Origin of the sequence: Pontibacter virosus (genome assembly GCF_003096355.1) — a bacterium.
Taxonomy (GTDB): domain Bacteria; phylum Bacteroidota; class Bacteroidia; order Cytophagales; family Hymenobacteraceae; genus Pontibacter; species Pontibacter virosus.
The window spans coordinates 287,304-344,974 of the sequence record NZ_QEKI01000002.1 but is presented as its reverse complement, the minus strand read 5'-3'; the positions used below and the strand labels follow the sequence as shown (position 1 = coordinate 344,974).

The following is a 57,671-nucleotide window of genomic DNA, read 5'->3' as shown; positions in this document are numbered from 1 at the left end:
TCCACCAGGCAGTGTAGAGCTTCTCGCTTCCCTTTTCCAGTTCACCCACATAAATGGTGCGGTTGCCTACCTGCAGTTGCTGCACCCGTCGGAACTTGTAGCCGCTGCCCTCCCAGCAGATAAGCGGATGGTGCTCGGTAGAGTAAAAAGCCTGCACAGGCTTCAGGTATACAAGTGTCTCCGTGTTGCTGTACTTGGTCACCCCGTTCGGCATCAACTGCTGCTCAAAGCCTGGCAGCTGTGGTATGGCAAGGGTTGCCATCAGTTTGTTCTCACTTTTTATACCTGCACCCGTGCCGATCAGCATCAACAGAAGCAGGTAATTCAGGAGCAGGGACCCCCGCAGGCTGACGGTTGGTTCGTTTTCTTTGGCTGGAATAGCATTGCCGAGGCAGCGGTGCAGAAACTGCGATAAGATGTAGAAAGGAGCCAGCGCATAGAGGGCGAGGCAGATCAAGCCCAGCACGTCGTGCATCGGGTTATCAGGCAGCACCCGGAACCACACGAGCAGCAGGATGCGCAGCAGGTTTGATACGAGGTTAAGCACGAGCATAATGCCCAGGAGCAAACCCAATAGCCAAACCGGCCAGACCAGCTGCCGGCTGTGCTGCAGCCGGGCTAGCAGAAACACTGCCAAGATGAAGGTGAGCGAGAGCATGGACAAACCCGCACAAGCCGGATCCACGGCAAACTCCTCCCCATTCACCAAAATCAGATTGCCGGCCGCTTCTGCTTCTGTGCCCATGGCCTGCAGCGCAGCAACTGCCCAGTTAGTCAGTTGCATACGCAGCGGGAAGCTGATGATGTTGGCTACGTACTGAAAGATAGGGGAGGCCACCAGCAGAAGCAGTAAAGGGTAGAGCGAGATGCGCCCGTAGAGCAGCTGCGCCCCGCACCATACCGTCAGCAGGAAGGCAAAGAAGTAGAAGGTATAATTCTGCAAGCCAGCCGCCACAAGGGCCAATGCTATACCCAGAACCAACAGCCAGGGGGAGAGTTTCCGTCCGGATCGGCCCTGCACAACCAGTGGCACCAGAGCCAGGGCCAGCAGCCACTGAGCATCCCAAATCAGGTAATCCTTTAAAAATAAACCACCAGCCAGCAGGTATAGCGCCAGCACGAGCAGCATCAGCGGGTTACGAACGAAGGTCAGACTCATCTTAGAAAATAGGGCTTTAATGTCACAAATGCTACCGCTAAGAGAGCGATAATGATCAAAGCCCATTCTTCTGGCTCTGGCACCGCGCCCGAGGCGTTCATGCTGGCATTCCCAAGGCTATCCTTGCTTTTCTGTATGTCGAAGCGTTCGTAATCCGACTGCGTTTCCAGTACAATCAGGCTGGAGACCGGGCTCACAATGTTGGCCTGTGCTGCCTCCTGTATCAGTTCGTCTTCTATGTCACCCTGGCAGAAGTAGCGGGGGCCGATCTGCTGCAGGATGTGGTTGTAGGCAAAGAGCCTGAGCAAGTGGTCAGGAGCGCTGCCGCCGGTGCTGTTCGCTGTTTTGGCTATACCTATACCTGAGGCGCCCAACCGCACAACGTCTTTGGCAGGTATGGCCTGGATAAATTGCCCCTGCTGGAGCAGGTTAGCCATCTGTTGCATGTCCCCTTGCATTGTGGTAATCACCTGTAGTTCCTTCAGGCCTCTTAGGTATGGGGAGAGTTGCTCTCCCAAGGTATAGACTCTGACAGGACTCTGCAATGGCAGCTTTTCGGTCATCTCCTCCGCAAAGCCTGTGTTCTTCAGATCGCTCAGGTTGGGAGAAGTGCTATTGCTCTTGGTGATGACGAGTGCCTGGTCAGGAGCTTTTACTTTGTGTAGCGGGAACAGGGAGTAGTGTTGCTGCATCAAGTGGCTGAACACCCGGGTTTTGTTCTCTGTCGTTAGCTTTTGCATGCGGTCCTGCCACACGTACACCTGCCTGTCTTTTACCAGGTCCCATACCTGCTCAAACTCGCGTGCTGACCAACTGGCATTGATGTCGAGGTATACCTGTGTGGGGCTAAAGGCCACCAGTTGCAGAGGCAGTTCCTGCAGCTGGTAACTGCTACCTGCAAAGGCAAAGCTGTCACTTGCCAGTTTAGTGGCAGGCAGGCGCAGACTCCAGTCCTGTCGGTAAGTGCTCTGTCGTTTGTACTGTCCTAACTTTGTTTCTTTGTAATCGGCCGGTAGGTAAAGCGGCGGCACATCCCCTTCCACATAGATCATGGAGGTTTCAGAGGCACCCGCAGTGGAAGGGCCTGTGAAGTACACATTGTCATAAACCAGTTCCTGACCATCCTGCCTTAGGGGTGAGGTCACGCCGATCTTAAATTGCCGGTTCTCGTCAGGTGTGCAGGGGAAGACGCGAACAGATACCCTGCTGCCTTCCTGCCAGTGTATCACAGAAGGATCCCGGCGCTCTCTGCCAACGATTGTGTTGTAGGCCATCTGTGCCTTGCCCTTGGTGGTGAGGTAGCCTTTCTCTTCCCGGCCCTCTATCCACAGCGAGAGCGACGACACCACGCTTCCCTCCGGCAAAAAGAAGGTATAGATCGCCTCCTGTTGGTTCCAGTTGTTGGGCATGCTGTTGTGGATGCTGAGCACCTTCTCGGTATAGGCAAGCCGGTGAGCAGGGTATAGCCTGACCTGTGATACCACACTGACCGTGCTCAGGTTATTGCCAGACCAAAGTCGCTGTTCTGCCTGGTGCCGGGCATCGTACATGCTTTCCAGAATTTTTATCTTCTCCTGCCGGTCCACATTCGGCCTGCCCAGCAGGAAGAGCGAGAGGATCACAAGCGGGTCGTGCCGCTTGATTTCGCTGAAGCTGCCCTCTGGCAACTCCCACATGCTGAACTCCTCTGCCGGAGCCTGGTAGACCAGATCCGTCTTCATGATCCGCTCCGTGATGTAGTCGGCGGGCAGCTGTTGGCTCAGGCTTACCCAGCGCGGCAGCGTGTCATTTTCTTTTATGACTTCTTCGTTTGCCAGAAAGTTGATTTGCTGGTTGCGCTGGTGCCACTGCACCAGAAAGAAGGCTGAGAAAAGCACCGGAAAAGCTGCCCCCGCCAGAAAGCTACGCCCATACTGCTGATCAACGGCCATTGCTTTTTTGACTGCGAAAACCAGGCTCAGCACCACCCACAATGGCACAAAGGTGTGCAACGAAAGCCCCAGTACAAATGAGAGCATGAAACTGGGAACATAGAGCGGGAACAGGTATAGGGCGTAGTATACCCAAAGCACAGCGCCTATACCCAGCACAAAGAGCAGCACCTGGTTTGCAAGGCGAGGCAGAAGGGTATTGTAGCTATAGGTTAGCATTGCGACACAGAACGTGCATACAAGTGCCTCTAACCACGGAACAGAGTCCTGAAAAATGCTCAACTGCCGGTTGAGGGAATAGCAGCTGATAATGGCCAGTACCAGTAGGGGATAGAGGTGCTCTAAATCCTGGAAAGGTTTTTTGATAGTATACCTCTTACCCAAAAGCAGCAGTACAAAATAGAGGACTGCCAAGCCGTAGTTTACCCAAAAGATACCAAATGCCGCTCCATCTTTCGCTGCAACTCCCCACTCTGGCAGCATAAAGATCAGAAAAGAGAAGAGTGTTAGTCCGGTACCCACATGCAGGAGGGATAGCTCGTTCTGAGTAAGTTTTTTAGTTATTGTTTTCGTGTTCATAAAGTACTTTGTTTTTCAAAGTGTAGGTATAAAAAAATATTAATCGACTTTTCTGTTGTCCAAAATCAACTGCTCAAGAGCATCTAAATGGTTTGTAAAGGCCTTACGGCCCAAGTCAGTGGCATGATAAGTCGTATTGGGCTTCCGCCCGACAAATTGCTTTTCTACCCGCAGGTACTGCGCCTCCTCCAGTGCACTCAGATGGCTGGCAAGGTTTCCGTCCGTCAGTTGCAGGGTTTCTTTCAGGGTATTGAAATCCACCGTGTCCTCTACCATCAGTACAGACATAATCCCAAGCCGGGCTCTGCTTTCAAAAGCCTTGTTGATATTTTCCAGATACGCTCTCACGATGGCTACCTTTCGTACTTGTAATACATGAGCGTGCCATACACAATGTGCAGTACACCAAAACCGATTGCCCAGGAGAGTAGCCCATAGCCAATAAACACAGAAGCAAACAAGCCAAGTATGACCTCACTTATACCCAGGTAGCGAATATCGCTGAGCGTATACTTGCTCCCGTTTACTAAGGCCAAACCATAGAAAACAAGCATGGCAGGAGCCACCAGGTAGATGATGCCATGATAGATCAACACCGCGCAAAAGAAGCCGCCTACCGCTAAGGGTATAGCCAGGTTGATAAGCAGTCGACGTGATTTGCTGTCCCACATGCGCTGTCCGCTTTTGCTGGCTTTGCGATGAGTAAAATACAGAGCTGATCCAATGGCCAGCATGAAAACCACAGCTGCTACTGTGAAGAGGAAAACAATCGTGTTCCAGTTCAGACTGATTGTGTAAGTATCCCTGTACACAATATTGTGCTCGCTCAAATGCCACTTGACCAAGGCTGCCCCTGCCAGGGCAAATAGCCCGGCAAATACACCTGATAGTCCGCTTAGCGAGATAAAGCGGGATGAGCGATCCATGATGCTGCGGATCTCATGCAGAGTGGCGAGTTGGTCGTGCTGCTGGTTCATGTTAAAGTACTTTGTGTTTCAAAGTTACTATTGCAGTACGTAAATCCAAGTGAGAAAGTATATATTTTTTTAAATGTTAAAGCTGGCTGAGAAAAACAGCAGCAGAAAGGAATCTTAGAATACCGGATACGCTCCTCACGCTTTGGTTCAGGCAGTATTTATTTTGCGGCTCCTAAACCGGCTTCTGCTACCTCTGACTTTCCTATGGAAGCCCTGTACATAATATAGCCTTCCAGTTCCAGTCCATCGAGCATATTTAGTTAAGGTTTAGCAGTGAGTTTTGATGGTGCTGGTTGAAGCCTGCTATTACTTACTTCTTCTCCAGCAAACCATGAAAAATGAGATTCGCCAAGCCCTCGTATACAGCAGAAGGTGTATAGTCAATGTCTTTCATCAGTTCTGGTGGCACCTGGCTGATAAACTCCGGGTCCAGGATTTTCTCCAACGCGCTGGCGTATAGCAGCACGGCCAGCGAGATATTGGCGTCTTTCCGGATGTACCCTTTCCGGCTGCCTTCTTCCAGCAATGTTCTGAATCGCTTGAAAGCCGCTTCGGTACGATACTGCTGTAGAAGTTGCCAGGTCTTGGGAGTGTGGTTTCTAATGTCGGTGAGTAGCTGCCCGTTGATACGCGCGAAGCGCTGCCCGACGGTACGGAAAACCTGTTCCGCTTTGTGGGCGAAATCCTCTTCTTCCTGCAGGAGCAAATTCTCTACTTCCCGCTGCAATGCTTCCAGGTAGTGCTTGATCACAGCATGAAGCAATTCCTCTTTTCCTCTGAAATACTGGTATAGCGTTTTTTTGCTCATACCCAGCTGTTTGGCCAGGTCGGCCATCAGGACTTTGCTGTAGCCTTGGTTGAAAAACTGTTGTTGAGCCTCCTGCAGAATCAGGGCTTTCGTGGTGTTTATCGTATCCATACTTAAGGGTGCGCGCTTTATGATCACCGGTCTGGCTGCAAAGGTATGAACAGCTGCGGCCGGGAGACTTTATACGACAAAAAAATCTCCTGCAGTCAGTATTATTACCGACAATAGCAGGAGATTTTAGATTTATAATCACCTAAGTTAAGCTGGATGGCTCAAAGCTGTTCTTTCAAGCTTTTGAACCAGAGGGTATTACGCCAGTTTAACGTTTACAGCATTTAATCCTTTAGGGCCTTTTTCGACCTCAAAAGTTACCCGATCATTTTCCTTGATCGCGTTCACCAAAGCATTTTGGTGAACAAAAATACGTTCCTGGCTTACATGATCCTGGATAAAGCCGTAACCCTTTGAATCGTTGAAAAAAGAGACAGTTCCTTTTCGGATCAGGTCAGCCGGGTCGATCTCGGCCTGCTTGGCCACACCGATCTGGATGTCTTCCTGCTTGATGTCTTTTTTCTTCTTCGTCGGATCTGGCGGCGTGTCGGTAATATTACCGTCTTCGTCTACATAGGCCAGCATTTCATCTAAGCCTTTGCCTTTGTCAGAGTTGGCGATGCGATCCTCTTTCTTCGCTTCTTTGTCTTGACGCTTCTTAAGTCTCTTCTTCTCTTTTTCTTTTTTACTGAAGGTTTCTTGTGATCTACCCATATTGCTGTTAAATGATCTATATTATTACGGTAAGCGGATGTTCAGGTCTGTTAATACCTGAACAGGAAATTTGTGCCATTGCGAATCCACTTTTCAAAAAATGAATTGTCGTTATACTCGCCGGTCACAAGTTCAAAGTCGGGTTGGTCTTTGTTTGTACGTGAGTTCATGAACTTTGGGAGGGAATCCTGATTGTTTGGGGTCCAATCCTGTCCTTTTTGGAGGGCTACGCAGATGTACTCGCGAGTGGTAGTGTCTACCAGGTATCTTCTATTCATCATAAGGAGGGGTTAGGTGAAACATTGCCAGGGCGGCATTATACTAACGGGGAGTGGTGCAAAAACATGCACATCGAACTTAAAAAAAAGCCTCACCCGCAGGCAAGGCTTTTCTCGAAATGACTTATCTCTGAGAACTAAGCACGCTTAACGTTAACCGCGTTCAGTCCTTTTTTTCCTTCCTGCAAATCAAAAGTCACTTTGTCGTTTTCCTGGATTTCATGTACCAGGCCAGTCACGTGTACAAAGTACTCCTGATCTGTGTTGTCTTCTTTAATAAAACCAAAACCTTTCAGGTCATTAAAGAATTTTACTGTTCCGTTATTCATTCTGTGTTGTTTAATTATATACTAACTACATTATAGGTAGTATATAGGTTCATTTATTTTTTTACAATGTACGATAAAAATTTTACAATTGCGAAGCACAGCCCGTTTTATTGTCTGGATTATATATTTCCTGAGTGCGGATGCAGCCATTAAAGCGCGTCTGTGCGCTTCAAAGCCAATTAAATAGTATAAAAGACGAGAATAATGCTGAAGGATAATCACTTAAAGAGGACTGTCTGAACTACAAAAAAACGAAAATAAATTGGCGTTCGGCAAAAAGTCACTATATTGGCGGTTGAAATGAACAAGCAACAGACGTCTTATACCTTCTTTTTTTACTTTTTTCCTCCACAGGACTAAAGCGGGAAAAGGTATATGTAACCATATAGAGGCCCCGCAACCAGCGGGGCCTTTTTTATTTTAAAACAGCAATTAGCATGCTTACTACACAGCAGAATTTCTTTTACGGCTTTGGTTTTAGCTTTTACTTTTTTGGTAAACGCCCGGGGCTGTATTGATTATACTTTAACCTAAAGTTATCACCAGCGCCCCGGAATCATACTCCGGGGCGCTTTTTTTTGATCTAAATGAAAATAGCAATTCAAGGTATAGCGGGAGCATTCCACGAAGAGGCCGCCCGGCTCCGGTTCGGCGACCGGCCAATAGAGATTGTGCCCTGCCTCACTTTCCGGGAACTGGCCGCGGCTGTTGCCACCGGGCTGGCCGATAAAGGTATCATGGCGATAGAGAACACCATATCGGGAACGATACAGCCTAACCTGGAACTGATACGGGAGCACCAGCTGCGGATAAGCGGCGAAGTGATCATGCGCATCCGACAGCACCTGGGCGGTGTGCCCGGGTCGTCGCTTCAGAGCATCCGCAAGGTATACTCTCACTACATGGCCCTGAACCAGTGCCGCCCCTTCTTCGATGCCTATCCCGGAGTGGAATTGATCGAGTCGGAAGACACGGCGCTGAGCATCCGGGATGTGGCCGAAGCCGGCTCTAAAGAAATGGCAGGCATTGGCAGCGCCCTGGCCATTGCCCAACATGGACTGATTGTACTCGGGGAGGGGATTGAAGCGAGCAAGCAGAACTTCACCCGCTTTCTGCTGCTGGACAGGCAACCGCAGCTGTCCATTTCCTGCAACAAGGCTACGATCAGTCTGGTGCTGCAACCGCAGCCGGAGGCTTTCACGCAAGCCATGGCGCTGCTGCAGGAGCATCACATCCAGCTATCTAAAATCGAATCACTGACCATACCCGGGCGGCCCTGGCACTACCGCTATTACCTGGACCTACGGTTTGAGGCAGAAGAGCAGTTGGATGAACTGCTGCAAGCGCTCGCACCAATTACAGAATCCCTGCACCTGATGGGGAAATATACTGCAAACTGAAATTGAAACTAAGATTGAAATCAACCAAGAAGAATACAGCCATCATCAATACCATGGAAAAGATAAACAACACCTGGCCAACTAATACAAAAGAGCAGCCACTGATCATCGCAGGCCCATGCAGTGCCGAAACAGAAGAGCAGGTAATGACAATTGCCCGCCAGCTGAAAACAACGGGGACAAGCATATACAGGGCAGGCATCTGGAAGCCGCGTACACGTCCCGGGATGTTCGAAGGCGTAGGTACCGAAGGGTTGAAATGGCTGCAGCGGGTAAAGGAAGAAACCGGTCTGTGGGTGGCAACAGAAGTTGCCAATAGAGACCACGTCAATGAATGCCTAAAGCATGGGATCGATGTGCTGTGGATTGGGGCCCGAACAACAGCCAATCCATTCGCCGTGCAGGAGATTGCCGACGCGCTGCAGGGTGTGAACGTGCCGGTACTGGTTAAAAACCCGGTGAACCCGGACGTAAACCTGTGGCTTGGTGCAATTGAGCGGCTAGAGAAGGCGGGTATCAGCAATCCGGGAGCTATTCACAGAGGGGTATCGCCGCTTGGTAAATCCATCTACCGCAACAACCCGGAGTGGCAAATGCCCCTCGCCCTGAAGGAGCAGCGCCCGGACATACTCCTTATCAACGACCCAAGCCATATTGCTGGTAACCGCCAACTGCTGGCAGGTATAGCCGAGACGGCAATTGGTCTTGAGATGGATGGACTTATGATTGAGACGCACCATAACCCCGATGCTGCCTGGAGCGATGCAGCCCAGCAGATCACGCCACAGGCACTGACAGTGCTATTGGCTAAAATGAAATTAACTACCGGTGCTGCAACTGAGGTGGGCATGACTGATCTAAGCAACATGCGCAGCTCCATCGATTACATTGATGAGCAATTAATCGACTTGTTGAGCTACAGAATGCAAGTGGTGGCTGAAATCGGGCAATACAAAAAGCAGCATGGGATGGCCGTGATCCAGGAAGAAAGATGGACGGAACTGCTGACAAAACATGCAAGCCAGGCTGCTGGCAGAAACCTGAATGGAGAGTTCGTAACGCAGCTATTCAACAGCATTCACCGCGAGTCTGTCAATAGGCAAAACCTGGTTTAAAGAGAACGTTGGTAAGCAGTGGAGATGCTGCGCTACGCATCTCCGCTGCTATCTTAAATAGGTGTAATCCAGTTCGTTATTTCAGCGTTCTGGATTTGCGTTTAATTACCTCCTGCACCGGTATGTTTTCAATTTTGCTTTCGAGCCAGGAAATAATGTCCAGGTACAGAAATGGTCTTCTTTCAAACGGATCAGCTGCTATGCTCTCCAGTTTGGCCTTGAGCGAAATAAAGGCGTCCCGGAGCTCATGCGGTGCAATATCCCCCAGCTTGCGCAGGAAACGGAAGATCTCTACCTGCATCTGCTGCTGGTTGTTCATCTTGCCGAGGAAGTGGTATACCGACTTGATCTGGTACTCCAACGCCTCATCTTCGCCTGCCTCATAGTGTGCTATCAGGTTCAATATCCGGGCAAAGCACTGCAAGTCCTCCCGCAGGCTGATGTCCTTAAAGCGAATGATCTTGTTGAGGTATTCGATTGCTTTGTAGTTGTCCCCGCTGCCAAAGTATAGGCTGGCTATTTTAAAATAAAAGATTAGCTGCCGGTGCGGGTCAAGCTGCAATTTAAAATGCTCCAGTTTCTCCAGAATAACCGGCACCAGTTCCAGTCCCTCGGTAAACCGGCCTTCCATAAAGTGCAGGTTGATTTTGTTTGTGTCAATGTATAGGAACAGCAGCATTTCGGTGTTGGGACTAATGCGCCTCTTCTCGTCTCTCGAAAAGTCCTCTAATTGCTGCAGCACTTCTTTGAACTTGCTATAATAGAGTAGGTTGAATAAAGCCGCCAGCAAATTGTGAAGACCCTTGATGTAGAGCATGCTTTGCTTTTCCTTCATAACCGGGTATTGTTGGAACAGGTCCACCCACTTTTGGGCATACCTGTAGGCTGACCGGAAGTCCTGTACGATGTAAAAATACCATACGTGCGACTGGTAGTAAGACAGTTTCTCATAAAAGCCTGCCGTGCTAAGGTCAATCTCGGGCAAGTGCGATTTAAAATAAGCCGTTATGGCTTCGTAATCCTCGTCGTTGCGCACATGCCCTGCCTTGATGTATAGACCATACATGCGAAGCCCCAGGTTGGAAAGCTTGTGCAGTTGTGACACGTGCGCTGCAACATCCATCGCCTCTTCAGAGAGCGTATCCGCCCTCCCGGCCAGGCTGCGGGTGATGTACTGCGACTCGATCATTTTCTCAAAATCCAATGCCTCCAGAGCCGTATGCTGCATTTCTGCCTGCAGGGCCTGCATTTTGACCTTGTCCAGCATTTTCAGGCTCTGCTGATAGAGGCCTCTGTTATACAGCACACGGGCGTAGTCGAGCTGCTCGCGCAGTTGTATATCGATGTTCTGACCTGCGTGGTAAAGACGTAGATCAGAGAGTATGTTCTTATAAAGGTTCGCCTTCATATTGGCGAGCTGAACCTTCTTCACATCAAGAGCCAGTGCCAGTACCTTCTCTTCTTCATACACGCCCAGGCTGTCTAGCGCGTCGAATAGCTGCAAAAATTTCAAGCCCTCCGTGGCACCCTGACGCTTGGCAAAGAGACGGAAGTGCCGCTTCTCTGATTTAGTCAGTGATTTCACCAATTGAAAAACAGGATCAGTTATTCCGTTAGCCATTGTATTTTCAAGTAAATTAATTCATTGGTATTCAGGTGGTTGTAGCCTGGAAATCCAGTGTTGGAAATAGTAGCCTTATCTGGAAATAGTTTTTGGAGGTGCTGGTTTTGGCCTTAATTGCCCTCCAAAGTAGAGACTTTTTCAGCAATACAGAAATCAAATTAAAATGTCGGTCCAGAAAATACAAATATTTGATACCACGCTGCGGGATGGTGAGCAAGTGCCAGGCTGCAAGTTGAATGTGGATGAGAAACTGGTGATTGCAAGGCAGTTAGAGCTGCTGGGGGTGGATGTGATAGAGGCCGGTTTTCCGATATCGAGCCCTGGCGATTTCGAGGCGGTAAAGGCGATTGCGGCCCAGACAAAAGAAATCACCGTTTGCGGGCTGTCCAGAGCAGTAGAGCAGGACATCCTTACAGCAGCCGAGGCACTTACGCACGCAAAGCGCCCGCGCATCCACACAGGTATAGGCACATCAGAATCGCACATTGCGTTTAAGCTGCGCACGACCCAGGAGAAAGTGCTGGAACGTGCCGTGGAGGCGGTGAAGCTGGCAAAGCGGTTTGTAGAAGATGTAGAGTTCTATGCCGAAGACGCAGGCAGAACCAACAATACCTTTCTGGCCCAGGTGTGCGAAGCAGCCATTAAAGCAGGCGCCACTGTGCTCAACATACCAGACACGACAGGCTATTGCCTGCCTGAGGAGTATGGCGCGAAGATCAAGTACCTGGCGGATAATGTGAGGGGCATCGAGCGAGTGACCCTTTCTACACACTGCCATAATGATCTGGGCCTTGCTACGGCCAACTCCATTGCGGGAGCTATCAACGGCGCCCGACAGATCGAATGTACCATCAACGGGGTAGGGGAGCGTGCCGGCAACACGGCATTGGAGGAAGTGGTGATGATCATGCGCCAGCACCCATACCTGAAACTGCAGACCAACATCAACAGCAAACTGCTTTCTGAGACTTCGGCCATGGTTTCGCACATGATGCGCATGCCGGTGCAGCCCAATAAGGCCATCGTGGGGGCGAATGCCTTCTCCCACTCCAGCGGCATACACCAGGACGGCGTGATCAAGCACCGCGAAACCTACGAGATCATTGATCCGCGCGACGTAGGCGTGCCGGATTCTTCCATCGTGCTGACAGCAAGATCCGGGCGTGCTGCCCTGGCCTTCCGACTGCAGAAAATCGGTTACAACTTTGATAAGAGCACCCTTGACAAAGCGTATGCATCCTTTCTGGAAGTGGCAGACCGTGCAAAAGAAGTGCATGACAAGGATCTGCATGTGCTGGTAGAGAAGGCAAACCTGTTAGTAGAGAATTAGGATGAAGAAGACATTATTTGATAAGATCTGGGATGCCCATGTGGTGCGTTCCATACCGGGTGGCCTGGATGTGTTTTACATCGACAGGCACCTGATCCATGAAGTGACCAGTCCCCAAGCTTTCGATGAACTGGAGGCCCGCAACCTGCCGTTGTACAACCCGGCCCAGATTGTGGCCACCGCAGACCACAACGTGCCCACCCGCAACCAGCACCTGCCCATTCAGGATCAGTTGTCACGGTTTCAGGTAGATAAGCTGACTTCTAACTGTGAAAAGTATGGGGTAGAGCTTTTCGGCCTGGGACACCCGAACCAGGGTATCGTACACGTCATCGGACCGGAACTGGGCATCACGCAGCCAGGCATGACCATCGTGTGCGGCGACAGCCATACCTCAACGCACGGCGCCTTCGGAGCCATTGCTTTTGGCATCGGCACCAGCCAGGTAGCGCAGGTAATGGCAACGCAGTGTCTGCTGCTCAGCCGCCCTCGCAAGATGCGCATCACGGTGGAGGGAGAACTGCGCAAAGGCGTGACCGCCAAGGACCTGATCCTGTATGTGATCGCCAAATTGGGCACCGGTGGCGCCACCGGTTATTTTGTGGAGTATGCCGGCAGCGCCATCCGCTCACTGAGCATGGAGGGACGCATGACGGTGTGCAACATGAGTATCGAGATGGGCGCCCGCGGCGGTATGATCGCGCCGGATGAGAATACCTATACCTACCTGGAGGGCCGGCCGCATGCGCCGCAGGGTGAGCGATGGGAGCAGGCGCTGGCTTATTGGAACACCCTTTATACCGAAGAAGGAGCAGAGTTTGATGCCGAACTGCACTTTGAGGCGGCCGACATTGCCCCCATGATCACCTATGGCACCAACCCGGGTATGGGCATTGCTATAAACGACACAATACCAGCCAGTGTACCAGCCAGTGAGGCAGCCAGTTTCGACAAGTCCCTGCAGTACATGGGCTTTGCTCGGGGTGAGTCCCTGCTCGGCAAAGAGGTCAACTATGTGTTCATCGGCAGCTGCACCAACTCCCGCATCGAGGACCTGCGCCAGGTAGCCGAGTATGTGAAGGGCAAGCGGAAAGCCGGCCATGTGGAGGCGATCATTGTACCGGGCTCGAAGCAGGTAGAGTTGCAGGCCCGTGAGGAAGGCCTGGACAAGTTACTCGCCGATGCAGGTTTTGAGCTTCGCGAGCCGGGCTGCAGTGCCTGTCTGGCCATGAACGAAGACAAGATTCCGGCGGGCGCTTACTGTGTTTCCACCTCCAACCGGAATTTCGAAGGACGGCAGGGGCCGGGATCGCGCACGCTGCTGGCCAGTCCGTTGGTAGCGGCCATCACGGCTGTGGAGGGAAAGATCGTGGACATAACCCAATACCTGAACTAATGGAGAAGTTTGAAATCATACGGACGGGAGCTGTTCCCATGCCGATCGAAAATATAGATACCGACCAGATTATACCTGCCCGCTTTCTGAAAGCCACTTCCAGGGAGGGCTTTGGTGAGAACCTTTTTCGGGATTGGCGCTACGACAGCGACGGCGAACCCAAAACGGACTTTGTGCTGAACAGCAGCCGCTACAAGGGGCAGGTACTTCTGGCCGGCAAGAATTTTGGCTGCGGATCTAGCCGCGAACACGCCGCCTGGGCCATTTATGATGCCGGGTTCAGGGTCGTCATATCCAGCTATTTCGCCGACATATTCCGGGGCAATGCCCTCAACAACGGCCTCCTGCCCCTGCAGGTAACGGATGAGGTGCTGCAGCGCCTGTTCGCACTGGTAGAGGCAGACCCGCAGACAGAATTTGAAGTGAACCTGCCGGAGCAGGAGCTATACCTACCCGCAAGCGGGGAGCGCATTTCCTTTGAGATAGATCCCTACAAGAAGGAGTGCCTGATCAAAGGCTATGATGACATTGATTTTTTAGTGAGCCAGAAAGAGGCGATAACAGCATACGAAAGCACAAGAGCATGGACATATTAAATAAAAAGATCATTGTACTGCCCGGCGATGGCATCGGACCTGAGGTCTGTGAGGAAGCGATCAAGGTGTTGGAGGCCGTAGCCGATCGGTTTGGCCACCGGTTTACCTTTGAAAAGCACCTGATGGGCGCCTGCGCCATTGATTCCACAGGGAGCCCGCTACCGGAAGAAACGCTGGAGGCCTGCTACTATGCCGACGCGGTACTGCTGGGCGCTATTGGCGATCCGAAGTATGACAACAATCCTGCGGCCAAGGTACGGCCGGAGCAGGGCCTGTTGCAGTTACGCAAGTCACTGGGACTGTACGCCAACATACGTCCGGTAACAGCCTACGATGTGCTGCTGGACCACTCACCGCTAAAGAACGACCGCATTGCCGGAGCCGATATGCTTATTTTCAGGGAGCTGACCGGTGGTATTTACTTCGGTGAAAAAGGCCGTACCGCTGCTGAAGCGTACGATCACTGCACCTACAACCGGGAAGAGATCACCCGCATTGCTCACCTTGCCTTTCAAGCTGCGGGCAACAGACGCAACAAGCTGACTCTGGTGGATAAAGCTAACGTGCTCGAAACGTCACGCTTGTGGCGGGAGGTCGTGCAAGGTATAGCACCGGAGTATCCTTCCGTAGCAGTAGATTACCTGTTTGTGGACAACGCCGCCATGCAGCTGATCCTGAACCCCCGTCAGTTTGACGTCATGCTGACAGAGAACATGTTCGGGGATATTCTGTCGGACGAAGCTTCTGTCATCGCCGGTTCGCTGGGGCTGCTGCCTTCGGCTTCGGTAGGAAATATCGTGTCGCTTTTTGAGCCGATTCACGGCTCTTACCCACAGGCAAAAGGCAAAGGTATAGCCAACCCAATCGCAGCCATCCTGTCCGGCGCGATGATGCTGGAGCACTTTGGCCTGCAGGCGGAAGCAGACGCTGTAAAGGAAGCAGTGCAGAATGCCTTACGCAACGAGGTGCTGACGCCTGAGCTGAATGCCGTTTCTCCGTATACCACGGAACAAGTGGGCAGTTTTATTGCCTACTGTGTGCTGGAGGGTGTAGGGAGCGTGCCTCAAAAAGAAAATATTGAAGTGGGCCTGAGCACGATTATCTAACTACAACAGTGGTGCTCGCAGCCTGTGGAGGTATACAGCAGGAACATTCTGCTGTAGCAGGCAAACAAGTTTTTTTAAAAAAAATCTGTTGAACAGTATGGCTCCCGTCAAAAATGCATTACATTTGCCAGCACTGTATGAAAAACCAACTCACAGCCATCGTCATTATTAGCATTATTAACCTTGTGGTAATTACACAAGGCGTGGAGATGGTTTGCTGAAACTGAAAGTAAAATTATAAGCTATACTTTGGCAGCCGTCTCCCACAAGAGACGGCTGTTTTTATTTTAACACCTTTGATTATTAAAACTATGCTCGCAATAGCAGCAATCATTATTGTCATTATTATTCTTATTCCTCAGCCACCGGGTTGAAGAAACGGACTTCTATTGCCTATAGAAAGCCTTTCTGACTACCCGGTCAGAAAGGCTTTTTTTGTTTACCCATACCAATCCTAAACCTTAAATAATTAGCTACGATGTATTTTAATAACAACACGCTTGTTTTTCTGGACGGCAATTATGTAAAAGCCGACCAGGCCGTTTGTAGTGTCTATGCCCAGTCGCTGCACTATGGGTATGCCGCTTTCGAAGGCATCAGGTCTTACAGCACACCAGCGGGCACGCGGATTTTCAAAGCGAAAGAGCATTACGAACGCCTGCACTATTCCTGCCGGTCGGTGGGCCTGCCTCTGGCATATTCTGTGGAGGAGCTGACAGACTTCACCTACCAACTGCTTGAGCAAAACAACCTGACAGAAGCCTACATCCGTCCGCTGGTATATGCCGGTGAGCCAAACATGGGTATAAAAGCACCCGCCACGAGCAACGTTTTTATTGCTGCCTGGGAGTGGGGCAAATACCTCGGGAACCAGTGTCTGCGCCTGATGGTCTCCCCTTACGAGCGGCCTAACCCAAGAGCGGTGCCCATCGAGGCCAAGATAGCCGGACATTATGCCAATTCCATTATCGCCAGCTCAGATGCCAAAAACAAAGGGTACGACGAGGCGCTGTTGCTTGATATGAACGGCTTCGTAGCCGAAGGGCCGGGCTCCAATTTCTTCTATGAAAAAAACGGGGAGCTTCACACAGCGCCGGCAGGCAGCATTCTCAAGGGTATAACCCGCAACACCGTCATCGAGCTGGCACAAGCGTCTGGCATCAAAGTGCATGAGCGATTCTTCACACCGGAGGAGCTGAACGAGGCAGAAGGAGCCTTCCTGACGGGCACTGCCGCTGAGGTAGTGGGGGTATCTTCCATAGGCGAGCACGTTTTCAGGAACCCCTTTGAAAACACTATTGGCGCTGTGCTGGCGGCGAAATATTCAGCACTGGTGACAGGACGAGCTACCAGCCCTGTGCTGACGCACTAGCCTGTATCCAGAGTAGCGCCAACTGCCTCCCCATCCATGTAGCGATAGCCTGCAAGCAACTAAAGTTGGCTGGTTTTTACATTTAGAGATTGTAGTGTGCAGGATTTAAAGTGCTTGATGTCAGTTAATTAAGCTTGTTGTTGCTACAGTTAGAAATAGTAAGCAGGTATAAAAGCAGTTTTCAGGAGCGACAGTGAAAAGCCGAAATTGCAGCAAGTACGGCAGCAGACACTGCTACCAATTTGAAAAGAGATTAAAGAGAATAACAATGGCATTGAATAAATACAGCCGCATCTATACCCAGGACGACAGCCTGCCAGCCTCTCAGGCCATGCTGATCGGCGCGGGTCTTTCGGAAGCTGATCTCCGCAAACCTTTTGCTGGCATTTGCTCCACAGGCTTTGATGGCAACACCTGCAACATGCACCTCAATAGCCTGGCCGATGAGGTAAAGCGTGGGGTGAACCAGGCTGGCATGGTGGGACTACGCTTCAATACCATCGGCGTGAGCGACGGCATCACCAACGGTACACAAGGTATGCGTTACTCGCTTGTGTCAAGGGAGATCATAGCCGACTCCATCGAAACCATAGCCGGTGCTCATAACTATGACGCTCTGGCCTGTGTGGTAGGCTGCGACAAAAACATGCCGGGTTCACTCATGGCCATGGCCCGCTTGAACCGTCCTTCGCTCATGGTGTATGGCGGCACGATCAAAGGTGGTGAGTTCAAGGGTGAAAAGCTGAACATCGTTTCGTGCTTCGAGGCCTACGGCAAAAAGCTGAACGGGCAACTTTCAGAAGAGGATTACAGGGGCGTTATCCGCAATGCCTGTCCGGGACCGGGTGCCTGTGGCGGTATGTATACGGCCAACACCATGGCGTCTGCCGCGGAAGCACTGGGTATGTCGGTACCTTTCTCTTCTTCGGCTCCCGCTGTCAGCCAGTCCAAAAAAGAAGAATGCCTGAGCACGGGAGACTACCTGCTCCGCCTGCTGGAAATGGACCTGAAGCCGCAGGATATACTGGTGAGGGAGGCCTTCGAGAATGCCCTGGTCCTGATCACGGTACTCGGAGGCTCTACCAATGCCGTCCTGCACCTGATCGCGATTGCACATGCCGCAGGTGTAAGACTGAGCCTACAGGATTTTCAGTCGGTGAGCGACAGGGTGCCCGTGCTGGCTGACCTGAAGCCAAGTGGCAAATACCTGATGGAAGACTTGTCTGCACTGGGAGGCGTTCCGGCTGTGATGAAAACACTGCTGAACGAAGGTTTGCTTACAGGCGATCTGCTGACAGTGACGGGCAAGACCGTGGCTGAAAACCTGGCAGGTATACGACCGCTGGGTGAGGAGCAAGACCTGCTTCGCCCACTTTCGAACCCCATCAAGGCAGACGGACACATCCAGACCCTGTATGGCAACCTGGCTCCGGAGGGGTCGGTGGCAAAGATCTCAGGCAAAGAAGGATTAACCTTTGAAGGCCCCGCCATTGTGTTCAATTCCGAAGAAGAGCTGAACGAAGGTATAGCAGAGAAGAAGATCAAGGCGGGCCATGTGGTGGTAATCCGCTATGTGGGTCCTAAGGGTGGACCCGGTATGCCGGAGATGCTGAAGCCTACTTCTGCCATCATGGGTGCAGGCCTGGGAGATAAAGTAGCCCTGATCACCGACGGTCGCTTTTCTGGCGGAACCCATGGCTTTGTTATTGGGCACGTTTGTCCCGAAGCTTACGACGGCGGCACGTTGGCCCTGGTAGAGGACGGCGACTGGATCTCACTCAATGCCATGACCAACTCCATTCACCTGCATGTGGAAGACGCGCTGCTGAGCCTGCGCCGCGACAAATGGGTAAGGCCGGCTGCAGGAGCAGCCAAAGGCGTCCTGCTCAAGTACATCAGAACAGTGAGCGACGCCAGTAAGGGATGTATAACAGATTTAGAAGAAACCTATGTCAAGGAAAGAGAAACCAGCCCCGGCATTGCCTGATAATGCGAAAACTGTGTCAGGGGCAGAGGCAGTCATCCTCTCCCTGCTGGCTGAAGGTGTAGAAACAATCTTCGGCTACCCGGGCGGTGCGATCATGCCGATATACGATGCGCTCTACGATTATGCTGATCAACTCAACCACATCCTGGTGCGCCACGAGCAGGGTGCCATTCATGCGGCACAGGGCTTTGCCAGGGTAACCGGTAAAGTAGGTGTATGCTTTGCGACCTCTGGTCCAGGGGCTACTAACCTGGTAACCGGGCTTGCGGATGCCAAGGCAGATTCTACGCCCCTGGTATGCATCACCGGACAGGTGGCAGCTCCCCTGTTGGGTACGGACGCTTTTCAGGAAGCTGATGTAATCAGCATTACGACGCCGGTTACCAAGTGGAATATACAGGTAACGGACGCTGCTGATATTCCGGCAGCTATCAGCAAAGCCTTTTATCTGGCTCAGAGCGGCAGGCCAGGGCCGGTGCTACTCGATATTACCAAAGACGCACAATTTGCAAAAGCACCTTTCAGCTATGAGAGATGCACAGAGGTTAAACACTATGCACCCAAACCGCCGCTCAGCATTGCAGCGGCGGAGCAGGCTGCGGCCCTTATCAATGGTGCAAAAAAGCCACTCATTCTGGCCGGTCAGGGGGTACACCTGGCAGGAGCGCATGAGGAGTTGCTGGCGCTGGCTGAGAAAGCCGATATTCCGGTAGCCACTACCTTATTGGGCCTGTCGGCTATACCTTCCGAACATCCGCTTAACGTAGGGCTATTGGGTATGCATGGCAACTACGCACCTAACGTGAAAACAAACGAAGCTGACCTGGTCATTGCTGTAGGGATGCGTTTTGATGACCGGGTGACCGGCCGCACCGATACCTACGCCAAGCAGGCTAAAGTCATACACATCGACCTGGACCCTGCCGAGATCAACAAGATCATCAAAGCAGACGTGGCTTTGGTGGCAGATGCCAGAGAAGCGTTGGCGGCATTGTCTGTTCTTGCGGAGGAAAATGAGCACAAGGAGTGGCTGCAGGAATTCCAAGTGTGTATGGAGAAGGAATATGAGAAGGTGGTGCGCCATGACCTGTTTCCTGCTGATGAAAAGATGATCACTATGGGAGAGGTGCTCCGCTTCATCAACGAGACGGCAGAAGCAGACAGCATCCTGGTGACGGATGTAGGGCAGCACCAAATGGTCGCGTCGCGCTATTTTAACTATCGGCGCCGCAACAGCAATGTTACTTCCGGTGGCCTCGGCACCATGGGGTTTGCCCTTCCGGCTGCCATTGGCGCCAAGGCCGGACGTCCAGAGGCCCAGGTGATTGCCGTGATCGGGGATGGTGGTTTTCAAATGAACATCCAGGAACTCGGCACGATCATGCAAACCGGACTGGCTGTGAAGGTGATCATCCTGAACAATAACTTCCTGGGTATGGTGCGCCAGTGGCAGCAGCTATTCTTCGAGAAGCGCTACTCTTTTGTAGAAATGGAAAATCCGGACTTTGTGAAAATAGCGCAGGGCTATGGCATTCGGGCCAGAAAAGTTGAACGCCGGGAAGAACTGCAAGCCATGCTGGAGGCTGTTCTCGACAGCCCGCATGCAGAGGTGCTGGAGGTGATCGTAGGCAAGGAGGACAATGTCTTTCCCATGGTGCCTACGGGAGCCTGTGTCTCAGAGATCCGGCTGGAGTAGGCGCTACCAACCAGCTTTATAAAGAATCCAATGGGGAGAACCTCGGGAGATTTCCTTTTTTCAAATGATTAACACTAAGACAATGCAAGAGTCATTCATCTTCACGATCAGTGCAACAGCGGACAAAACGATCCTGGGACGTATCGTGCAGCTTTTCACGCGCCGGAATATTGCCTTTCAAAACCTGATTGCCTCCAGGCCGGATGATGAGGCAAACTATCACTATCGCATCGAAGCCAAAACAACCCAGCGTTGGGCAGAGCAGATCACCAAAGAACTGAGACGAATTATCGGAGTGGCACATGCGGCTGTCCTGCGACAGGAGGAAGTGGCATGGATGCCGGTAGCCTTGTATAGGATCAACCGCAGGCAGCTGCCGCAGCCGGTGCTGGAGCATATCTTGCTGGCTCACCAGGCTCGGCTGCTGACTGCCGACTCAGAGAGTATTGTGCTGGAGAAGGCAGGGGATGCCAGTTCATCTCTTGCGCTGCTCGAGGCACTACAGCCATACGGAGTGCAGGAGGTTTCAAAATCCGGTGCCATGACCATGGCAGGCTAAGCCGCAGACAAGAGATAAATTCTTTAAAACATATCTGAAAATCTAAACCAACCCATTAAACCAAAAACCTTATGGCAACTATCAAATTCGGAGGAGTAGACGAAACTGTAATAACGCGTGAAGAATTCCCACTTGCAAAAGCGCGGGAGGTACTGCAAGACGAGGTAATCGCTGTGATCGGCTATGGCGTGCAGGGCCCGGGGCAGGCACTTAACCTCCGCGACAACGGCTTCAACGTAATCGTGGGGCAACGTAAGAATTCCTCTTCCTGGCAAAAGGCTCTAAACGACGGCTGGGTGGAAGGAGAAACCCTGTTTACAATTGAAGAAGCAGCTGAGCGTGGCACGATCATCGCTAACCTGCTCTCGGACGCGGGGCAGATCGCTGTATGGCCTACTCTAAAAGAAAGACTGACTGCCGGTAAATCTCTGTACTTTTCCCATGGTTTCGGCATTACCTTCCATAACCACACCAGCATCGTGCCGCCTGCTGATGTTGACGTCATACTGGCAGCCCCTAAGGGTAGCGGTACCAGCCTGCGCAGGCTATACCTGCAGGGGGGCGGTCTCAACTCTTCATTTGCCGTGTACCAGAATGCAACAGGTAAAGCTTATGAAAAGGCCATCGCCATGGGGATTGGCATCGGTTCCGGCTACCTGTTCGAAACTGATTTCCAGAAAGAGGTATACAGCGACCTGACCGGCGAGCGCGGTATATTGATGGGGGCGCTGGCTGGTGTCATCGAAGCCCAGTACCAGGTGCTGCGCCAGCGCGGCCACTCTCCTTCAGAGGCATTCAATGAAACAGTAGAGGAGCTTACCCAGAGCCTGGTGCCGCTGGTAGGCGAAAACGGTATGGACTGGATGTTCTCCAACTGTTCAGTAACCGCGCAACGTGGTGCTCTTGATTGGAAAGGGAGATTCAAAGAAGCTACACTTCCTGTGCTGAACGAACTGTATGATAGTGTGGCCTCCGGCGCTGAGGCGGAGCGGACGATACAGCGAGGCACTACGCCGGGCTATCGTCAGGAACTGGAAGCAGAGCTGCAGGAGTTGCGGGAATCAGAGTTGTGGCAGACAGGCGCGCGGGTAAGAGAATTGCGCTCGGTCAGTAAATAAATTCAAATGAATAAAGTAGAAACCGATACCGATTTCCTTGTTTCGCTGGAAAAAGTGGAACAGTCGTCGCAAAGGCTAAGGGGCGTCGTCACGAAAACGCCCCTTTTGCAAAACCTGTGGCTGTCGCAGCTCTATAGTGCGAATATCTACCTGAAGCGGGAAGACCTGCAAGTGGTGCGCTCCTACAAGATCAGGGGTGCCTACAACAAAATGGCTACCCTGCCACCCGAGCAGCGCGGAAATGAAGTCGTTTGCTCCAGTGCCGGCAACCATGCGCAGGGTGTAGCTTACGCATGCCAGCTGCTTGGCATCAGGGGGCACATTTTTATGCCGGCCACCACACCTGCTCAGAAGGTGAACAAAGTGCGCCTTTTCGGCAAAGACAAGGTGGAAGTTATCCTGACGGGTGCGACTTATGATGATACCTTTCAGGCTGCCAAAGAATTTTGCGATAGCCGGGGCAGTACATTTATTCCACCCTTCGACGATTTGGCGATTGTGGAAGGCCAGGCGACTGTAGGTATGGAAATCCTGCGGGAAGCGGTTGGTCAGATTGACTACCTGTTCATGCCCATCGGTGGTGGCGGACTGGCCTCGGGTGTTGCAAGTGTATTCAAGCAGCTGAGCCCGAAAACCAAGCTGATTGGCGTACAGCCGCTCGGGGCCCCGTCTATGTACAGGTCAGTGAAAGAACAGCAGCGCCTGACGCTTGATTCGATCGACAGCTTTGTAGATGGGGCTGCCGTCAAATGTCCAGGCGAACTCACCTTTGGCATCTGCAGAGAACTACTGGATGATATTGTGCTGGTGCCGGAAGGGCAGATCTGCGAAGACATTCTGAAGATGTACAATGAAGATGGCGTAGTGCTGGAGCCTGCTGGTACACTAAGCATTTCAGCCCTCAAATCCTATGCGGACCAGTTAGTGGATAAGAACGTGGTGTGCGTCATCAGCGGCAGTAACAACGATATCACGCGCATGGAGGACATCAAGGAAAGGGCTATGAGGCACCAGGGCCTCAAACACTACTTCATGGTCACGTTCAGTCAACAGCCGGGCACATTACGCACGTTTGTGAATCAAGTGCTGCATCCGCAGGATGACATCATCCATTTCCAGTATATTAAGAAGAACAACAAAGAAAAAGGACCTGTTTTTATAGGTATAGAAGTAAAGCAACCGCACGATGTAGAAGTTATCAAGGCGCGCATGGACGCGGAAGGCTTCAACTATGAGTACCTGAACGGGAAGCAAGACTTTCTTAGCCTGCTTGTGTAAGTGAAAGCTATGAAAACAACTTAAAATTTTCCGGCCACCACCACAGCACCAGCAAACCTCCCAGCAGCACAATGCCAAACAGCAGCGATATCTTGGCCAGCAAGCCTTTGTTCCCTAAAAAGCCGACCAGGGCACCTTTGAAGGCAACATTGGAAAGTGCGGCCACCAGAATAATGCGCCAACCGTTGTCGGGCGACAAATTGCCCATGTTCATCAGGCGGGAAGTAGAGAGTGTAATGGCGTCGACATCGGTCAGGCCTGAGACGATGGCGACGATGTACAGGCCACTATCGCCGAGGTAGTCTTTTGCCGCAGCTGTTGCCAGGATCACGAGTCCGTAAATAGCGCCGAAGACCAGGGCCGCTTTCAGTTGGGCCGGGTTTTCCTGTTCGGGCATGTGGTCGCTTTCCTCTTTGTTGGCAAAGTAGGCGATCAGGCCCGTTACGACCATCAGGCCAACCACCACCAGCAGGGGAGGGGCCACTTGCGGCATAACACCCGGTGCCACGATCAGGATCTCGGCCAGAATTCTGAAAAAGGCTACCGTAGAGGCAATGAAAATCACAATGGCGGCTAACTGCCCGCTCCCTTTGGACTCCTTTGTGCGGCGGGCATAACTCACTGTGGTAGCAGTGCTCGAGATCAGTCCGCCCAGCACGCCACCCAGGAAAGTGCCTGCCTTGTTGCCAAAGATCTTATACACAAAATAGCCCAGTAACCCAATGCCTACAATCAGCACGACCATCAGCCAGATGTTGTTCGGGTTTAGTACCTGGTAGGGGCCATAAGCTTCGTCTGGCAGTATGGGCAGTATAACGAAGGAGATGACCACAAACTGCATAATGGCCCTCAGGTCCTGCTGCCCGATGCGTGACACCATGCGGTGAAGGGTTTCTTTGAGGTGCAGAAGAACGGCTACGGTAGCGCCCAAAGCCACAGCCACCGTCGTGCTGCCTAGCACCAGGTAGGCGCCTATGGCGAACATGAGCAAAAGGGCTGCTTCCGTTGTCTGGCCAACATCAGGTATGGGCTCCTTTTTTTTCATCAGGTTGGCGGTCACCACTATGGCGGCAGTAGCCAATAGGCCTGCCCCCACGATCCAGCCGCCCAGTTCACGGGACATCAGGGCGGTGAGGGAGCCAAAAAGAGTGATGAGCGGGAATGTGCGGATGCCGGCAATCTGTGCGTTATCGTGCTGCCGCTGCAGGCCGACCAGCAGGCCCAGCCCCAGTGAAATAGCAAGTATCTGGAAGAGTTCCCGTTCCATGCAGACGGTGTAAAGGCTATAGGTATGGTGCTAAGATACAGCCATAAATGAATAAAAGTATAGCCGAGGCTATACTTTTATCAGACAATCACAATATATACCTGAAGGTATACTTATTCTACACCCTCTTGCAGTAGTGTGCTGCTAATACGCTTGAGCTCAGTTTCAGCGGCTTTTGCCTGGAATTGGATGTCGATCAGGCGGTTTTCGGCTACAAGCTGGTTACGCTGCGCCTCCCGCAGTTCAATAGCCGTTAGAAGGCCCAGACGGTAGCGTTCAAGGGCGATGGCGGCGTTTTCCTGTGCCAGAGTCAGGTTGGTTTCTTCCAGTTGCAGCAGCTGCAGGCGATTGCTGTACTGACTGTACGCTCTGGCCAGTGCGGCATCGAGCAGGTTCTGCTGACGCTGATACTCCAGGTTGGCGGACTCCATGTTGATGCGGGCGTTCTGAGCCAACCGATTTGTGTTGAGTCCGTTAAAAATAGGGAGGCTCACACTCAGGCCATAGTTGTAGCCGCGGTTCTGGTTAAATAACGGCGAGAATTCGTTTAGCGGTTCGTTTTCTGAGCGGTTGAAGTTGTAGGCTCCTATCACTCCGATCACAGGGAAACGGCTGGCACGAATGGCCTTAATGTCCAGGCTGGCAATCTGTTGGTTAAGTTTAAGACGCTCCAGAAGCGGATTGTTGGCCAGCATACCCGCATCCGCATTGCCGTAGTTCAGGTTGGGGTCTACTACAATAGAGTCTACCGCGACAAAGTCTATGTTCGGGTCACGGCTGAGCAGCTGGTTTAGGTTGATCTTGGCATTCTGCAGCGCTTCCTGTTGCACCAGTAGCTCCGAGCGGTCGGTGTTAAAGTCTACCTGGGCGCGTAAAATTTCCACCTTAGCACTTACACCCACTTCGTACTGTGCCTGTGCTATATCCACACGTGCCTGCGATATGGCAATGGCATCCTCAATGGCCTGCATCTTTTGTGACTGGCGTACCACCTCAAAATAGTTGTCGAAAATGTTGGCAAGCGTATTCTGCACGGTTTCGCGGGTAAACAAGATGCCGGATTTTTCCAGTGCCTTCAGGCGTTCATAGTTGATGAACATGCCCATGCCATCAAAGATGGTCCAGTTCAGGTTGATGCTTCCGTTGATGTTATTGGAACTGGCACCGTTACGCGTACGGTCCGGACCTGTCTGGAAAGACTGGCGGGAGTTGTTCTCACTGAAGGTACGCCCTCCGCGTGCCTCCACGTTCGGGAGGAAACCAGCATTGCCACGGGTCACGTTGTTCTCGGCAATGGCCTTCTGCCTGCCGGCGATCTGAATGTCGTAATTGTTTTGAAGTCCTATGCGGATGGCATCCTGCAGCGTTAGCTGTTCCTGTGCGGCAAGTTTGCTTGGGAAGAGCAGCACTACTCCCAGAAGGAACAGTGCTGCAACTTTGAGTGGGGACATTATATTAGAATGCAAAGGTTTAAATCTTAGCGTCAGAGATTAGATTTCAGATATTATTTACTCAGAGCGGGTTCTCTTTCCTGCTTGCGCTCGCTTCTGCGTTCCAGTTCTTCTTCCTGGTCTTTATCTGACATCAGGGCAAGGTTTGCCTCTGCAGACGAGAAGAACGAGTAGATAGCAGGAATAATGTACAAGGTAAGACCAGTAGCGAAAATAAGTCCACCTACCACCGCTATACCCATCGACACACGGCTCTCGGAGCCGGCACCCCAGGCCAGTGCAATCGGCAAGGTACCCAGGATGGTGGACAAACTCGTCATCAGGATAGGGCGGAAACGAGAGACAGCGGCTTCTCGGGCTGCCTCCAGCTTGCTCAGGCCCTGTTCTTTTTTCTGGTTGGCAAATTCCACGAGCAGGATACCGTTCTTCGTTACCAGACCCACCAACATAATCATACCGATCTGGCTGAAGATGTTGAGTGTCTGATCAAAGTACCACAAGCTGAGCATAGCACCAGCCAATGCCAAAGGAACCGTGAACATGATGATAATCGGGTCGCGGAAGCTTTCGAATTGGGCTGCCAGGGCAAGGTATATCAGGCCAAGCGCCAACAGGAAGGCAAACATCAAACTGCCCGAACTCTCCTGGAAGTCTCTTGACTGACCGGTCAGGGAGGTCTGGAACGTTTCGTCCAGTACATCTTTCGCGATAACGTCCATGGCCTCTATACCATCACCAATGGTATAGCCTTTATTAAGAGTAGCACTGAAAGTGGCTGCAGCAAAACGGTTGAAGCGGTAGATCTGAGGCGAAGAACTTTCTTCTTTCAGCTCGATCAGGTTGTCGAGCTGTATCAGTTCACCGGCGTTATTTTTCACGTACAGGCTGCGCAGGTCGAGCGGTTCACTGCGGTTCTCACGCGCTACCTGTCCCAGAATCTGGTACTGTTTGCCACCGCGCACAAAATAACCGAAGCGCTGACCGCTCAGGCCAAGCTGCATAGTTTGAGCCACGTCACGAACACTTACGCCCATCGACAAGGCCTTTTCACGGTCAATCTCTACACGCAGTTCCGGCTTGTTGAACTTCAGGTTGACATCCACAAAGTTGAACACCTGGTTTTGGCGGGCGGCCTCCAGGAAAGGAGGAATAATTTCGCGCAGCTTCGCCATACTCTGGGCCTGCACAACATAAGAAACTGGCTGACCAGCACCACGTCCGCCACCCAGGCCTTTATCGCCAGCGGCGAAAGCGCGGGCGCCTGGCACCTGGTTAAGCAGAGCAGGGAGTTCGTCGACAATCTGCTGCTGGGATTTGCTTCGCTCACTTGGATCAACCAGACGAAGGCGTATAAAACCCGAGTTAGAGTTACGCGTCATGGTGGTCATACTGCCAATCCCTTCCACTGAATCATTCACCAGCGCAGAAAGCTCGTTCATATACCTGTCCATGAATTCGAAGGAAGCACCCTCAGGGCCGGTTGTCTGAATACGGAGGCCGCTTCTGTCTTCATCCGGGGTTAACTCGGAGCGCATGGTAGAGAACTGCCACCAGATAATGCCAGCAGAAAGGATAACCAGTACGAAGGCCACCCAACGATATGCCAGGAAGCTATTCAGGCTGCTTCTGTAGGCGTTGGTTAAGGAAGCAAAAAAGGGCTCTGTTTTGCGGTAGAACCAGTTTGGCCTATCACGGTGCTTCAGCATGCGCGACGACATCATCGGCGTAAGCGTAAGTGAGACGAAGGAGGATATGATCACAGAACCAGCCACCACAATACCGAATTCCCGGAAGAGGCGACCCGTCGTATCTTCGAGGAAGGCAACCGGCATAAACACGGCGGCCAGAGCAATAGTGGTAGAAATAATGGCGAAGTAGATTTCCTTGGCCCCCTTCTTGGCGGCTTTCATCGGTTCCTGCCCGTCCTCAATACGGGCATAGATATTCTCCAGCATCACAATGGCGTCATCCACCACAAGACCAATGGCCAGCACGATGCCCAGCAAGGTGAGTACGTTAATGGAAAAGTCCATCAGGTACATAACAAAGAAGGCACCGATCAGGGAAACAGGTATGGCGACGACCGGTATAAGCGTCGAGCGCCAGTCGCGCAGGAACAGGAAGATGATGACCACTACCAGGCCAAAGGCGATGAAAATAGTTTCCTTCACCTCGGCGATGGAGGCCCTCACGTACTGCGAGTTATCAAAGCCGATGGTCAGCTCTAAATCTTCTGGTATATCTTTCTTGATGTGCTCCAGACGGCGGTAAAACTCGTCTGCGATCTCGACCTGGTTGGTACCAGGTTGTGGAACGATCACGACACCAATCATCGGTACGCCATTGTAGCGCAAAACGGTTTTTTCGTTTTCAGGAGATAACTGGGCATAGCCAATGTCGCGAAAGCGGATCAGGCGGGTGGCGTCTTCGCGCACTACCAGGTTGTTAAACTCCTCTGGCGTGGAGATACGGCCCATAGTTCTCACCGAAAGCTCGGTGGTAGCACCCTCGATGCTACCTGATGGCAGTTCCACATTCTGGCGGGCAAGCGCGTCGCGCACTTCCAACGGGGTTACCTGCAGCGCCGAAAGCTTGTCAGGGTCCATCCAGAGGCGCATGGAGTAGCGCTTGTCACCCCAGATGTTGATGGCACTTACTCCTGGAATGGTCTGCAATTGCTCCTTAAAAACGTTCTGGCCTATGTCAGAGAGATCCAGCAGAGAGCGGGTTTCGCTGCGTATACCCAAAAAGATGATCGGGTTGGCATCTGCGTCGGCTTTAGATACCGTCGGAGGCTCCGCATCTTCCGGAAGGCGACGCTGCGCACGGGAAACGCGGTCGCGCACGTCGTTGGCGGCGGCTTCCAGGTCCACATCCAGGTCGAACTCTACTGTAATGTTACTGTTACCCTCGCTGCTCGAAGAGGTAAGGGTGCGTATACCGGCGATACCGTTGATAGACTCCTCGAGCGGCTCTGTGATCTCCGACTCGATCGTTTCGGCGTTGGCACCGGCATAACTCGTTGATACGTTTACGATAGGTGGGTCCACGCTTGGGTATTCGCGCACACCCAGGTAAGTGATGCCAATAAACCCGAACACCATGATCGTGATACTCATCACGATGGCGAGCACCGGTCGCTTAATACTTATATCTGATAAACTTGCCATAATTGTCTTTTGCTAAACAGACCAAGAGCATGAACAATAATTCCTACCCTTCTCACTTAATCTAACGTCACTAAAGGCGTTATTGTGTTACTTCAGATGTTACTACTCTTCTGATGTTCAAGTCAGAACCGGGGCGTGTCTGCAATATACCTGAGCTGATGATAGTGTCACCTGGCTCTACTCCTTCAATGATCTGGATCAGGGTTTCGGAGCGCTGGCCGATCTTTACCATCTTCGGCTGGGCTTTCCCGTTCTTGGCCAGGAAAATTTTGTGACCCGTCGCTTCCGGTATAATGGCCTCTGTCGGTATCAGGATGGCCTCATCCATATCCTCCAGGCTCAGCTCCACCTTCACAAAAGCGCCAGGCTTTATTTCCTGTTTGCTGTTTTCGTAGAGGGCGCGCAACTGCAGGGTACGTGTTGCGGGGTCAATGTTTGGCTGCACGGCATAAATGGTCGCTTCATATCGCTCAGCGCTGCCTTCGGAAGTGAAGGTGATCTTATCGCCTACTTTTACGGACTGGCTATAGCGGCCGGGTATAGAAAAATCGATTTTAAGGGGGGTGATGTCGACAATGCGGGCAACAGGCGAGGTTGGCGTTACGTAACTGCCCTCGCTCACCTGGCGCAGGCCGATCACGCCATCAAACGGCGCGCGCACATAGGCCTTGTCCAAGGTGGCTCTCAGGGCTTGTATGTCAGCTGTGGCAGTAGCTAACTGGTTGCTTACCTGGTCGTACTCCTGGCGGCTGATGTATTCTTTCTCGAGCAGCGTGCGCTGACGCTCTTCCATGTCGCGGTATAGCTTCTGGTTAGACTGCAGCTTGGCCAGCTGGGCACGCAGGTCCGCGTCGTTTACTGTCATCAGGAGCTGTCCTTTCTTTACCTGGCTGCCTTCTTTGAAGTTAATGGCCGTAACGCGGCCGGATATTTCGCTGCGCAGTTCCACATCTTCGTTAGGCATAACGGAGCCGGTGGAGGTAATCTTGTTCTGGAAAGCAGTATGGGAGACTACAAACACGTCCACGGCTACTTTCTGAGCCATTGGACCGCCCGTAGGTCCGGTAGCTTTTGCTTGTTCATCGCCAGAGAATACTTTGCTGTATAGCAGGTAACCTACAACGGCGGCAACTACCAGGAGAAGGATGGTTTTGACAGTTTTGTTCATTTAAGTTTAAACTTCGAATAAGGTGATCTAACCTCAAAGGTAAAAATTACAGTTTGTATTTAATGTATAGACAACAGCAAAAAACGACTAAATTTACATGCTTATCATGGTAGTAAAAAGCATGGGCTAGCTGAACTCTACCAGCTGACGCTATTGTAAGACAAACGGCAGCTTCATAGGTTTAAAAACGGTTAAAAGAATTTGCGCAAAGGTATGAGCGACAACAAGAAAAACTTTTTTGAGGATGTTTATGAGGTAGTTAAGCTGATCCCCGAAGGGCGGGTAACCTCGTATGGAGCCATTGCCAGCTACCTGGGCTCGAAGGGCTCGGCCCGGATGGTGGGCTGGGCTTTGATCGCTTCGCAGCCCTTTACCGCTATACCTGCGCACCGGGTAGTTAACCGGGTGGTATGCTCACAGGCAAGCAGCACTTCGAAGCTTCTAACGCTATGCAGGAGCGGCTGCAGCAGGAAGGCATCAAAGTAGAAAATGACCAGGTGGTGGAGTTCGAAAAGCTGTTCTGGGATCCGGCGAAGGAGTTGTTGTAAGGTATAGGAGTTGAGGAAAGTATAACTCATTACCCTGTAACGCGCTTCGCCAAGGCGTTGCTAAAGTCGTTGTTTTGTTGCGACTAGTGCCTTGAAGTTGCCTATGTGTCGGCTATCTTATTGTCTTTTGTTGGTTAAACGGCAACTTCTCCCATACCTGAATCGCCCTTTGCAGCCGGGGGCGGTTGTAGCGCTGCACCAGGATGGGGTATACGTTCAGAAGCACGTTCAAAGAAATCAACCAAAGTGACTGCGCTATACCTTCGCGAAAGGTTACCCCGACGGTGAATGCCAGGACGATGAAAAAGATGACCAGGTGACCGAACTCGGATTGCCGGGTGTTGTACTCCAGCTGTCTTAATGCCTGAAGATCCTTTTTAACCGGGTTAACCGCATTGTGCAGCTTCTCCCAGCCAACCCACACCAGTAGTTTCCGGAAAGCGTGGACACCAACCCACTTGTATACCTTCCCGTCGTTTTCCCATACCTTAACATCAAAATATTTAGCTTTCAGGACAGGCTTAAACATTTGCATAGGAGACGATACGGCCATCATTAGCATAAAATTCAGTACCCAAGCAAATGTAAAGGAAGTAAAACCCTGCAGGTAAGCGATGGCCGCGATCATGCACACCGCGAAAAGCGAGATGAAGAAAGAGCTTAAGTACTTAAACATGACAAGCGTATTTTCAGGTATAGTGATTTACGAATGTACAGCTATTGCGCCCTACCAGCCAAACCCCAAAAAGAAAAAGGCACCACCTTGCGGGCAGCGCCTTTAACCACTCTAACAAATCACTGTCGGCAAGAGTCCGGAGACTACGATGCTGACAACGGCCTTATCACAGCCTACAGAAAAAATGTCTATGCAGCACCAAGGGGGCTCTGTCTTCCCCGATAGTGATGCAAGTATAGGCACTCCTAAACTCACGATTTTAAATTTTAGACAAGCGACCGTTTTACGTGCCCTTACAGCAGGTATAGCACCCTGCAGGCTGTACGCGGCACCATGGCTGCACTTCGGGTGGCAGGTATAGCCGCTCGTCTAAAAGCACCTGTTGGTTAGGGACTTGATGCGCAGAAAATGTAACTTTGCAGGATGGAAGTAAAACTGAACGCGGCACGTGAACTGGAGGTAAAGAGCTGGAGTCTGCCGGATGTGCGTAACATCACCCAGAACAGGTTGCTGCTGCACCTGCTCTTTTGGGCGGTGTACGTGTGCTTTTTCGGCCTGCTCTACGGTAGCTACATCGACGATTACTACAATGCCTTCATGATCGAGCTCATCGAGCTGCCTTTCAAGATGCTGCTGGTATACTTCAACATGTACTTCCTGATGCCGCAGTACCTGTTGCAGCAGCGCTACATGGAGTTTGCCGTATACCTGCTCCTGATGATGGGCGCTATTGGCATCCTGATGCAGTTTGTGCTCATGCCGCTGCTCATCCATCCGCTCATCTGCCCCACTACCTGCACCAACGACAATCTGACACTCTACCGCTTTGTGCGCAATATCGTCAACCTGGGCTACCTGGTGTCGATGTCAGCGGCCATTTACCTGCTCAAGAACTGGTACCGCGACCAGCAGGCCACGCAGTCGCTGGCAAAGGACAAGCTGGAGGCTGAACTCAAGTTTCTGAAAGGCCAGATCCATCCGCACTTTCTTTTCAATACCCTCAACAGCCTATACTCGCTCACGCTCCGTAAATCCGAGAATGCGCCGGAGGTGGTACTCAAGCTGTCGGGTTTGATGGACTACATGCTCTATGATGCCGCTGCTGCCAAAGTGCCGCTGGAAAAAGAGCTAAGCTACATACAGAACTACATTGCCCTGGAGCGCATCCGCTACGGCGACCGTGTGGACATTGCCTATACCGAGTCGGGAGGTATAGCCGGCAAGCAGATTGCGCCCATGATGATGCTGCCTTTTGTGGAGAATGCCTTTAAGCACGGCGTGAGCACTGAAACTAAAAACGCCTGGATACGGATTGATGTGAAGGTGCAGGGCCATACCTTGGTGGTGCTGGTTGAGAATTGCAAATGTGGCGAGAAGGCCAGCGAAAGCAACCGTGACTTTGCCTCGGGCATCGGTCTTAAAAATGTGCGCCGACGTCTGGAGCTGCTCTACGAAAACAGGTATAGCCTCGAAGTGGAAGACGAACCCGAAAGCTACGCCGTGCGCCTGGAGCTAAACTTGGGGGAGAACTAAGATTTTTAGAAATTTTAACCCACCCCTGCCCCTCCGAGGAGGGGAATACTCGTGCAGAGAAGTCCCCCTTCGGAGACAGGGTCGTTTCATTCTAAGAAAACTTGCTCTAAACTCACTGTCATTCTGTAAAGAAACTTGGTTGAAGGGAGGTTAAGCTTATCCTACACGCTAACAAGATCATTACAGGATGACAAAAGAGGTAGAATGAAACAGCCCTGCCCTTGAGAGGGGTAGGGGGATGACAATCATTCCCAATTCCACTCCTGTGTAATTTCCCTCTTGGGTAGGGAAGGGTGGGTTAACGTATAAACAGTACATCTGCCAAGAGTAACTCCTATACCTAAATGACTATACCTTGTGCCATACCTGAATAGAACATGAAACTACGCTGCCTGATAGTAGACGACGAGCCCCTGGCACTGGATGTGCTGGAGACTTTTGTGGAACGCCTCGACAACCTGGAACTGGTGTGCCGCTGCAACAACGCCGTGGAGGCCTACAACTGCCTGCAAAACGAGCACATCGACCTGATGTTCCTCGACATCCAAATGCCCAAGCTTACAGGTATAGATTTCCTTAAGTCCATACCCAACCCGCCCCGGGTCATCTTCACCACCGCCTACCGCGACTACGCCCTTGACAGCTACGAGCTCAACGCCGTAGACTACCTTCTCAAGCCCATCTCCTTCGACCGTTTCCTGAAGGCCGTGGCCAAGGTGACGCCGGTCGAGAACAAAGGTATAGCTACTTCGGCTGCACCGATAAATCATGCTGAGCCGGATTACAAGGATGCCTTCATCTACCTGAAAGCCGACAAGAAAATGGTGAAGGTGATGCTGGCCGATATTCTCTACATCGAGAGCCTGAAAGACTACATCCGGGTGAAGACCGATACGAAAGAGATCATTTCGTACCAGAAGATTTCCTTCCTGGAAGAGAAACTGCCCACCGACAAGTTTCTGCGCATTCACCGCAGCTTCATCATCTCCCTCGACAAAGTACAGGCCTTCTCGGCTACCGCTGTCGATGTAGGCAAAACCGAAATCCCGATCGGCCGCCTCTACAAAAACGATGTGCTACAAGTGCTCGGACAGAACAACCTGCTGGAAAGCTAGAGAGTTGAGGAGTTTTTGAGTTAGAGAGTTTAGGAAATTAAGAGGGAAGGAGTTGGATTGACAGAAGCGAAATGTGTTTGCTCCGTTTTAATGATTGGCCCGATACAGGCAGATATAGCGAATGAGGTAAAACTTCTATACCTTAACTCGTAGCATAGTTTCCTTCTTTCCCGTAAAGGCACGGCAGGGGCTGTACTGTTAACTCCCAATGATTAACTCCCAAACTCCCAAACTCTCTAACTCCTGAACTCCCTTGAACTCCATCTCTAAAAAGAAGCTGTTTTACCCGATCGCTGCTTGCCTGCGCAGCTACCTGCACGAGTATGACCGGGAGACGAAACTGCCGGTGCACTATGAAGACCTGATCCACTATACCGACGCTTTCCCTTATTATGACAAAAAAGGGCATGACACCCTCTGGGAAACGATCATGTTTGACCAGCAGGCGCAGGCGGAGTTGAACATTGGCCTGACTCAGATTTACGCCTTGCTCAAAACCGACGGCGATATGTCGGTGATGGAGCACCTATACGTCTCCAGGGTTGACTACTGCACCTTTGGCAATTCCAACCCCTTCCGGGTGCAGATCATGAACCAGCTCAACGATAACTACGACTACTTCTATGTGAAGCGGGCCGATGCTTCGCGTATTTATGGGCTGGAGCTGGAGTACATTCTGTCGCCTAACCGCATCAACTACCTCGTGGATGGCGACACGCTTATCGAAGAGCACATTGCCGGTATACCAGGCGATCTCTTTATAAAGGAGTACCTCAACCGGGCAGCCTCGAACAAGGTGCGCATTGCCAAGGAGTTCGTGAAGTTTAACGAGCGCTGCTTTGTGCGTCTGCTTGGCGACATGCGCTCATATAACTACGTGGTGGATATTACGCCCGACTTTGAGGACGAGCAGTACCGCGTGCGGCCCATCGACTTCGACCAGCAGTCCTACGAGGGGCGTAAGAGCATGTACCTGCCGCAGTTTTTCAAAGATAATAATATGATCGTGGAGCTGGTACTCAAACTACTGAAGCCGGATGTGGTGAAGCAGTACCAGAACGAGGAACGCACGCTTATTTTCAGGCGCCTCCGCACAGCCCGCTACCGCCTCAAAGACCTGATCGACTGCATGCGCAAAGACACCATTTCCACACCCGAAAAAATAGCGCAGCTGAAGCAGGAGCTGGCCCAGCACCACAAGTCAGACGAGTTTCTCAAATGCCGGGGTATGGGCGACCTGGTGCGGCTCAACCTCAAAACCGTGATGAAAAAGGCCAAAATAAAGTAGTGCTATACCTGGCGCTACAGCCGCTCCAGGTTGGTGCGGGTGCGCTCGCTGTCAGTCAGGTTGCCCGTATTGACTGTAGAAGCGGGCTCGAACAGCAGCACTTCGGCTTCTTCGTGCGCTACCGGCCGGTGCTCCACGCCGCGGGGCACGATCAGGAACTCTCCAGGGTATACGGTGATCTTCCTGTCGCGGAATTCCATGTCAAAACTGCCTTGTACTACCAGAAAAAGTTCGTCTTCGTGCTCGTGATGGTGCCAGTCAAAGGCTCCCTTGAACTTCGCGAGTTTTACCTGTTGCCCGTTCAGCTCCCCGGCAATGCGCGGATTCCAGTGGTCAGGTATAAGGGCAAACTTCTCTGGCAGGTTTATTTTTTCTATTTTCTGGGTCATGTTATACCTAATTTACAAGGGGGTGATGAATATCATTTAAATTTATTTGGACTGATTCTAAATAGGCCTTACCTTTGTGTCATTCGATTTAAGATACAAGCGCCACCACCATGATAGCAGCCATAGCAAAGCCCGGAGAGATGACGACAGCAGCAACTGAATTGGTCGAGATCTATGCAAACGAATCCGGAGCCGTATTCCAGTGCGATCGCAAGAACCGCCTGATGCTATACTTCGCCGGTACGCTAAACGTGCTCAAGGTAGACACTTTCCTGCGTTTGAAGCAAGCCGTTGCCAGCATTGATCTACAGCAGATGGCTGCCAACCCGTCCCGCTCTTCTGACTACGAAATCGTGTCGGTGTGTGGCTGTGACCGCTGCTTTATCTTGTCGCTGACCGAGCTATACGCGCTGCGTGACCTGTTGGCCGGCGCTAAGTTCAGCCTGGAGCTGAACCGCATGCTGCACGAGTGTCTGACCCCGATCGAAGCATAGCCCCACAACATCAGCTATACCTGCCTGCACAGCCCATAAGCTGTGCTTTTTTTATTTAGACTTTTTCCATATTTCGCTCCAGCTATCCATTTTCAGAACATTATACCTACCTTAATGGTAAGAATAAAGGACGCATGCTCTGCATAGAGGATGCCTTGGATTTAGAACGAAAAACACCCCAATACTTATGAAGGATTTACTAAGGTTAAGAACTTCGCTTACCGAAGAAATAGAAAGAGTTCTGAACGAGCAGATCAAAATGGAGGGCGAGGCTTCGGCTATGTACCTAGCCATGTCGGCCTGGTGCGACCGCAACGGCTTCGATTTCAGTGCAGGCTATTTCAAGAAGCAGTCTGACGAGGAGCGTGAGCATATGCTGCGTTTGTTTAAGTACGTGTCTGATATGGGCGGCCGTGCCATTTCCCCGGACATCTCTGGCATTCAGATCGAGTTCGATTCTTTCAGAGGCGTGTTTGAGCAGGCACTGCAACAGGAGATCGCCGTGACGCAGTCATTCAACCGCATGGCCGACAAGTGCATGAAGACAAAGGATTTTGTGACATTCACGTTCCTGCAGTGGTTCCTGAAAGAGCAGATCGAGGAAGAATATGTGGCCCGTCGTGCGCTCGAGCTTTTCGATGTGATAGGCGAGGAGGGAACCGGCCAGTACGAGATCGACAAGCGTGTGCCGAAAATCAAGTACGAAGACACGTACGAGGATTAATCTATCCTGCTATAAAATGCAAAAGCCTTTGGATTCGCTCCAAAGGCTTTTTTATTGGTTGTCAATGGTCTATACCTGATCGTCTGACTTCAGGATATGATCCTTGAAAGCCTGTTTGGCCTGCTCTTCAGTGGTATGGTGCAGCCACACATTGTCCGGCTGAAAACTCATGACGGGAGCGAAGTCGCAACGGTCGGTGCACTCTGTCTTCACGACTTCCACTTTGCCTTTCAGGCCCATGTCTTTGATCATGTTGCGCAGCATCTTGCCAATATCCTTGCCGCCCTTTTTCTTGCATTTGCTGCCCGTGCACACGTATATCACCTTGTCAGGCACCTCGAATTCTTTGCTCATGTATAAGTTTGAATTACTTCTCTTTTAAAGGGGAAAATCTGTGAATAAGTTCATGTACGTGTAGCCGTATACACTTGTCTTAACTTTGCTGACAGGCAGTGAGCCAATCGCGTGCCTCATCTATATCCTCAAATATACGCATCTCGAAACGCCCCTGTACCCGGTTCAACATATCGGCAGAGGAGGCGGCTGCAAAAGCATCCTGATTTGCGACGTGCGCATAAAATTTCAATCCGGCTTCTGCGGCGGCGGGTATCCATACCTGCCCAATCCATTCCAAGGAATCGTCCCAGCGCCCCACCAGGTTACGGTTATCATTCAGTCCACAAGAGGATCTATACTGCTTAATAGCTTCCAATACGGCGAGGCTGCCCTGTTTCACGTTTTCAGGAGAAACGTAGCCACTCCAGTCGTTGTAGACCCACCTGTTCTGCTCATCGTATTGGATGGTCAGAAAAGTTTTGCCGGTAGAAGATGTGAGCTCTTGTACTTTCATTTAGAAGTGGTTTCCTGTGCAGGAATCGTCTGCTGTTTCCTTCGGTTCACAACAGGTGGATTCCGATATGTCACGCTGGATTTACGGGCAATTTAGCAATTTAATCCATATCAGTTACCGCCGTCCGACACTGAATAAGGCTCCCCGCTTTACGAATTTGAGCTACAGGAGAAGGAAATAATGGCACCGCAAAGGTGATAGGGCGAGTCGATGATCTGAGCATGAAGTTAAGTGCATGACTAGGCTTTACTACGCTAATCCATGCATTATAGGTTGTCTCTGTTTATCAGCATGATTTTCCCCTCGCTGCTGGGAATGATCTCAGCGTATTTGATGCCCCCGTCCGCACGCTGGAACCCGCCTTTTCCTGGTTGCCCGGACTGGCCCTGCCTGCCGCCTGTTGTCAGTATTCGAATACCGTTTTTCTTAACAGCTTCGTTGTTGAAGATAGGAATGAATCCTTCCGTGCTGTACTGTAGGGTAATATTACCTCCATGCCCTCCACTGCCACCCATTGTGGCATCAGAACCGGCAGTGCCAGCCCTTCCCGGCACCAACACGGTAGTAGTAGTGGTTTTCTTGGTTACAGGGTCTGTAGCCGTGCGTGTTTCGTAACGATCCTGTATGCCGGCGGCGCCATGCTTGCCGTCTGCCCCTTTTCCTCCATCGCCTCCGCTCGTGTCAATTATAAGATTGCCTAGTTGTGCAAAATGAATCGATACGGTCAGGTCGCCCCCGTTTTCTCCGCTGCTGCCTGCCTGCTCACGGTTGCCTTTTTTGCCGTCCGAGCCTTTGGAGGTGATCACGCACTTCTGGCCGATGTAAGCTATTTTGGCTTCCAGCACGCCATACAGGGAAGGATCGAACTTCATGGTAGCCTTGTCCTGCATGATCAGGGTGTCTACCAGCAGGGTGTTTCCCGGGCTGACTGTATAGGTCTTGCCCTTGGCTATGACCAATTTAGAGAGGTGGCTTTGCTGGGCCTGGGCTATGGGAGAAGAGATCGCCAGCAAGGAACAGGCGATCAGGAGAAGTAATGTTTTCAGCATATTATAAAGTTAAGAGTATATCGGGTATATTGTATGTTATTCAAGCAAGTAACCGTAGCAGCAGAAGAAACTACTTTCTACAGGGCTGGTAACACAGGTTTAAACCTTCACCATCACTTACTGTCTAACCCCACATCTAACCTATCTTAACCTTAAAAGAAACATGCACATCAAGACTCTGAGAACCTCGAAGCGACTCGCCGCTTCGCTGCTGAGCCTGTTGCTACTGGCGGGCACACCGGCCTCTGTCGTTGTAGCGCAGGGCGGCAACCAGGCCACTACCGGCTATCAACGACCTCCCGAGGCCATTGCCTCTATCATCGACGCCCCTTCTACACCGGGTGTCAGCATTAACTCCAAAGGCGACTGGATGCTGCTGCTGGAGCGGGCAGGCTACCCCAGCATAGAAGAGCTGGCCCAGCCGGAAAGCCGTCTGGCTGGCCTCCGCATAAATCCTGCCACGAATGGGGGAAGCCGTGCCTCCTTCATTAACAACATCAAGCTAAAGCAGGTGAATGGCGGACAGGAATTTGAGCTGGCAGGTATACCGCAGAATGCTCAGATCTCTTACGTAACCTGGTCGCCTGACGAAAAGCAGATCGCCTTCACTATTACCAAAGCTAACGGCATCGAGTTGTGGGTGGCAGGTATAGCCGACCGCCAGGCACGGAAGTTATCCGAAGCCACATTGAACGATGCGTACAGCGGTCGTCCGTTTTCTTGGATGCCGGATAGCAAGTCGCTGCTCGTGAAGTTTGTGGACGAGAAGCGTGGCGAAATGCCGAAAGCCAACCTCGTGCCGACCGGACCGAACATTCAGGAGAACATCGGCAAGGCGAATCCTTCACGCACCTATCAGGATCTTCTTAAGAATAAGTACGACGAGCAGCTCTTTGACTACTACATGCAAACCCAGCTCAAACTGGTAAGCCTGGACGGTAAGCAACAGCCAGTTGGCCCGGCCGGCATCATCAAGAGCGCTGATGTGTCACCGGACGGGCAGTACCTGCTTGTGGAGACAATCCAGAAGCCTTACTCGTACCTGGTGCCGCACTATTATTTCCCATACAACGTGGAGGTATGGAGCCGCGATGGCAAGGTGGTGAAGCAACTGGCCCAGTTGCCATTAGCTGAAGACATTCCGATTGGTTTTGATAACGTAGCCAAAGGCCCTCGCAGCTATAGCTGGCGCCCTGACAAACCTGCCACACTATACTGGGCAGAGGCTCAAGATGGTGGTGATGCCAGCAAAGAGGTAGCTGAGCGCGACGTGGTGTTTATGCTCGATGCACCGTTTTCAGGAAAGCCTGCTAAACTGGCCGGCACCAAGTTCCGCTACCGTGGCGTGCAGTGGGGTAATAATGACCTGGCACTTGTGAATGAGCGCCTTTGGAAGACCCGCACGGAGCGTGTGGTGCGCGTGAATCCATCTAAGCCTGCACAGGCTGGCACGGTGTTGATCGAGCGTTCTTACGAAGACGGCTACAGCGACCCGGGCAGCCCCGTGTATACCAAAAATCAGTTTGGCCGCAGCGTGCTGTTGACCGACAAAAAAGGTGACAACATCTACATGATCAGTGAGGGCGGCTCGCCGGAGGGCAACCGTCCGTTCCTGAGCGAGTTCAATCTGAAGTCGAAGAAGGCCAAGATCCTGTTCCGCTCTGAGGCGCCTTTTTACGAGCGCCCGGTGGACATCATCGACCTGAACAGCAAGCGCATCATCACCCGCCGCGAGTCGGAGCAGGAAGTGCCGAACTACTTTGTGCGCGACCTGAACAAGAAAAAACTGACGCAGGTGACCAAATTCCCGCACCCATACCCGCAGCTGCAGGGCGTTCAGAAAGAGATGCTGCAGTACGAGCGCAACGATGGCGTGAAGCTGACAGCCGTGCTATACCTGCCAAAGGATTATAAGAAAGGTGATGGCCCGCTTCCGATGCTGATGTGGGCGTATCCACGTGAGTTTAAGAATGCAGCAGCAGCCGGTCAGGTAAAGAGCTCGCCTTATGAGTTCACCCGCATCAGTTCCGGTTCACCGCTGTTCTGGGTAACGCAGGGCTACGCCGTGCTCGACCGCACTGACTTCCCGATTGTAGGGGAGGGCGAAGCCCAGCCGAATGATACCTATGTAGAGCAACTGGTAGCCAGCGCCAAAGCCGCCATCGACAAAACGGTGAGCATGGGTGTGGCTGATCCGAAGCGCATAGCCGTGGGCGGACACTCATACGGAGCCTTTATGACCGGCAACCTGCTGGCACATTCGGATCTGTTTGCCGCAGGTATAGCCCGAAGCGGAGCCTACAACCGTACGCTCACACCGTTTGGTTTCCAGCAGGAGGAGCGCACGTACTGGCAGGCCCCGGAGGTATACAACCGTATGTCTCCTTTCTCTGCCGCTCATAAAGTAAAGACTCCGATCCTGCTGATCCATGGCGAGGCCGATAACAACTCCGGTACCTTCCCGGTGCAGAGCGAGCGCTTCTACAACGCCCTCAAAGGCCATGGTGCCACGACGCGACTGGTGTTCCTGCCGCACGAAAGCCACGGCTATGCAGCCCGTGAATCCATCCTGCACATGCTGTGGGAAATGGATACTTGGCTGAACACCTACGTGAAGAACCGCCAGGTGCAGTAAGGTATAGCTACACATTCTATTAGAAAGCAAAATGCCCCGGCCAAGCAGGTCGAGGCATTTTGTTTATACCTTGAGTCGGGTAGTGCTTATTGATTAATCGTCTTGATCTTGTGTGGCACAATGGTATGGGGCCAATTCTGTCCATCAACCTGTTCTTCTGAAATCTTATCCACAACATCCATACCTTCTATGACTTCCCCAAAAACCGTGTACTCCTGGTCCAAGGATGGCTCGCCTCCGATGGTAGTATAAAGCTTAATCTGCTGCGGAGTGTACTTCATGTTGTGTTTGGCCTCAAAGGCTCTCAGCTCCTGAACTGTTTTGGGCTCACCCTGTACGATGTAAAAGTTATGCGAAGAGGACTCTTTTTCCGGGTTGCGCTCATCGCCATAGCGGGCCATGGCCAGAGCGCCGCGCTTGTGGATGTACTTGGGGTTAAACTCCTGCGGAATTTTGTATGCGCCGTTTTTCATGGTGCGGGTATCAGAGTCTCCGCCCTGTACGGCGAATCCCTTTACGACCCGGTAGAACTCACCCTGGTCATAAAAGCCTGCTTTGGTGAGGCGCACAAAGTTGGCGCGGTGCAGTGGCGTTTCAGAGTATAGGCGCAGTTTGATATCGCCGTGGCGCGTACTGATGAGAACCAGGCTGTCAGCATGCTCTTTTTCATAGGACGTCAGTACCTCAACGACATTCTCTGTGGTCAATGGCTCAAGCTTAGATTCCGTATCTGTTTCACGGTTCTCGGCTGTGGCTTGTTCCTCTGTTTTGGGTTGACAGCCTGATGAGATTAAAAATAGGGCAATTACCCAAAGGAGAGGCTGGCAAAAGATTTTTTTCGAATAATTCATAAGGGAGAGAATTGGTGCATCTGTTAATATAGTGAAACCTAAGTATAAAGTGCAAATAAAATTGTACTACAAAGTTGTTGAAAAGAGATTAAAATTATATTTTTTAAAGATAGTGCTTCTTTAATGTAAACCTTCATTTTGAAACTGCGTATAACGTCGGCTTTAAAAAGGACAAAGCCTATACATATCTAAAAATGCGCTCCATTCACTGTATACGCAGATAATAGGCCTATCATTTCTGTCCAATTTAAATGTTGCAACAACGTGGTGCTTCTATATAGCATAAAGGGCGTTTTCAAAAAATGTGTGAAAAAAAATTATACTTTTATTTGGATATATAAATTCTATTCAATAGTTTAGTTTCCACTATCCTTATAATAAACCTTAAAACTTTAACTAACCTAACATCTTTTACAAGTATGAAAAACACCTTACGCGTTAAGAACGTCCTTCGTTCTGTGCTATTCGGGGCAGCTCTCTCTACTGCCGCCGTATCGTTTACCTCTTGCGACTCTGAAGCTCCTGAAGCAACCGAAGTAGCAGAAAATTTACAGACCTCTACTCAGAATGGGGCTGTTATTAAAGGTCAGTACATAGTAGTATTTAAGAAAGATGCTAACCTGCGTCTGGATGGTACTACTACCTATGCTGAGCGTGTAGGCGCGGTGCGTGAAATGGGCCAGGAGCTACTTGATTCAAATGGTATTGCCAATGCAACAATAGAGCAGGCATACGGCCAGGCTATCTTAGGTATGGCTGCCAAACTCACTGACGAGCAGGTTGACGCACTTCGTCGCGATGACCGTGTGGCTTACATTGAACCAGATAGAATTGTGGCACTGGCTCCTCCAGGAAGCGGTGACGTTACTGCTTCTAACACACAGGAAGTTCCTTATGGTATTACACGCGTAGGTTATGCTAGCGGCGCTGGCAAAACTGCCTGGGTAATTGACTCTGGCATCGACCTTGACCACGCTGACCTAAACGTTGACGTGGCTCGCAGTATGACTGTGTTTACTACAGGTAAAGATTCTAAATCTGCTGATGACGGCAACGGTCACGGTACACACGTAGCTGGTACAATCGCAGCTAAAAACAACACAGTAGGTGTAATTGGTGTTGCCTATGACGCTACTGTAGTTGCTGTAAAAGTGCTTGATACACGTGGTAGTGGATCTTACTCTGGCGTTATCAAGGGTGTAGACTATGTAGCTGCAAACGGTAAAGCCGGTGATGTAGCTAACATGAGCTTAGGCGGTCCTGTATCTCAGGCACTGGATGACGCTGTGGTGGCTGCGGCTAGCAAAGGCATCTTCTTCGCTCTGGCAGCTGGTAATGACGGTGCACATGCAGGCGACTCTTCGCCAGCTCGTGCGAACGGTGCTAACATCTACACTGTTTCTGCCATGAACTCTTCTGATACATGGGCTAGCTTCTCTAACTATGGCAACCCGCCAGTAGACTATTGCGCACCAGGTGTGAGCATCAAGTCTACCTGGAAGAGCGGTGGCTATAACACGATCAGCGGTACGTCAATGGCCTCTCCGCACGTAGCTGGTGTTTTACTGCTTACAGGCGGTAAGCCGAACACAAGTGGCTATGTGAAAGGTGATCCAGACGGCAACGCAGATCCGATCGCACATAACTAATCTTACTACAAGGATAGTATAAGAACGGGCAGCTGAAAAGCTGCCCGTTTTTTTATGCCAATTGCTTCCGCATCACATAATCGTTCATCCAGTAAGGTCCAATCGGGATATCCTCTTCTATGTGCACATGATAGCCGCAACTTTCATAAAATGCCTTTGCCTTGTTATACTTGTTCACGTTCAGGTCCAGGTAGCGGGCGCCAACTCTGCCTACTCTCTCCTCTACTTCTTCAAGCAACAGCTTGCCCAGTCCTTCGCCTTGCCGGGAAGGGAGCAGGTATATCTTATTCAGCTTGTACACTGAATCTTCAGCGTCTTTCATAGAATAAGCTGCAAAACCGATTGGCTCCGCGACGTCGAACAGTAAAATAAAAGTCTGACCTTCTTTCATTTGCAGCTCAAGGGCTCCCGCAGCATAAATCACCTCAAACATGTAGTCGATCTGCTCCCGCGAAAGAATGGGGCGGTAAGTGGGTTCCCAGATGGCTTTGGCCAACTGGTGAATGGCAGGTATGTCAGCTACTGTTGCTTCCCGTATGCTAAATTTGCTTTTCATGTGCGCCGGTATTTCTGTGCTAACAACGAAGATAAGCGCTCCCGTATAAAAAGCCAATGCCTGCTCTGATAGGTTTTTCAGCTTAGGGCAGAAATTATACCTTTGTATACATACCTAAATCCAAATACTATGAGAGCCATCTACCTGGAAGCGATAAATAGCCCTTTTGTTCTGATCGAGAAAGAAAAGCCTACTGCCGGTCCTGGAGAAGCCGTTGTGCAGATAAAAGCAGCCGCCCTGAACCACCGTGACGTCTGGATACAGTACGGTCGCTATTTCACCAAAGACTACCCGGCCATACTAGGGTCTGACGGTGCAGGTATAGTAACAGAAGTGGGCGAAGGCGTGGATGAAAGTTGGGTAGGGAAGGAGGTCGTGATCGACCCTTCGACTGACTGGGGAGACAATCCGCAGGCGCACAGTAAGGAGTATAAGGTGCTGGGTATGCCCGAGGACGGTACTTTTGCGGACTACGTGAAAGTAAAAGCTTCCAACCTGCACCCTAAGCCAGGGCACCTGAGTTTTGAGGAAGCGGCCGCCCTGCCTTTGGCAGGCGTTACGGCTTATCGTGCCATGTTCACAAAGTGCGGATTGAAAGCCGGTGAGCGGGTACTGGTAACAGGTGCCGGTGGCGGCGTGGCGCTGTTTGCCGTGCAGTTTGCGGTAGCGGCAGGAGCAGAGGTATGGGTGACATCCGGATCGGACGTGAAGATCGAAAAAGCAAAAGAACTAGGTGCAACAGGCGGCATTAATTACAGGAAAGAAAGCTGGGGCAAGGAACTGAAAGCCGAAGTGGGCGGGTTCGATGTGAGCATCGACGGGGCTGCAGGCGAAGGCTTTGTGCAACTCGTGAAACTGGCCAAGCCAGGCTGCCGCATCGGGATCTATGGTGGTACCACCGGCATGATCGGGCAGATTAACCCTGCTGAGATATTTTGGAAGCAGCTTGCCATACACGGCAGTACCATGGGCACCAATCAGGACTTTGCCGGGATGATCGCGTTTGTGGCAGAAAAAAAAGTGAAGCCCGTAGTAGATATCGTGTTCCCGCTAGAAGAAACCGAGCAGGCCATGCGCTACATGGAAGCCGGTAAGCAGTTTGGCAAGATCGTGGTGAAGGTGGGTTAGAATGATCTCATAAGAAACTGCCCTCTGTCATCTCGACGATAGGAGATATCTGACTTGTTGTTTCAGATTTCTCATTAGCATTCGAAATAACTAAACTAAAAAGCAAGCCCGCTGTAAATCATTTGCAGCGGGCTTGCTTTTGCATCGGAGTAAATGAAGAGTAATTCTGTAAATTACTGATTACTCATGCTCGATTACCTAGTCTTAATTTCTCATTATTAACTATTCATTACTCATTAATCCCCGCCAGCTTCAAAAAGAAAGCATACTGCAGCGCTGTTTCGCGGTATGGCTGGAAGCGACCGGATGCGCCGCCGTGCCCCGCTTCCATGTTGGTCTGGAAGAGTAGCAGGTTATCATCGGTCTTTAGCTCGCGCAGCTTGGCCACCCACTTGGCAGGCTCGAAGTATTGCACCTGCGAGTCGTGCAGACCAGTGGTGACGAGCATATTCGGGTAGTCCTTGGCCTCCACGTTGTCATAAGGCGAGTAAGAGAGCATGTAGTCATAAGCGTCCTTGTTGGCCGGGTTGCCCCACTCGTCAAACTCCCCGGTGGTCAGTGGTATGCTGGTATCGAGCATGGTAGTAATTACGTCCACAAACGGCACGGCGGCGTGCATACCTTCATACAAGTCGGGGCGCATGTTGGCAACAGCGCCTATTAGCAGACCGCCGGCGCTACCACCCTGTGCAAACAATTTGTCCGGATTAGTATAGCCTTGCTGGATCAGGTACTCGGATACATCAATAAAATCTGTGAAGGTGTTTTTCTTTTTCATCAGCTTGCCGTCCTCGTACCACTGGCGGCCCATTTCCTGACCACCGCGAATATGGGCAATGGCGTATACAAAGCCACGGTCAAGGAGGCTGAGGCGAACGGAGCTAAAGCCAGGGTTCATGCTGATGCCATAAGAACCGTAAGCATACTGCAGGGTTGGGTTGTTGCCGTCGAGCTTCAGGCCTTTGCGGTATACCAGCGAAACCGGAATTTTGGTGCCGTCTTTGGCAGTGGCGTAGATGCGCTTGGCTTCATAGTTGTTCTTGTCAAAATCGCCCACCACTTCCTGTTCCTTCAGCAGGGTTTTCTGTTTGGTTTCCATGTTGTAGTCGAACGTGGAGCTTGGGGTGGTGAGGGAGCTGTACACGTAGCGCAGCACCTTGCTATCAAAGTCGGGGTTGACGCTGATGCCGGCGGTATAGGCCTCTTCACCAAAATCTACATAGTAGTCCGTTTTCGGGTCGTTCCACTTCTTCACACGCAGCTGCGTCAGGCCATTCTGGCGCTCCTGCAGTACCAGGTAGTCCTTGAAAATTTCAGTGCCCTCCAGGTAGGTGTCAGCACGGTGCGGTATTACCTCTTTCCAGTTTTCCTTCGTGGTCTTGCCCACAGGCGTCTTCATCAGTTTAAAGTTAGTCGCGCCGTCTTTGTTGGTGCGGATGTAGAAGCTGTCACCAAAGTGATCGACGCCATACTCGAGTCCGCGCTCGCGTGGCTGGATCACTTTAAGCGTAGCAGTTGGATTGGCGGCATCCAAGAAACGGTACTCTTGCGAGAGCGTACTGCTGGAACCGATGATTATGTATTTCTCGGACTTGGTTTTATAGACAAAGGTGCTGAAGGTTTCATCGGCCTCATGGTATACCTCTTTGTCCTGCGAGGTAGGTGTACCCAGGGTATGGCGGAATATCTTAAAAGAGCGTAGCGAAGGGTCTTTCATGGTATAGAACACCGTTTTGTTGTCGTTGGCCCATACCGCACCGCCCGTGGTGTTCGGTATACGGTCGGGCAATAGCTCGCCGGTTTGCAGGTCTTTGAAACGGATGGTATACTGTCGGCGGCTCACCGTGTCTTCCCCAAAGGCCACCAGGCGGTTGTCGGGGCTCACGTTCATACCGGCAGCAGCATAGTAACTCTTGCCCTCGGCACGCTCGTTGGCGTTCACCATAATCTCTTCCTTGGCATCCAGACTTCCTTTTTTGCGGGCGTAGATCGGATACTCTTTGCCGGCCTCAAAACGGGTATAATAGAAGAAGCCGTTCTTTTTGTAGGGTACCGACTCGTCGGTTTGCTTGATGCGGCCTACAATTTCGTTGAAGAGCTTTTCCTGCAGTGCTTCTGTATCCGCCATCACCTGTTTGGTATATTCGTTTTCGGCGTTCAGGTAGGCAATTACTTCTGGGTTTTCGCGCTCGTTCATCCAGTAATAGTTGTCGGTTCGAGTATGCCCGTGCGCTGTCAGTTCTTTCGGTTTCTTAGAGGCGACAGGCGGCTGCGGCTGGGCGGCATTAGCCTTTACTGTGGCCTCGGTTATTTGTTCGGTTGTAGCCGTCTCTGCTGTGGTGCCTGGTTGCGTCGTGCTGCAGGCTGTGCCTGCGAGCAGGCACGCGGATAGTAGCATGGCCGGAGCCGTCGTGCTGTTGTTTGCTTTTTTCATAGTTCGTGTATTTTATACCTAATATAAAAATAAGAAAAATACAGAGAAGTTAATCATTAAATAAAGTTATGCATGCAGCGTATTTTTTTATACCTTAGAATCGCTAAAACAATAAATCTGATACACTATGGCAACACAAGAAGAATTTGAGCAGGCAGTAGCTCAGTCGAAAGAACTAACGGAGCGTCCGTCGAATACGATACTGCTGCAACTTTACAGCTTATTCAAGCAGGCTACAGAAGGGGATGTGAACACGGATCGTCCAGGCGGCTTTGATTTTAAGAACATAGCCAAGTGGGACGCCTGGAAAAGTTTGGAAGGCACAAGCCAGGAAGATGCCCGTGCACAATATGTGCAGCTGGTAAACAGCCTGAAGTAAGCGCGGAAATCGTAAAACTGCAGGTATAAAAAAAGCGCCCCACAGGGCGCTTTTTAATTTACTTTCCAGGTATAGCCGCAATCGTGGCAGCCGTAGCGCCGACTAATGAAAGGCAGCGTAATACCCAACACGCCTCCGAAGAAGCCGCGTGCAGATACGTTTTTTGATTCGCAGATCGGACAGGCCTCCACATCCTGGTACACCTGCGTGGGAGGCGCCAGTTCAATGTTATCATCAAGAATGTACTCACTGGTACCGCGCTCTATGCGACCCAGCAACTCGAGCGCCTCTTCCACATCACCTTCTGTTACCTGCAGTTTCACACCGCCCACGGCCAACGAGTACAGAGGCTGTGCCGCGATAATTTGCTCGTCTCCCAGGAAGCAGAGAATTCCCTCCGCCTCGAGGCGGCCTTTCAAAATGTGGGCTTCAGTGGGCTGGCTGAAGGTAGCAACGGTAATCAGGCGCTCTGCCATAGTGAACAGGGTGTGTTACGACGATTACTGTTTTTTAGGAGGCAGGTCAAATGCTTCGGCATCGTGCTCGAAGTGCCCTTTGTGCGAGCCATCGCAAAACGGTTTGTTATTCGACATGCCGCAGCGGCAGATCGAGACCAGCTCCCGACCACCAAGCCCGTAAACATTGCCGTGCTTGTCCACGATCTCAAATTCACCCTCAACTCTAAGTGAGCCATTGCTGTTCACTGTTATTTTTGTCTTCGCCATTGTCTTGTGTATAGTATGATAACAAATATAGCCTTTTTCGGCACAATTACCAGCTACTGGCTCGCAACAGGGTAGGGCCAGAAACACCACAGCCCCCGGACGTCCATGTCCGGGGGCTGTGACTCTACTGATGTGCCAGTCTTAGTTGCTGTACACGTAGTTGAATGTTTGCGACTTGCCGTTTGGCAATGTCACGGTCTGGCTGATCGGCATGCCGCTGTCATCGTACTTGTAAGAGTAAGAGCGCGTAAATGCTTTTTGGCTGTTGTGCACTTCCATAGAAGAACGCACCAGGTTGTTCGGGCTGCTGGCCGCACCTGGCTCTGCAAAAGCGTGCAGTGGGTTCGGGTTTGAGTCGTACGAGTTGGTCGTGGTCGCATAAAGCTTCGCATCTCCACTGCCGTCGATCACAAACTGCTTCTCCTGGGCGTAGTTACCGTTTGGCATTACCTCGTATGTCGTAAAAGACTTCAGTTTACCTTTGTCCTCCGTGCCTTCATAAACTGATTTTTTGCTCAGTTTGTTAGCAGCGTCATAAGAATAAGTGCTGTAGGTCTGGTACTCCGGCTTGCCTCCTGTAAAGTAAGTAGACACAGACTTGCTCAATTCGCCTTTATCGCTGTAAGTGAAGTGCTGCTCTGTAAGAAGTGTCTGGCTCTTGCCAGCGTAGGTCGCGCTCTTGATCAGACGACCCTTGTTATCGCGCTCGTACTTGTCAAAGCTCTCCACTTCACCGGTTTTCTGGTTGTAGTGGTTTACCTGGCTAAGCTGCTTGCTCACCACTTTGTAAGAAGTAACCTCTGCTGAATCCAGCATGATATGAGACAGGTTGCCACGGTCAAAAGTAGGTTCTGCAGACTCGTGGTCATTTTTCTCGCAAGACGATAGTGCTACTGCGCCAAACACAAGCATGGCGGGTAAAAAACGGTTTTTCAATTTCATTTGGCTAAAAGTTGAAAAGTGAAAATAAATAAACAGCACAGGGCGCTTCCCCGGCAGTCTCAGGTAAAACGCCCTTTCCTTTAAAATAATTGCACTGATGTAGAGAAAATTACAGGAATGCCTGTGACTGACAGAATCTTACAACTTTGATTTTGATATAATGTTCTGATTTATAGCTTGTTATTAAAAGTGCTTGCTTGTAAAAAAGTTACGATTTATATAAAAGTGCAATTTTAATTGAGTGCGGCCGCTTGCGCGATCCGCAACAGCTCGTCTCCGGCATCAATATCGTGGCGCAACTGCTCCTGGAAGTTGATCGAAATGCGTAGCGCTTTCAAGCCCTGAACTCCTTGCAGTTCCTCTATATCCAGGTCTTCTACCTCATCTTCAATATAGCCCTCTGCCTGCAGGAAGTCGATGTAGCGGCGGTATTCCTGCGCTTCGCGTGGCTGCGTGTACACAATAGCGACCTTGCCGGGCTGGGTCAGGCGCTCTTCGGTGCCACGCAGCGTTGCCTTGTCTATTCGCTTCTTGATGATCTCGTAGCGTATGTTGTCGGCGCCCTCCACATCAAACTTTTTCTCATCCAGCCGGAATCGGATGCAGATCGGGCTGCTGTGCACCAGGATCAATTGGGTGATCTCGAGCGGCAGTTTCAGGTTAGCGCGCAGTTTGTGGATGCGACGGGCAATCTCGCAGGTAAGCATCAGCTGCCAGAGGCGCATGTTCTTCAGGTATAGCTCCTCAAAATGACCGCTGTTCAGAAGCGATGCCCCGATGTAAATGTTATACTCCAGCCCATCCGTCTTATACTTCTCAAAGTAGTGCGGAAAGATCTGCTGCGCCTTTTCCTCCTCCCGGTCCAGGAAGCTCGAAATGGTGTCGTTGATCAGGTATAGGCTCTCTTCGTAGGCCCGTCGCTTGTTGTACACCACGCCGTTCGGATTGTTGGTAGCCTTCCGGTAAGCTTCAATGGCCTTTTGAGTGGACGGGTATTTCTGGGCAAAGTGATTGAAGAGCGGCTCGATCTCGCTTCGCAGAAACTCCAGCACCACAGCCTCGTCGCCCGAGCCCAGCTCGTGCACGATATTCTGCGAGTACTTGTCTATCTTGTAGATCAACTCGTCCAGGATGGAGAGCGGCAGCTTGTCTTTGGCAGCCAGTATCACCTCTTTGGCCAGCACCAGCTGCTCGAGCAGGTCGCCTTGTATGGCCTTGATGCGCTCCGAAGCCGAACTGCGGACATCCGATACACCGTAAAGCGGGTAGATGTCACGGAACACGATCGGTTCGATCTCGGCCGGTACATTGCGTTCCATCTTATCGAGCAGGTTGATGGCTGCCTGCGTAAAGCGCCATTCCACGATCGGGTGAATGGCCGTGTACTTCTCTTTGATGATGTTTTGGATGCTGCTGCGCAATTCGTCGAGCATGCGATTGAGCGCCAGCGCAAAAAGCGGCAGAATCTCCTTGAGCTTGATGGTGGAGAGTGCATTCAGTTCACCAGGTATAGGCGAAGCCAGTTCCAACATACCGATCTTTTTGCCTTCGTACTGCAGCGGTGCAATGATCAGGTTGCGCAGGCCGGTCTTAATCAGCTCCTGCTCCAATCTGTTAGGCTCGTCCAGCTGCTCCAGGTCGTCCACTATAATGGTATTGCCCTTTATGAGCACAGGAGCGTAGATGGATTCGGTTAAATCCTCGAGTTTGATGCGGGAATTCTTCTGCAACACCAGCCCGTTCCAGGTTTTGCGGGTAAAGTTGGTGTCAAAGTCGTGCAACGCGGGCAGGGAAGACAAACCCAGCCGCAAACCCGGCAGCCCGAAGAGCACGCGCAGCTTCTGCTGCAGGCTCTCGAACCCGTCTGGTGTGGTCACAGAGTCCTGGTCGAGCAGGTCGTAGCGCAGCGAGGAGATCGTCGCCTCGTTAGTCACATCCGTAAAATCGTAGATGGCAAATCCACTGAACTCAAAGTTCTCCGGCGGAATCTTCTGCATCCAAAGGTCCAGGTCGTTGTAGCGGTTAATTAGAAAGTTTATTTCCTGTGTGCTGAGTTTCTTGATCGGCCCTTTGGCCTTCACTTTCATGAACTTCAGATCGGTGATCAGCTTGTAGTGCCGGTCGAGTTTGGTGAACTTGTCTTTGATGCTGAAGATAAAGGGCTCGTCCACAAAGAAGTTGGCGTTGTAGAACTTCTCCAGGATCAGGGTATAAGCCGAAAGCGTCTGGCGGAAGAGCAGGGTTTTGAGGTCGAGGTTAAGCTTTTGGGTATAGTTGCCGCCTCCCAGCAAGTCGAGTTCCTCCAGGCGTGGCGTGGCGTAGAAGCTGTCGAAGTGAAAGGGAAGCGCCGTGGCACGAAGATCGTTCTCCCAAAGGGCGCTCGGAAAAATGTCTTCCATCAGGATATCGACCGTGTCGATGTATTTGTCAATGATAGACACATCTTCGATCGGCTCCAGCAGCGCGGGGTTTTGGCGCAGCAAACCGGCCAGCTCGTTTACACGAGACACATTGCAGTTCGGGTCGGTCTTGATCTTGTTTTCCCAGTAGGTCACCAACGGTGACAGACTGAGGGTCGCCTTGAACGGAAAGCGTTCGGCGCTCAGAATAATTTCGTCCCGGTTAGGTATGGAAACAACGGTTTCGTGGAAGTTGTCCCTCGTTTTACGCATATAAGTTTTAGTTTGATGGGGAAGAACGCGTGTGGCACAATCCCAAGTGCGGAGCCTGCAAAATGCCTGCCATTGCTTTAAACGTAAGTAGTTGCAAAAAGATAGCAAACGTCTTGTTATACCTGGTGCAGGTAGAGTATCCGCATTAAAAAATATAGCGCAATCGGAATACTCTGGCATAATATTTATTGTGGAAGCTGTGTTAAAAGAGTATTCGATCACAAAACAAAAACAAACCAACTTATGAAGAAGTTATCTGTGGCTGCCTTAATGCTTCTGATGCTCGTCAGCACGCTTGGAGTTCAGGCGCAGACCAAATCGAAGCTGGAGCAAGACCTGGAGGATTTCCGTAACTGGATGAACAGAAGAGTGAACCAGGGCGACAGCATAACAAGGGCTGAATGGCCGACAGTGAAGCAGGAGTTCAGAGCCCGTACCCAAAGCCTGGACCGTAGCAGCAGTCAGATGAACGAAGCGTCGAAGCAGGAGTATGGCGAACTGAAAAACCAGTACCAGGAGTGGGAGGCTGAGAAGGAAGAACGCTACGGGCAGCCCCTCAGCCGCGAAACGGCCGCTACCTGGGAACGCCGCCTGGTCGGCACGAACAAAATCGGACAGCTCAAGGCCAGCCAGTTGCGTGGCACTTTTGTCAGGTTTATGGAAAACGTGCGGGCGCAGCGCACCGACTGGAGCCTGCGCGACTGGGACTATGCCGAGCACGTATACCTGCAGCTTAACGACCGCAAGCAGCAGGTGCTCAGCCAAATGAGTAACAGCGACAAAATGAAAGTGGCGGCACTGCAGGTAGAGTTCAACACCCTGCGCAAAAGCCGCGATGCCAAAGACAAGTATAACCAGATGCGGGAGCAACGCTAGGTATAACTGTTTTTGCGAAAAGAGAGATTTATCTATTTCCTAAAACAGCCGGAGCGTGCAGCAATAGATCGCTTCACGCTCCGGCTGTTTTAGGAAGTACTGTTAACTAAATAGCATTTTGGCCTTTGGTGCCACCAGACTGGTCTTTTTTGTCATTCCTACCTTGGTTCGGGCTTTTATCCTTCTGCTGATCGCTCAGGCCGCGGTTTCCTTCCTGGCCACCTTTGTGCTTGGCTTCAGGTTTCTGCTCTGTTTTGTTCTTGTCTTGGTTGTGTCCCTTAGTCATAGTTTTTAAGTTTGGTTTCACCTACAGTTTACGCAGCCTTCTCAGATGAGTTGAAAACGCCAAAGGCAGGACTAGGCCGAAATAAATGCGCTATACCTGTGGTTTAATTCCTTGAGGTATAAGGGTATAGTGGTTTGGGTGTGGATACGGCGCTAAGTCGTGTGTATAATCCCGTTGGTAAGTTTCAGGAATAGTGGCGAGCAGCCACGAAAAAAAGCTTTAATTTGCAACCGGTTTCTTCACTTCTTATATCATTACCATGCACATTGCGATCGTCGGCAATATTGGCGCCGGCAAAACTACCCTGGCTACTAAACTCTCCCAGCACTTTAAGTGGGAGCTATACCTGGAGGCCGTCGAGAACAACCCCTACCTGAAGGATTTTTATGACGACATGGAACGGTGGTCTTTTCACCTGCAAGTGTTCTTTTTGAACAGCCGTTTTGGGCAGGTACAGCAAATTCAGGCCAAGGACGGACACGTGATTCAGGACCGTACCATCTACGAAGACGCTTACATCTTTGCGAAGAACCTGCACGATTCCGGGTTGATGAGTACGCGCGACTACGAAAACTACTTTGCCCTGTTCCAGTCGATGATCAGCATGGTGAAAGCGCCTGACCTGATGATCTACCTGAAGGCGGACCTGCCGAAGCTGATCGGGCAGATCGAGAAGCGCAACCGTGAGTACGAAAACAACATTAGCATCAACTACCTGCGCAACCTCAACGAGCACTACAACACCTGGATGAGCACATACGACCAAGGCAAGCTGCTGGTGATCGACGTGAACAACATGGACTTCGTGGCGAACCCGGAGGATCTGGGAAGCATCATTGAACGGATCAACAGTGAGTTGTTCGGCTTGTTTTAAGGCAAGTCAACAGCATCACATAGGTATAAGCCGCTGCCCCGACAAAGGGTGGCGGCTTTTTCTTTTATCTCAAATACTGTATCTTTCTCTTGAAAAATAAAACTAACCTTATACCAACATGAAATCACGCCACCTGATACTAGCCTCCGCTGTAGCCGCCATGACGGCCGCCTGCACCGGCAGCACTACCAACGAAGCCCAAACCACCGAAACTGTGCAGACCGACTCTACTGCTACCGACCTGCAGCAAAAGCTGGGTATGTACACGACCGTGCGCCTCACTTCCGACCTGAGCGGCCTGAGCGAGAAAGAGCGGCAAATGATCCCGCTCCTGATCGAGGCAAGCAACATCATGGACGAATTGTTCTGGTATGAGGCCTACGGCAAGAAAGACTCGCTGCTGAATGCCTTAACTGACGATGCTGCCAAACAGTTTGTGAAGATCAACTACGGCCCCTGGGACCGCCTCAATAACAACGAGCCCTTTCTGCCTGGCGTGGGACCAAAACCCGATGCGGCCAACTTCTACCCGCACGATATGACGAAAGAGGAGTTCGAAAAGGCCAACCTGAAAGACAAAGCCAGCCAGTATACCTTCCTGCGCCGCGATGCCAACGGCCAGTTAATGACTGTGCCTTACCACGTGCAATTTAAAGAACAGGTGAAGCGTGCTTCCGACCTGCTGCGTCAGGCAGCGAACCTGGCCGAGGAGCCGGGCCTGAAAAAATACCTGACCCTGCGCGCCGATGCACTGCTGAATGACAACTACCAGCCAAGCGACCTGGCCTGGATGGACATGAAGAACAACCGCATCGACGTCATCATCGGCCCGATCGAAACCTACGAAGACAAGGTGTTCGGCTACAAAGCGGCGCATGAGGCCTATGTGCTGATTAAGGACATGGAGTGGAGCAAGCGCCTCGAGAAGTATGCTGCCTTTTTGCCAGAACTACAGCGCGGACTGCCCGTGCCCGCCAACTACAAAAAAGAAACGCCTGGCACAGACTCTGACCTGAACGCCTACGACGTGGTGTACTACGCCGGTGACTGCAGCGCGGGCAGCAAGACCATTGCCATCAACCTGCCCAACGACGAGGAGGTGCAGTTGAAGAAGGGCACGCGCCGTCTGCAACTCAAAAACGCCATGCAGGCCAAGTTCGACAAGATCATGCTGCCAATTGCTGACGAACTGATCGCCGATGATCAGAAGCAGCACATCACTTTCGACGCCTTCTTTGCCAATACCATGTTCCACGAGGTGGCGCACGGGCTAGGCATCAAAAACACCATCAACGGCAAAGGCACGGTGCGTGAGGCCCTGAAAGAACACGCTTCAGCACTGGAAGAGGGCAAAGCCGATATCCTGGGCCTCTACATGATCACACAGCTGCACAAAAAAGGCGAAGTGAGCGGCAGCCTCGAGGATTACTATACCACTTTTATGGCAGGCATTTTCCGTTCGGTGCGTTTCGGTGCGGCCAGCGCCCACGGCAAGGCCAACATGGTACGCTTCAACTTCTTTAAGGAAAACGGCGCCTTTGAGCGAGACGCGCAGACTGGCAAGTACCGCGTGAACTACGTGAAGATGGGAGAGGCCATGGACAAGTTGTCTGAACTGATCCTCACACTGCAAGGCAACGGTGACTATGCCGGTGTGGGCAGGCTCCTGAACGAGCAAGGGCAGATCAGTGCGGAACTGCAGGCCGACCTGGACCGCCTCAGTCAGAAGAACATACCTGTTGACGTGGTGTTTGAGCAGGGCGTAGACGTGCTGGGCTTAAATTAAGCTATGGAGCTGCTGCACTGGAAACAAGAGAACCTGACGTCCCGGAAATATACTGTAAGTGACGAAAATGGAGTGGTTGGTGCGCTTGCTTTCAAAGGCTGGGCAAGCAACGACGCCGATTTCAGCTCAGAGCGCATCAATCTTTACTTCCAAAGGAAGGGCTGGCTCCAACATGACGTCACGATCTGCTTCAAAGACGAAGTGATCGGTATGAGCAAGACGTCAGGCTTTGGCAAAACCACGACGACTCTGGTCACCGGCGAGCAGTTTACGTTCGGGGGCAAGGCATCAGACAGCAGCAGAGATTTGTTCGACGAAGCTGGCAGTAGCCTGATGCATTTTGAACAGGGGAGCTTTAGTAATTCGATTGGCCGGATTTCCATCGCACGGGATATTCCTGAGCTAACCAAACTCCTGCTGGTGGCAACCGGTCTCTATTTTAAGCACCTCAGTCAGTAATGTGACAGCTGTTTCTAATTGCAGAATTTGACAGATTCAACTATATAAGTATTTGATATTTTACATAAAAGGCCCTGCCAGCTGGTAGGGCCTTTTATGTTATTGACTTCGTCAGGTAGATTTTATGGGTTTGCTAGCAGTGAGGGCGGATTGTGGAAAACTGCTTCTAAATATAGACAACTTAAAAAGAAGCTTGGGAGTAAAACTGTTTTCCAACTCACTTTAAATCAAATATTTAATTATGAAAAATTTTGTAAAATCCTTTTACGATTTTAACACAGACAGTCCGCAGGA

The 57,671-nt window shown here is 51.3% G+C and carries 52 protein-coding genes and 1 pseudogene (2 of these 53 cut by a window edge); 27 read left to right on the top strand and 26 right to left on the bottom strand.

What is annotated here, in order from left to right; genetic code table 11:
- From xrtN to C8E01_RS04510, 8 genes are all read right to left on the bottom strand, one after another.
- Nucleotides 1-1,159: the 5' portion of an exosortase N gene (gene xrtN / locus C8E01_RS04545; RefSeq protein WP_165820562.1), read on the bottom strand. It extends 173 nt beyond the left edge of the window; only the first 1,159 of its 1,332 coding nucleotides appear in the window; the start codon lies at nt 1,157-1,159; the stop codon falls past the left edge of the window.
- On the bottom strand, nt 1,156-3,669 hold the full coding sequence (locus C8E01_RS04540; protein WP_116542166.1) for an XrtN system VIT domain-containing protein: 2,514 nt from the start codon (nt 3,667-3,669) through the stop codon (nt 1,156-1,158). The genes xrtN and C8E01_RS04540 overlap by 4 nt, the downstream gene beginning before the upstream one ends.
- Before the next feature lie 39 nt (nt 3,670-3,708).
- The gene (locus C8E01_RS04535) at nt 3,709-3,957 is read right to left on the bottom strand and encodes a winged helix-turn-helix domain-containing protein (protein WP_243409427.1); all 249 of its coding nucleotides are present in this window, start codon (nt 3,955-3,957) and stop codon (nt 3,709-3,711) included.
- Between the two features lie 65 nt (nt 3,958-4,022).
- The gene (locus C8E01_RS04530; protein ID WP_116542164.1) at nt 4,023-4,646 is read right to left on the bottom strand and encodes a hypothetical protein; all 624 of its coding nucleotides are present in this window, start codon (nt 4,644-4,646) and stop codon (nt 4,023-4,025) included.
- Nucleotides 4,647-4,956: 310 nt separating this feature from the next.
- Nucleotides 4,957-5,565 (bottom strand): TetR/AcrR family transcriptional regulator, encoded by a 609-nt coding sequence (locus C8E01_RS04525; protein WP_116542163.1) that lies wholly within the window; start codon nt 5,563-5,565, stop codon nt 4,957-4,959.
- A gap of 198 nt (nt 5,566-5,763) precedes the next feature.
- A complete protein-coding gene (locus C8E01_RS04520; protein WP_116542162.1) occupies nt 5,764-6,219 on the bottom strand; it encodes a cold-shock protein in 456 nt (151 codons plus the stop codon).
- 50 nt (nt 6,220-6,269) lie between these two features.
- Nucleotides 6,270-6,500: a hypothetical protein gene (locus tag C8E01_RS04515; protein WP_243409426.1), complete on the bottom strand. Its 231-nt coding sequence runs from the start codon at nt 6,498-6,500 to the stop codon at nt 6,270-6,272.
- A 134-nt stretch (nt 6,501-6,634) separates the two neighbouring features.
- Nucleotides 6,635-6,826, bottom strand: coding sequence for a cold-shock protein (locus C8E01_RS04510; protein ID WP_116542161.1), 192 nt, complete (start codon nt 6,824-6,826; stop codon nt 6,635-6,637).
- Between the two features lie 587 nt (nt 6,827-7,413).
- Here C8E01_RS04510 and C8E01_RS04505 point away from each other — a divergent pair.
- Both C8E01_RS04505 and C8E01_RS04500 read left to right on the top strand, forming a co-directional pair.
- On the top strand, nt 7,414-8,226 hold the full coding sequence (locus C8E01_RS04505; protein WP_116542160.1) for a prephenate dehydratase: 813 nt from the start codon (nt 7,414-7,416) through the stop codon (nt 8,224-8,226).
- Between the two features lie 53 nt (nt 8,227-8,279).
- Complete coding sequence (locus C8E01_RS04500) at nt 8,280-9,341, top strand: bifunctional 3-deoxy-7-phosphoheptulonate synthase/chorismate mutase type II (RefSeq protein ID WP_116542313.1); 1,062 nt, start codon at nt 8,280-8,282, stop codon at nt 9,339-9,341.
- 76 nt (nt 9,342-9,417) lie between these two features.
- Here the strand turns inward: C8E01_RS04500 and C8E01_RS04495 are convergent, their stop codons facing one another.
- Complete coding sequence (locus C8E01_RS04495) at nt 9,418-10,962, bottom strand: hypothetical protein (RefSeq protein WP_116542159.1); 1,545 nt, start codon at nt 10,960-10,962, stop codon at nt 9,418-9,420.
- 166 nt (nt 10,963-11,128) lie between these two features.
- Here C8E01_RS04495 and C8E01_RS04490 point away from each other — a divergent pair, with 166 nt between their 5' ends.
- The 10 genes from C8E01_RS04490 (at nt 11,129) to ilvA (ending at nt 23,403) form a co-directional block, all read left to right on the top strand.
- On the top strand, nt 11,129-12,295 hold the full coding sequence (locus C8E01_RS04490; RefSeq protein ID WP_116542158.1) for a 2-isopropylmalate synthase: 1,167 nt from the start codon (nt 11,129-11,131) through the stop codon (nt 12,293-12,295).
- Between the two features lies 1 nt (nt 12,296).
- On the top strand, nt 12,297-13,691 hold the full coding sequence (leuC, locus tag C8E01_RS04485; protein WP_116542157.1) for a 3-isopropylmalate dehydratase large subunit: 1,395 nt from the start codon (nt 12,297-12,299) through the stop codon (nt 13,689-13,691).
- Nucleotides 13,691-14,287 (top strand): 3-isopropylmalate dehydratase small subunit, encoded by a 597-nt coding sequence (leuD, locus tag C8E01_RS04480; protein ID WP_116542156.1) that lies wholly within the window; start codon nt 13,691-13,693, stop codon nt 14,285-14,287. The genes leuC and leuD overlap by 1 nt, the downstream gene beginning before the upstream one ends.
- Nucleotides 14,275-15,393: a 3-isopropylmalate dehydrogenase gene (leuB, locus tag C8E01_RS04475; protein WP_116542155.1), complete on the top strand. Its 1,119-nt coding sequence runs from the start codon at nt 14,275-14,277 to the stop codon at nt 15,391-15,393. The genes leuD and leuB overlap by 13 nt, the downstream gene beginning before the upstream one ends.
- A 478-nt stretch (nt 15,394-15,871) precedes the next feature.
- Complete coding sequence (locus C8E01_RS04470) at nt 15,872-16,765, top strand: branched-chain amino acid transaminase (protein WP_116542154.1); 894 nt, start codon at nt 15,872-15,874, stop codon at nt 16,763-16,765.
- Between the two features lie 268 nt (nt 16,766-17,033).
- Complete coding sequence (ilvD, locus tag C8E01_RS04465) at nt 17,034-18,752, top strand: dihydroxy-acid dehydratase (protein WP_116542153.1); 1,719 nt, start codon at nt 17,034-17,036, stop codon at nt 18,750-18,752.
- Nucleotides 18,715-20,448, top strand: coding sequence for a biosynthetic-type acetolactate synthase large subunit (gene ilvB / locus C8E01_RS04460; RefSeq protein WP_116542152.1), 1,734 nt, complete (start codon nt 18,715-18,717; stop codon nt 20,446-20,448). Before ilvD ends, ilvB begins: the two co-directional genes overlap by 38 nt.
- An 82-nt stretch (nt 20,449-20,530) precedes the next feature.
- Nucleotides 20,531-21,007 carry a hypothetical protein gene (locus tag C8E01_RS04455; RefSeq protein ID WP_165820561.1) on the top strand — a complete coding sequence of 159 codons (477 nt, stop codon included), beginning with the start codon at nt 20,531-20,533 and terminating at the stop codon, nt 21,005-21,007.
- A 71-nt stretch (nt 21,008-21,078) separates the two neighbouring features.
- The gene (gene ilvC, locus C8E01_RS04450; protein ID WP_116542150.1) at nt 21,079-22,125 is read left to right on the top strand and encodes a ketol-acid reductoisomerase; all 1,047 of its coding nucleotides are present in this window, start codon (nt 21,079-21,081) and stop codon (nt 22,123-22,125) included.
- Nucleotides 22,126-22,131: 6 nt separating this feature from the next.
- A complete protein-coding gene (ilvA, locus tag C8E01_RS04445) occupies nt 22,132-23,403 on the top strand; it encodes a threonine ammonia-lyase IlvA (protein ID WP_116542149.1) in 1,272 nt (423 codons plus the stop codon).
- A 7-nt stretch (nt 23,404-23,410) separates the two neighbouring features.
- Here ilvA and C8E01_RS04440 read toward each other — a convergent pair whose 3' ends face one another.
- From C8E01_RS04440 to C8E01_RS04425, 4 genes are all read right to left on the bottom strand, one after another.
- On the bottom strand, nt 23,411-24,670 hold the full coding sequence (locus C8E01_RS04440; RefSeq protein ID WP_116542148.1) for an MgtC/SapB family protein: 1,260 nt from the start codon (nt 24,668-24,670) through the stop codon (nt 23,411-23,413).
- A gap of 113 nt (nt 24,671-24,783) precedes the next feature.
- A complete protein-coding gene (locus tag C8E01_RS04435) occupies nt 24,784-26,121 on the bottom strand; it encodes a TolC family protein (protein WP_116542147.1) in 1,338 nt (445 codons plus the stop codon).
- A 53-nt stretch (nt 26,122-26,174) separates the two neighbouring features.
- Nucleotides 26,175-29,291: an efflux RND transporter permease subunit gene (locus tag C8E01_RS04430; protein ID WP_116542146.1), complete on the bottom strand. Its 3,117-nt coding sequence runs from the start codon at nt 29,289-29,291 to the stop codon at nt 26,175-26,177.
- Between the two features lie 79 nt (nt 29,292-29,370).
- Nucleotides 29,371-30,459, bottom strand: a complete 1,089-nt coding sequence (locus C8E01_RS04425) for an efflux RND transporter periplasmic adaptor subunit (RefSeq protein ID WP_116542145.1) — start codon at nt 30,457-30,459, stop codon at nt 29,371-29,373.
- Nucleotides 30,460-30,672: 213 nt separating this feature from the next.
- Between C8E01_RS04425 and C8E01_RS04420 the strand changes: the two are divergent.
- Nucleotides 30,673-31,007, top strand: a pseudogene (locus C8E01_RS04420) (MGMT family protein).
- Nucleotides 31,008-31,119: 112 nt separating this feature from the next.
- Here C8E01_RS04420 and C8E01_RS04415 read toward each other — a convergent pair.
- Complete coding sequence (locus tag C8E01_RS04415) at nt 31,120-31,683, bottom strand: glycosyl-4,4'-diaponeurosporenoate acyltransferase CrtO family protein (RefSeq protein ID WP_133242715.1); 564 nt, start codon at nt 31,681-31,683, stop codon at nt 31,120-31,122.
- A 423-nt stretch (nt 31,684-32,106) separates the two neighbouring features.
- On the opposite strand from C8E01_RS04415, the gene C8E01_RS04410 reads away from it, so the two are divergent.
- The 3 genes from C8E01_RS04410 (at nt 32,107) to C8E01_RS04400 (ending at nt 35,619) form a co-directional block, all read left to right on the top strand.
- Entirely contained in the window at nt 32,107-33,216 is a 1,110-nt protein-coding gene (locus C8E01_RS04410; protein WP_116542143.1) for a sensor histidine kinase, read from the top strand.
- A 377-nt stretch (nt 33,217-33,593) separates the two neighbouring features.
- Nucleotides 33,594-34,331, top strand: a complete 738-nt coding sequence (locus C8E01_RS04405) for a LytR/AlgR family response regulator transcription factor (RefSeq protein WP_116542142.1) — start codon at nt 33,594-33,596, stop codon at nt 34,329-34,331.
- A gap of 253 nt (nt 34,332-34,584) precedes the next feature.
- On the top strand, nt 34,585-35,619 hold the full coding sequence (locus C8E01_RS04400) for a hypothetical protein (protein WP_116542141.1): 1,035 nt from the start codon (nt 34,585-34,587) through the stop codon (nt 35,617-35,619).
- A gap of 14 nt (nt 35,620-35,633) precedes the next feature.
- Here the strand turns inward: C8E01_RS04400 and C8E01_RS04395 are convergent, their stop codons facing one another.
- Nucleotides 35,634-36,008 carry a cupin domain-containing protein gene (locus C8E01_RS04395; RefSeq protein WP_116542140.1) on the bottom strand — a complete coding sequence of 125 codons (375 nt, stop codon included), beginning with the start codon at nt 36,006-36,008 and terminating at the stop codon, nt 35,634-35,636.
- A gap of 110 nt (nt 36,009-36,118) precedes the next feature.
- Between C8E01_RS04395 and C8E01_RS04390 the strand changes: the two genes are divergently transcribed.
- Nucleotides 36,119-36,502: a hypothetical protein gene (locus C8E01_RS04390; protein ID WP_116542139.1), complete on the top strand. Its 384-nt coding sequence runs from the start codon at nt 36,119-36,121 to the stop codon at nt 36,500-36,502.
- Between the two features lie 187 nt (nt 36,503-36,689).
- Nucleotides 36,690-37,226, top strand: a complete 537-nt coding sequence (locus C8E01_RS04385) for a ferritin (protein WP_116542138.1) — start codon at nt 36,690-36,692, stop codon at nt 37,224-37,226.
- Between the two features lie 69 nt (nt 37,227-37,295).
- Here the strand turns inward: C8E01_RS04385 and C8E01_RS04380 are convergent, their stop codons facing one another.
- From C8E01_RS04380 to C8E01_RS04370, 3 genes are all read right to left on the bottom strand, one after another.
- Nucleotides 37,296-37,580 (bottom strand): (2Fe-2S) ferredoxin domain-containing protein, encoded by a 285-nt coding sequence (locus C8E01_RS04380; RefSeq protein WP_116542137.1) that lies wholly within the window; start codon nt 37,578-37,580, stop codon nt 37,296-37,298.
- 79 nt (nt 37,581-37,659) lie between these two features.
- A complete protein-coding gene (locus tag C8E01_RS04375; RefSeq protein WP_116542136.1) occupies nt 37,660-38,076 on the bottom strand; it encodes an STAS/SEC14 domain-containing protein in 417 nt (138 codons plus the stop codon).
- Nucleotides 38,077-38,342: 266 nt separating this feature from the next.
- Entirely contained in the window at nt 38,343-39,125 is a 783-nt protein-coding gene (locus C8E01_RS04370; protein ID WP_116542135.1) for a hypothetical protein, read from the bottom strand.
- 163 nt (nt 39,126-39,288) lie between these two features.
- On the opposite strand from C8E01_RS04370, the gene C8E01_RS04365 reads away from it, so the two are divergent.
- Nucleotides 39,289-41,760: a S9 family peptidase gene (locus tag C8E01_RS04365; protein ID WP_116542134.1), complete on the top strand. Its 2,472-nt coding sequence runs from the start codon at nt 39,289-39,291 to the stop codon at nt 41,758-41,760.
- 86 nt (nt 41,761-41,846) lie between these two features.
- Here the strand turns inward: C8E01_RS04365 and C8E01_RS04360 are convergent, their stop codons facing one another.
- Entirely contained in the window at nt 41,847-42,467 is a 621-nt protein-coding gene (locus tag C8E01_RS04360) for a peptidylprolyl isomerase (RefSeq protein WP_243409425.1), read from the bottom strand.
- A 563-nt stretch (nt 42,468-43,030) separates the two neighbouring features.
- On the opposite strand from C8E01_RS04360, the gene C8E01_RS04355 reads away from it, so the two are divergent.
- Complete coding sequence (locus tag C8E01_RS04355) at nt 43,031-44,260, top strand: S8 family serine peptidase (RefSeq protein WP_116542132.1); 1,230 nt, start codon at nt 43,031-43,033, stop codon at nt 44,258-44,260.
- Between the two features lie 52 nt (nt 44,261-44,312).
- On the opposite strand, the gene C8E01_RS04350 is transcribed toward C8E01_RS04355, so the two are convergent.
- Complete coding sequence (locus C8E01_RS04350; protein ID WP_116542131.1) at nt 44,313-44,816, bottom strand: GNAT family N-acetyltransferase; 504 nt, start codon at nt 44,814-44,816, stop codon at nt 44,313-44,315.
- Between the two features lie 129 nt (nt 44,817-44,945).
- On the opposite strand from C8E01_RS04350, the gene C8E01_RS04345 reads away from it, so the two are divergent.
- On the top strand, nt 44,946-45,944 hold the full coding sequence (locus C8E01_RS04345; RefSeq protein ID WP_116542130.1) for a zinc-binding dehydrogenase: 999 nt from the start codon (nt 44,946-44,948) through the stop codon (nt 45,942-45,944).
- Between the two features lie 229 nt (nt 45,945-46,173).
- Here the strand turns inward: C8E01_RS04345 and C8E01_RS04340 are convergent, their stop codons facing one another.
- Nucleotides 46,174-48,378 carry a S9 family peptidase gene (locus C8E01_RS04340; RefSeq protein ID WP_116542129.1) on the bottom strand — a complete coding sequence of 735 codons (2,205 nt, stop codon included), beginning with the start codon at nt 48,376-48,378 and terminating at the stop codon, nt 46,174-46,176.
- A gap of 127 nt (nt 48,379-48,505) precedes the next feature.
- On the opposite strand from C8E01_RS04340, the gene C8E01_RS04335 reads away from it, so the two are divergent.
- On the top strand, nt 48,506-48,757 hold the full coding sequence (locus C8E01_RS04335; protein ID WP_116542128.1) for an acyl-CoA-binding protein: 252 nt from the start codon (nt 48,506-48,508) through the stop codon (nt 48,755-48,757).
- Nucleotides 48,758-48,810: 53 nt separating this feature from the next.
- On the opposite strand, the gene C8E01_RS04330 is transcribed toward C8E01_RS04335, so the two are convergent.
- The 4 genes from C8E01_RS04330 to C8E01_RS04315 all read right to left on the bottom strand — a co-directional run bounded on the left by C8E01_RS04330 (nt 48,811) and on the right by C8E01_RS04315 (nt 53,096).
- Nucleotides 48,811-49,233: a putative signal transducing protein gene (locus C8E01_RS04330; RefSeq protein WP_116542127.1), complete on the bottom strand. Its 423-nt coding sequence runs from the start codon at nt 49,231-49,233 to the stop codon at nt 48,811-48,813.
- Between the two features lie 24 nt (nt 49,234-49,257).
- Complete coding sequence (locus tag C8E01_RS04325) at nt 49,258-49,482, bottom strand: CDGSH iron-sulfur domain-containing protein (protein ID WP_116542126.1); 225 nt, start codon at nt 49,480-49,482, stop codon at nt 49,258-49,260.
- A 141-nt stretch (nt 49,483-49,623) separates the two neighbouring features.
- Nucleotides 49,624-50,424: a hypothetical protein gene (locus C8E01_RS04320; RefSeq protein ID WP_116542125.1), complete on the bottom strand. Its 801-nt coding sequence runs from the start codon at nt 50,422-50,424 to the stop codon at nt 49,624-49,626.
- A 233-nt stretch (nt 50,425-50,657) separates the two neighbouring features.
- Entirely contained in the window at nt 50,658-53,096 is a 2,439-nt protein-coding gene (locus C8E01_RS04315) for a GAF domain-containing protein (RefSeq protein WP_116542124.1), read from the bottom strand.
- Between the two features lie 243 nt (nt 53,097-53,339).
- Between C8E01_RS04315 and C8E01_RS04310 the strand changes: the two genes are divergently transcribed.
- Nucleotides 53,340-53,972: a DUF6565 domain-containing protein gene (locus C8E01_RS04310; RefSeq protein WP_116542123.1), complete on the top strand. Its 633-nt coding sequence runs from the start codon at nt 53,340-53,342 to the stop codon at nt 53,970-53,972.
- 106 nt (nt 53,973-54,078) lie between these two features.
- Here the strand turns inward: C8E01_RS04310 and C8E01_RS04305 are convergent, their stop codons facing one another.
- Nucleotides 54,079-54,258 (bottom strand): hypothetical protein, encoded by a 180-nt coding sequence (locus C8E01_RS04305; RefSeq protein ID WP_116542122.1) that lies wholly within the window; start codon nt 54,256-54,258, stop codon nt 54,079-54,081.
- A gap of 259 nt (nt 54,259-54,517) precedes the next feature.
- On the opposite strand from C8E01_RS04305, the gene C8E01_RS04300 reads away from it, so the two are divergent.
- From C8E01_RS04300 to C8E01_RS04285, 4 genes are all read left to right on the top strand, one after another.
- A complete protein-coding gene (locus tag C8E01_RS04300; RefSeq protein WP_116542121.1) occupies nt 54,518-55,132 on the top strand; it encodes a deoxynucleoside kinase in 615 nt (204 codons plus the stop codon).
- Nucleotides 55,133-55,250: 118 nt separating this feature from the next.
- Entirely contained in the window at nt 55,251-56,918 is a 1,668-nt protein-coding gene (locus C8E01_RS04295; protein ID WP_116542120.1) for a dipeptidyl-peptidase 3 family protein, read from the top strand.
- Nucleotides 56,919-56,921: 3 nt separating this feature from the next.
- Entirely contained in the window at nt 56,922-57,377 is a 456-nt protein-coding gene (locus C8E01_RS04290; protein ID WP_116542119.1) for a hypothetical protein, read from the top strand.
- 241 nt (nt 57,378-57,618) lie between these two features.
- Nucleotides 57,619-57,671 carry the 5' end (the start) of a hypothetical protein gene (locus C8E01_RS04285; RefSeq protein WP_116542118.1) on the top strand. The gene runs 169 nt beyond the window's last position, so only the first 53 of its 222 coding nucleotides appear in the window; it begins with the start codon at nt 57,619-57,621; the stop codon falls past the right edge of the window.

Excerpts from the sequence above, each read along its gene's own strand:
- C8E01_RS04540 (WP_116542166.1), bottom strand. The coding sequence starts at position 3,669 with ATGAACACGAAAACAATAACTAAAAAACTTACTCAGAACGAGCTATCC.
- C8E01_RS04535 (WP_243409427.1), bottom strand. The coding sequence starts at position 3,957 with ATGTCTGTACTGATGGTAGAGGACACGGTGGATTTCAATACCCTGAAA.
- C8E01_RS04530 (WP_116542164.1), bottom strand. The coding sequence starts at position 4,646 with ATGAACCAGCAGCACGACCAACTCGCCACTCTGCATGAGATCCGCAGC.
- C8E01_RS04525 (WP_116542163.1), bottom strand. The coding sequence starts at position 5,565 with ATGGATACGATAAACACCACGAAAGCCCTGATTCTGCAGGAGGCTCAA.
- C8E01_RS04520 (WP_116542162.1), bottom strand. The coding sequence starts at position 6,219 with ATGGGTAGATCACAAGAAACCTTCAGTAAAAAAGAAAAAGAGAAGAAG.
- C8E01_RS04515 (WP_243409426.1), bottom strand. The coding sequence starts at position 6,500 with ATGATGAATAGAAGATACCTGGTAGACACTACCACTCGCGAGTACATC.
- C8E01_RS04510 (WP_116542161.1), bottom strand. The coding sequence starts at position 6,826 with ATGAATAACGGAACAGTAAAATTCTTTAATGACCTGAAAGGTTTTGGT.
- C8E01_RS04505 (WP_116542160.1), top strand. The coding sequence starts at position 7,414 with ATGAAAATAGCAATTCAAGGTATAGCGGGAGCATTCCACGAAGAGGCC.
- C8E01_RS04500 (WP_116542313.1), top strand. The coding sequence starts at position 8,280 with ATGGAAAAGATAAACAACACCTGGCCAACTAATACAAAAGAGCAGCCA.
- C8E01_RS04495 (WP_116542159.1), bottom strand. The coding sequence starts at position 10,962 with ATGGCTAACGGAATAACTGATCCTGTTTTTCAATTGGTGAAATCACTG.
- C8E01_RS04490 (WP_116542158.1), top strand. The coding sequence starts at position 11,129 with ATGTCGGTCCAGAAAATACAAATATTTGATACCACGCTGCGGGATGGT.
- leuC (WP_116542157.1), top strand. The coding sequence starts at position 12,297 with ATGAAGAAGACATTATTTGATAAGATCTGGGATGCCCATGTGGTGCGT.
- leuD (WP_116542156.1), top strand. The coding sequence starts at position 13,691 with ATGGAGAAGTTTGAAATCATACGGACGGGAGCTGTTCCCATGCCGATC.
- leuB (WP_116542155.1), top strand. The coding sequence starts at position 14,275 with ATGGACATATTAAATAAAAAGATCATTGTACTGCCCGGCGATGGCATC.
- C8E01_RS04470 (WP_116542154.1), top strand. The coding sequence starts at position 15,872 with ATGTATTTTAATAACAACACGCTTGTTTTTCTGGACGGCAATTATGTA.
- ilvD (WP_116542153.1), top strand. The coding sequence starts at position 17,034 with ATGGCATTGAATAAATACAGCCGCATCTATACCCAGGACGACAGCCTG.
- ilvB (WP_116542152.1), top strand. The coding sequence starts at position 18,715 with ATGTCAAGGAAAGAGAAACCAGCCCCGGCATTGCCTGATAATGCGAAA.
- C8E01_RS04455 (WP_165820561.1), top strand. The coding sequence starts at position 20,531 with ATGCAAGAGTCATTCATCTTCACGATCAGTGCAACAGCGGACAAAACG.
- ilvC (WP_116542150.1), top strand. The coding sequence starts at position 21,079 with ATGGCAACTATCAAATTCGGAGGAGTAGACGAAACTGTAATAACGCGT.
- ilvA (WP_116542149.1), top strand. The coding sequence starts at position 22,132 with ATGAATAAAGTAGAAACCGATACCGATTTCCTTGTTTCGCTGGAAAAA.
- C8E01_RS04440 (WP_116542148.1), bottom strand. The coding sequence starts at position 24,670 with ATGGAACGGGAACTCTTCCAGATACTTGCTATTTCACTGGGGCTGGGC.
- C8E01_RS04435 (WP_116542147.1), bottom strand. The coding sequence starts at position 26,121 with ATGTCCCCACTCAAAGTTGCAGCACTGTTCCTTCTGGGAGTAGTGCTG.
- C8E01_RS04430 (WP_116542146.1), bottom strand. The coding sequence starts at position 29,291 with ATGGCAAGTTTATCAGATATAAGTATTAAGCGACCGGTGCTCGCCATC.
- C8E01_RS04425 (WP_116542145.1), bottom strand. The coding sequence starts at position 30,459 with ATGAACAAAACTGTCAAAACCATCCTTCTCCTGGTAGTTGCCGCCGTT.
- C8E01_RS04415 (WP_133242715.1), bottom strand. The coding sequence starts at position 31,683 with ATGTTTAAGTACTTAAGCTCTTTCTTCATCTCGCTTTTCGCGGTGTGC.
- C8E01_RS04410 (WP_116542143.1), top strand. The coding sequence starts at position 32,107 with ATGGAAGTAAAACTGAACGCGGCACGTGAACTGGAGGTAAAGAGCTGG.
- C8E01_RS04405 (WP_116542142.1), top strand. The coding sequence starts at position 33,594 with ATGAAACTACGCTGCCTGATAGTAGACGACGAGCCCCTGGCACTGGAT.
- C8E01_RS04395 (WP_116542140.1), bottom strand. The coding sequence starts at position 36,008 with ATGACCCAGAAAATAGAAAAAATAAACCTGCCAGAGAAGTTTGCCCTT.
- C8E01_RS04390 (WP_116542139.1), top strand. The coding sequence starts at position 36,119 with ATGATAGCAGCCATAGCAAAGCCCGGAGAGATGACGACAGCAGCAACT.
- C8E01_RS04385 (WP_116542138.1), top strand. The coding sequence starts at position 36,690 with ATGAAGGATTTACTAAGGTTAAGAACTTCGCTTACCGAAGAAATAGAA.
- C8E01_RS04380 (WP_116542137.1), bottom strand. The coding sequence starts at position 37,580 with ATGAGCAAAGAATTCGAGGTGCCTGACAAGGTGATATACGTGTGCACG.
- C8E01_RS04375 (WP_116542136.1), bottom strand. The coding sequence starts at position 38,076 with ATGAAAGTACAAGAGCTCACATCTTCTACCGGCAAAACTTTTCTGACC.
- C8E01_RS04370 (WP_116542135.1), bottom strand. The coding sequence starts at position 39,125 with ATGCTGAAAACATTACTTCTCCTGATCGCCTGTTCCTTGCTGGCGATC.
- C8E01_RS04365 (WP_116542134.1), top strand. The coding sequence starts at position 39,289 with ATGCACATCAAGACTCTGAGAACCTCGAAGCGACTCGCCGCTTCGCTG.
- C8E01_RS04355 (WP_116542132.1), top strand. The coding sequence starts at position 43,031 with ATGAAAAACACCTTACGCGTTAAGAACGTCCTTCGTTCTGTGCTATTC.
- C8E01_RS04350 (WP_116542131.1), bottom strand. The coding sequence starts at position 44,816 with ATGAAAAGCAAATTTAGCATACGGGAAGCAACAGTAGCTGACATACCT.
- C8E01_RS04345 (WP_116542130.1), top strand. The coding sequence starts at position 44,946 with ATGAGAGCCATCTACCTGGAAGCGATAAATAGCCCTTTTGTTCTGATC.
- C8E01_RS04340 (WP_116542129.1), bottom strand. The coding sequence starts at position 48,378 with ATGAAAAAAGCAAACAACAGCACGACGGCTCCGGCCATGCTACTATCC.
- C8E01_RS04335 (WP_116542128.1), top strand. The coding sequence starts at position 48,506 with ATGGCAACACAAGAAGAATTTGAGCAGGCAGTAGCTCAGTCGAAAGAA.
- C8E01_RS04330 (WP_116542127.1), bottom strand. The coding sequence starts at position 49,233 with ATGGCAGAGCGCCTGATTACCGTTGCTACCTTCAGCCAGCCCACTGAA.
- C8E01_RS04325 (WP_116542126.1), bottom strand. The coding sequence starts at position 49,482 with ATGGCGAAGACAAAAATAACAGTGAACAGCAATGGCTCACTTAGAGTT.
- C8E01_RS04320 (WP_116542125.1), bottom strand. The coding sequence starts at position 50,424 with ATGAAATTGAAAAACCGTTTTTTACCCGCCATGCTTGTGTTTGGCGCA.
- C8E01_RS04315 (WP_116542124.1), bottom strand. The coding sequence starts at position 53,096 with ATGCGTAAAACGAGGGACAACTTCCACGAAACCGTTGTTTCCATACCT.
- C8E01_RS04310 (WP_116542123.1), top strand. The coding sequence starts at position 53,340 with ATGAAGAAGTTATCTGTGGCTGCCTTAATGCTTCTGATGCTCGTCAGC.
- C8E01_RS04305 (WP_116542122.1), bottom strand. The coding sequence starts at position 54,258 with ATGACTAAGGGACACAACCAAGACAAGAACAAAACAGAGCAGAAACCT.
- C8E01_RS04300 (WP_116542121.1), top strand. The coding sequence starts at position 54,518 with ATGCACATTGCGATCGTCGGCAATATTGGCGCCGGCAAAACTACCCTG.
- C8E01_RS04295 (WP_116542120.1), top strand. The coding sequence starts at position 55,251 with ATGAAATCACGCCACCTGATACTAGCCTCCGCTGTAGCCGCCATGACG.
- C8E01_RS04290 (WP_116542119.1), top strand. The coding sequence starts at position 56,922 with ATGGAGCTGCTGCACTGGAAACAAGAGAACCTGACGTCCCGGAAATAT.